The organism is Kushneria indalinina DSM 14324, assembly GCF_003385845.1.
In the GTDB taxonomy this organism is placed as follows: domain Bacteria; phylum Pseudomonadota; class Gammaproteobacteria; order Pseudomonadales; family Halomonadaceae; genus Kushneria; species Kushneria indalinina.
In genome coordinates, this window is sequence record NZ_QRDJ01000008.1 from 112,790 (window position 1) to 170,460 (window position 57,671).

Sequence of the window (57,671 nt, forward strand, 5' to 3'; positions counted from 1 at the left end):
CTTCTCCCTTCTTCTTTTGCCGGATTCGTGGCGTTCGCCCTTTTGTAGGGCATTGTCTTGATCAGACAATGTTCATCTGCTGCTTGTCGACGTTTTCAGGCCATGGGCATACTGGAACATCCGTCCCGGTGCGACCGCGCCATGGCGCTTCAATCCTGCCTGATGCCCTCTCAAGGAGCTGGTGATGTCCTATACCGTGCCCGATATCGAACCTCTGGAATCCATCCTGCCCGATGAGCCGCTGCTCATGATGGGCGCGGGCCCCGTACCCATTCCGGCTCGGGTGGCGGCGGCCAACGGCATCGTCATCAACCATCTGGGCGAGACCATGGCGCGTATCATCGAGCAGGTGAAGGCGATGTCGCGCTACGTCTTTCAGACCGAATCACGCCACATTCTGGGCGTGGCCGGCCCGGGTTCGGCGGCAATGGAGATGGCCGTCATCAACCTGGTCGACCCCGGCACCCGGGTGCTGACGATCAATAACGGCTTTTTCAGCAGCCGGCTGGGCGAAATGGCTCGGCGTGCCGGCGGCGAGGTCATGGAGATGGATGCCGGCGTGTCGCATGCCGCCGACGAGGCCGCCGTCATCGAGGCGATCCGCACGCATCGCCCGCGCGTATTGACCATCGTGCAGGGGGAGACCTCCAGCACCGTGCTCAACCATACCCTGCCGGCCATCTGTCGGGCGGCATCAAAGGCCGGCTGTCTGGTGATCTGCGATGCGGTCTGCACGCTGAGCACCCTGCCGCTGGAGATGGATGCCTGGGGCGTGGATGTGGTGATTACCGGCGGTCAGAAGGGGCTGAGCTCGATCCCCGGCGTGTCGTTGATCGCCTTCTCCGACCGGGCCTGGGCGGTCATCGAGGGTCGGGAGCGCACCCTGACCCACTGGTGTCTGGATGCCCGCCTGGCGCACCAGTTCTGGTACAACAAGTCCTACCACTACACGGCGCCGGTGTCGGGCATTCTGGCACTGCATGAAGCGCTGCGGCTGGTGTGTCAGGAAACCCTGCCCCGACGCTTTGATCGCCACCTGCGTTGTTCCCGGGCGCTACAGGCCGGCATCGAGGGGTTGGGGCTCGGGCTTTATATTGAAGGGCCGTCGCGGCTGAACTCGGTGGTCGGCATTCATCTGCCCGAGGGGCTGGCTCAGGCCGATCTGATGCAGCATATCTCCTGTCATCACGGCGTGGAGATCTCCGGGGCCTTTGGCGCCAATATCGTGCGGATCGGGCAGATGGGCGAGCAGTGTCGCACGCACCATCTGTTTCGCACCCTGCACGCGCTGGGCACCAGCGTACGCTCGCTGGGCTACAAGGTTGACGTGCCCGCCGGTGTGGCGGCGCTGGAGCTGGCGCTAGCCGGTTACCAACCGGTCTATGCCTGACTCTATCGGAGAATGAAAGGGGCCCCGCCATGCGGGGCCCCTTTCGTTGAGACAGCCGCTGTGGTCAGGTCGTCGCTACCCCCGGCTTGTCGTCGCCGTTGCGGCCGCGCCGCTGCAGAATGATCAGAGCTGCGGCGATGGCGATACCGGCCAGGTCGGTATAGATACCGCCATAGATCATGCACAGCGCACCCAGGAACATGACGACCCGCTGCCACGCCTTCACCGGGCCAAAAAACCATGCCTGCACGGTGGCGGAGAGCAGCACAATGCCCATGGTGGCAGTAACGGCGACGCGGGCGATCTGCAGGGCGCTGCCCTCCATCAGCATGGCCGGGCTGTAGAAGAACATGAAAGGTACGATGAAGGCAGCCAGACCGATCTTGAACGAAGCCACCGACGTGCCCATGGCGTTGTCTCCCGAAATGCCCGCCGCGGCGTAGGAGGCCAGTGCTACCGGTGGTGTGATCGCCGAGACCACCGCAAAGTAGAACACGAAAAAGTGCGCGATCAGCGGCTGAATGCCGATACCGATCAGACCCGGTGCGACCACCGAGGCGGCCACCGCATAGGCTGCGGTAGTCGGCATGCCCATTCCCAGCAAAATGCTGATCAGCATGGCGAAGAACAGCGCCAGCAGCTGACTGACGCCGGCCAGGCCCAGCAGCAGCGAGGAAAAGCGCGCGCCCACTCCGGTGAGACCGATCACGCCGACAATCAAACCGGCGCAGGCGCACACCGCGATGATCTGAATCGACATCGTGCCGCCCAGCTGCAGGGCGCGCAGAATCGCCGCCGGGCCCATCTTGTTGGGCGAAATCCAGCTGACGATGGCCGCCGAGGCGGTGGCCAGGGTGCCGGCACGAATCACCGAGTATCCCATGAACAGCGCCGCCACCAGAATAATGATGGGAGCGAATAGATAGACGTGGCGCGCCAGTTTCGAGAACTTCGGAATTTCATCCCGGGTCATGCCACGCATGCCCTTGCGGGCGGCCTCGAAGTCGACCATGAAGTAGACCGAGGCGAAGTAGAGAATGGCCGGGATGATCGCCGCGATGGCGATCTCGGTATAAGGGATACCGGTAATCTCGGCCATGATGAAGGCGCCTGCCCCCATGATCGGCGGCATGATCTGCCCGCCGGTGGAGGCCGCGGCCTCAATGGCGCCGGCGCTACGGCCCGGATAGCCCACCCTTTTCATCAGCGGAATGGTCAGCGAGCCGGTCGAGACCACGTTGCCGGCGCTGGTGCCGTTGATCATGCCCATCAGACCGGAAGCGAAGATCGATACCTTGGCCGGCCCGCCGCGGGCACGACCGGCAGCAGCGAAGGCAAAATTGACGAAGTAGTCCCCCACCTTCGAGGCCTGCAGGAAGGCGGCGAAGATAATGAACAAAATGATATAGGTGGAAGAGACAGCGGTCGTTGGTCCCAGCACGCCGGCGTCGGTGTAGACCTGGCTGAAAAAGCGGTTGAGCGTCAGTCCCGGATAGCCGAGAAAGCCGGGCAGGAAGGGGCCGGCAAAGACGTAGGCAATGAAGATTGCAGAGATGACCACCAGTGCCATGCCGGCCACGCGCCGGGTCAGTTCCAGAATCAGCAGTGAGCCGGCGATCGCCGCCCACGAGATACCGATTGGTGCGAAGGCGGTACCGGTCGAGGCGCGCAGCGGCGAGTTGAACATCAAAAGCAGATAGCTGGAGGCAGCGGCCGCACACACCATTAATACCAGCTCGGCGATCGGCAGGCTGCCGCGTGGCCGGCGGATCAGCCACGAGAGCACGATGGCGCCAACGGTGGCAGCGATCAGCGGTGTGCCGAAATGCCAGGTCTCGACTGTCGGGTCGATGCGCATGGCGCCGCCGGCCATGGTCTGGCGCATCACAAACACCTGCACCAGGGCGTAGAGGGCCGGCAGCAGCAGCACGGCGGCAAGGCCGTCGAGCCAGCGCGGCGAGAGTTGATGGCCGTTTTCGGCGAAGCGGGCTCCGGTATAGAGACCAAAACCAAGAATCAGCGCGCCGCAGACGTGCAGGATACGAAACGTCCAGGTTTCGATCGGGTAAACGTTGAGTGAAATCAGGTGAAAGCTGGTGTAGGCCACGGCCATGATGGCGAACAGCCACCACTGCCAGCCGGCGAAGACGCGCCGGCTCGGCTCGACGACATCGCTGTCGACGCCGTCGGCGATGATCATGTCATTTTCGGGCTTTTGCCCTTCTTGTTGCCTGGACATGGTGTGTTACCTCAAATGAGTCGAAAAACGGCGCCGCCCCAAGGGCGAGGCGGCGACGTGCGTTACTGACGAATCAGCGACGGATCGATCTCATGACCGTTCTCCTCGTACCAGCGCACGGCGCCCGGGTGATAGGGCAGCACGGTGTTGTGTTCAAGATTCTCCGGCACGCTGTTGGCGGCGCTGCGGTGGATGTTACGCATGCGGTCATTGTTTTCCATGCTCAGCTTGACGACCTGATAGACGAACTCCTCGGGCAGATCGCAGTTGGCGATGGTGAAGTTCCACATCGATACGGCGCGTATATCCCGATCCAGCGTGCTGTAGGTGCTGGCGGGAATGGTGAACGGTGCCACCGGGAATTCTTCGACAACCGTCTCCTGCTGCGCTTCGGTGAACTCGACGAAATTGACACCTGTCTGCACTTCCAGCTGGCTGACCGCCGGGATGGGAATGCCGGCCGCGAAGGCCACGACGTCAATCAGACCATCCTGCAGCTGACTGCCGAGATCCGACCAGCCGCCGTTGCGACGCTCGTAATCCACTCCAAGGGTGGTCAGGATATCCGGGAAGTAGGTGTCGGAGGTGGACGCGGCGGGGCCGAAGCCGATGCGCGCGCCGTCGGGAATGCTGTCGATACTGTCGATGCCGCTGCTGGAGAGCGCCGCCACCGAGAAGGGCGTTTCGTACATGGGAAACAGCGCACAGACGTTGTCCATTTCCATGCCCGGTGCCAGCGGGCTTTCACCGTTGAGCGCCTGGGCTGCCGGGCCCATGGTGGTCAGACCCAGCGCCACGTCGCCGCTGTGGACCAGCGCCATGTTCTGGGTCGGACCGCCGGTGATCTCGCCGCCGCCGGAGACGCCCAGCTCATCGGCGATCAGGTTGGCCCAGCCGGAGCCGTAGACATAGTAGGTGCCGCCCTGGCTGGCGGTTGCGACAGTGATGCTGCTCGGCCAGTCGCTGCGGTCCACGCTGTCACTGGCCTGGACAGCGCTGATGGTGGCCAGCGAGGTGACTGTGGTCATGGAGGCGGCGACAGTCATGGCAAGGGTGTTACGGGACAGAATCTGCATGATGGGAGCTCCCGCTATGATCGGACTTTTTTTGAAATGACACCGAGCGCGGTGTCGGTGCGCGTCACGTCATGAGAGGGGCAAACGGTGCGCCATGCGCCTTCTTTGATAATAATTTCAGTGTCTTGGGTTTTATTGATGCAACTTTGGTCGGGCGTGGCGCGAGGCCGAAGTGGCGGATATCCGCATTCTTGCACATGAAGGCTGTGCGGAAATCCGCACAGGGGCGTTGTCAGGAAGGAGAGGGTGCCGCCATCGCCGCCGAATTGGCGATGGCCGAGGCTAGAGTATAAGAGCGAACACGATGCCAAAGCACCGATCGGGATAACTTTTGCCCTGTCAAGGGCTGTGCTCAGCCGCCGTCACGGTCGTCACCCTCGTGGCGATACGCCTCGGCGCGCAGGCCATGCCTTTTCAGCTTGTCATAGAGGGTCTTGCGCGGCACCGCGAGGTATTCACAGGCCTCACTGATGCGGCCGCGACAGCGGGCCAGCGCCTGGTCGATCAGGCTCCTTTCAAACATTTCTACCTGCCGGGCCAGTGACAGTGCGCCGCTATCGCCCTCGCCATCGCCCAGCAGGGCGTCCAAATGATAATCGTGGGCGCTGCCGATCAGGACATAGCGCTCGGCGAGGTTGCGCAGCTCGCGCACGTTGCCGGGCCAGTCGTGCGACAGCAGTACCGACATCCCGGCGCCATCAAGCGGCGGCGCCTCGAGGCCGCTGCGGGTCGCTGCGACCACCGCGAAGTGCTGAAACAGCAGTGGGATATCCTCGCGTCGCTCGCGTAGCGGTGGAATCGGCAGGGTCACCACGTTGAGACGATAGTAGAGGTCCTCGCGAAAGCGTCCCGCCTCGGCAGCCGCTTTCAGATCCACCTTGGTGGCCGCAATCACACGGATATCCAGCTCGATGGTACTGTTGGAACCGAGCCGTTCGATGGCGCGCTCCTGCAGCACCCGCAGAAGCCGTACCTGCAGGGGCAGGGGCATCGATTCAATCTCGTCGAGAAAGATGGTGCCTCCCTGGCCGTACTCGAACTTGCCGATACGTCGTTCCACGGCGCCGGTAAAAGCGCCCTTCTCGTGGCCGAACAGCTCTGATTCGATGATGCTCTCCGGTACTGCGCCACAGTTGATCGCCACGAAAGGGGCGCCGCTTCGGCGGCTGCGCTCGTGAATGGCGCGGGCTACCAGATCCTTGCCAACGCCGGTTTCACCGAACAGCAACACATCGGCCTCTACCTGGCTGATGCGCGACACCATGGTGGCCAGCTGGGCGATCGCCGCAGTGCGGCCTACCAGCCGAGGCCCCGGCGCCGACTGCTGCGCCTCCAGCTCGGCGCGCAGGTGGCGGTTCTCCAGTGCCAGCCGGCGGGTTTCGGCGGCGCGGCGCACCACTTCCACCAGTTCATCGCCGGCGAAGGGTTTCTCGACGAAGTCCCAGGCACCGTCGCGCATGGCGGTCACCGCGGTGGAGACGTCGCCGTGACCGGTAATCAGAATCACCGGCAGCTCCGGGTCGCGGGCGTGCACTTCGCGCAGCAGCGCCATGCCGTCCATGCCCGGCATGCGAATATCGCTGATCAGCACACCGGGAAAATCCTGCTCCAGCGCTTCCAGTGCCTTGTCGGCACTGGCGACCGGCAGTGGCTGATAGCCGGCCAGCTCCAGCGTCTGTCCGGTGGTGAAGCGCATATGGTGTTCGTCGTCGACGATAATCACCGGGGTGGCCGGGCGTTCAGGCATTAGCAGGCGTCTCCGGGGGCAGGGCGCGTGGTGTCGCGACGGCAGGTAGATGGATAATGAACAGTGCCCCGCCTTCGGGGCGGTTACGGGCTTCGAGGCGACCACCGAGGTCACTGATGATGCGCTGCGAAATCGACAGGCCCAGCCCCAGCCCCTTGCCGGCGGCACGCGTGGTATAGAAGGGCTCGAAGAGGTGATCGAGTGCCTCGGCGCTGAGTCCCGGGCCGCTGTCGGCCACGCTCAGGATAACCCATTCATCGCGGTGTTCGGCACTCAGTATCAGCTGTCGCTCGGCACTGTCGCACATCGCCTGCTGGGCATTGCCGATCAGGTTGACCAGCACCTGCTCCAGCCGTACCGAGTCGGCACGCACCCAGCAGGTCGCCTCACTCATCTGCAGCCTTACCCGGATATCGGCCGCCTCCAGGCGAGCGCGAAACAGGCGTAGCGCGTAGTCGAAGCACGCCTGAGCCGAGACGTCGGTCAGGGTGTCATCACCCTTGCGCGAGAACTGACGCAGCTGAGCGCTGATGGCGGCCATGCGTTCGACCAGTTCACTGATCTGCACCAGGTTGTCGGCGGCGGCCTCGGGACGACCGCGTTCCAGCAGGATGCGGGCGTTGTCGGCATAGGCGCGAATGGCACCGAGCGGCTGGTTGAGTTCGTGGTTAATGCTGGCGGCCAGCTGCCCCAGTACCGCCAGTCGCGCGGCCTGCACCAGCTCGTCACGGGTCTGGCGCAGGCTCTCCTCGGCGCGCTTGCGCTCCTCGATCTCCTGCGACAGCTGTCGATTGGACCCCATCAGTTCCCGTGTACGCGCCTCGACATGGCGTTCCAGCTCATCGCGGGCGTGTGCCAGGGTGTGACGTTCGCGTTCGGCGAAGCGCTCGCGTTCACGACGCAGCCGACGGCGCTGCCAGCCAATGGCGCCTCCCAGTGCGAGCAGCATCCAGCTACCGCCGGCGCCCAGCGCCCCCAGCCACTGCGCCTGCGTTACTGGCGCCAGAGGCTGCAGAATATTCAGGCGCCAGTTGAAGCGTGCCAGCGGCTGTGAAAGGTTCAGATAGTCACGACCGTCAAGACGCATCAGTCGGGCGCCGCCGGGCAGCGTCTCAAGCACGTCAAATCCTGCCTCGGGCAGCGGGTCATCGGTATAGCGCCGGGTCGCCAGCAGCCCGCGGCGCACGCCCTCTGAAAGAGGCTTTAGTGCGGTCAGGCGCAGGTCGGGATTGCTGGCCATGAAGATGATACCGTTGGCGTCGGTGACCAGCAGGGTGGCGTCGAGACTTTGCCACTCGCGCTCGATCCCCTCGAGTCCCACCTTGACCACCATTACCCCATCAGGTGGCGTCTCCGATGTTCTGCCATTGGCCCACACCGGCGCCGAAAAATAGTAACCCCGTTTTCCCGACTGGGTGCCGAGGGCGTGGAAACGACCGCCGTGGCCGCTGATGGCCTGACGATAATAGCCCCGAAAGGCATAGTTCTGGCCCATGAAACTGTCGGCGCGCTGCCAGTTGCTGGCAGCAATGGTGGTGCCGCCGCGGTCGAGCAGATAGATATCCGAGACGTCCGCGTAGGCCCGTGAGCGATTCAGCAGCCGATTGAGCGCCGGAACATCGCGGATGTCATGTGGCTGGGCAAGAAAGCGCCGCACGCTCTCGCGGGTGGCCAGCAGGTGGGGCAGGTAGTCGTGGCGGGTAAGATAGCCGGTGAGGTTGGCGCGTGACAGCTGCAGGGCGTTACCGGCGGTGTGATGAAGCTCCGCCAGCGCCCACTCGCGGGCCAGCCGCGCGCCCTGCCACATAACCAGCAGCAGCGCGATGCTGACCGCCAGCACTACCAGCATGCGCCGGCGTCCGATGCGTCGTTGCGGCGTATCCCTCATCGCCGGCTGACAAGCGCTGTGCCGGCCACGACCGGGTCGGTGCCTCCTGGGTGGCGCATACTCTCCCCTTGGGTGAGTCGAGTCGAAACATCATGCTACGTGGATCGCGACAGGCCGCACAGTATCGAATGGTCGATGCCGGCGGGCGCCCTTGAAAGGGCGCTGGCGTGCCACACACCAGGATGTGCCTGAAACGCCTTGTTCCATCCATCCGCTCCGGCGTCATTGGTTATCGTCGTCTCCTTGATCAGGCAGGGGTGAAAAAATGGGCAGCGCGGATGCGATAATTTTTTCAGGAAAGTGCGCCCAGAGCGCCGGTTCGCGTCCCCGGTACAGCCGCAACGATCGAGGCGCCTGATAACAACTCTCGTCGAGTACATCGTTCGTGCGGTGGAAACCTGATCGCTTTTCAAGGCCTGCGTCGGCGACGCCCTCGGTCGGACAAAAAAATGCCCCGCATGAGCGGGGCATTGTCTTGAGAGGCGATCGGGATCAGACGTTGTTTTGTTCGATGCCCTGAATGTACCAGGGGGACTGGTCGCGCACTTCACGAACCAGATGCCAGGTCTCGTTGAACTCGTTGTCCTGACCGTCCTCTTTCATGATGCCGTGAAACAGCACCGTGGCTTCGGCCTGCTTGCCGTGTTCGCGCACATCACCCAGCTCGGCAAACAACCGCACGACCTCGGTCTGGTTGTTGGCGCTTTGCTCGGCGCGCTCCTTGCGTAGCAGGTTATAGAGCTCGGGTGTGACAAACTCCTGAATTTTCTCGAAGTCGTTGTTGTCCCAGGCGCGCTGCAGGTTCATGAAGTGCTCCTTGGCACCGGACAAAAACTGCTCGCGGTTGAACCAGTCGGGCTCGCTGCCGGCCATGGCCGCACCACCCATGGCACCACCGGCAGTCCCACTGGACGTGCCGCCAATGTCATGCGCCTGACGCTGCTGGTGCTGAGGCTGCTCGTCGTGGGCGCCGGTGTTGGTCGCTCGACGCCGCGCCGCCAGCACCTTCCAGGCCACAAAGCCCAGCAGCGCGATCAGCAGGATATCCATGAAGCGGATGCCGTCGAAAGCGCCGCCAAAGAACAACGACGCCAACAGACCGCCTGCCATGATGCCGGCCAGCGGGCCCATGAAGCGGGACATGCCACCACCGGCGGCGCGTGTGCCCTGCTGGGCCTGACGCGGCGGTGTGCTGGCCTGGCTGCTGCTCGGGCTTGACGAACGGGAGTAGCTGCCAAAGCTCTTGCCGCCGCCGAAGCGCTTGGCGTCGGCATGCTCGACGGCCAGGCCAAAGCTCATCAGACCGATGAGCAGGGTGATCAGTAGATGACGCATGAGAGATCCTCCCGATAAATGCATCATTGAGTGGTGGTCAATTGACCATCGTTGCGATTACTGCGCGTCGCGGGTAAATACCCAGCTGTTGTGATCCGACAGGTCGGCATTAAAGCGATAGCCGCCCATGTCGAAGGCCTTTAGATCGTCACGTTTCTCGAGTCTTTGCTGCACCATCCAGGCGCTCATCATGCCGCGCGCCTTTTTGGCATAAAAGCTGATGACCTTGTACTGCCCGTTTTTGGCATCCTTGAAGACCGGGGTGATGACATCGCAATCGAGATGCTTGCGGTCAATGGCGCCGAAGTATTCGTTGGAGGCCAGATTGATCAGCACCGGGTCACCGCTGCTTTCTTTCACCGCCTGATCCAGATCGCGTGTCAGACGCTCTCGCCAGAAGGCATAAAGATCACGCCCGGCCGGGTTTTCAAGCTTCGTGCCCATCTCGAGGCGATAGGGCTGCATCAGATCCAGCGGGCGGAGCATGCCGTAAAGTCCCGACAGGATGCGAAGATGCGACTGCGCCCACTCAAGGTCATTTTCCTGCCAATGCGCCGCTTCAAGCCCGGTGTAGACGTCGCCCTGAAAGGCCAGTATCGCCTGTTTGGCGTTACTTGTATCAAACGGTGTCTGCCACTGCTCGAAACGCGCCACGTTGAGACCTGCAAGCTTGTCACTGATCCCCATCAGCTGTGACAGGGCCTGCGGTGAATAGTCGCGCAGAATATCGATCAGTTGACGGCTCTGGTCCAGATAATCCGGCTGCGTGGCCATCGTTGTTGAGGAAGGCGTTTCAAAATCCAGCGTCTTGGCTGGGGACAGCACGCTCAGCATGCAGATTCTCCGCTCATGTTGTCACGATTATAACCCCTCCGGCCCCGGCATCAGACTGCATTAAGCCAGTGCCAGGCCAGAGGGAGGACGTATGGTGTCCGGGCCCCGGAAAGGAGATGGGTCAGGGGCAGGGGTTGGGCAGGCGCTTATGGACGCCTTCAATGGCTTCAATAACCTCATCGGAAAGCGTCAGCGGCTCGCTTGCGATGTTGTGATCGAGCTGCTCAAGCGTCGTGGCGCCGATGATATTGCTGGTCACAAAGGGCCGGGTGTTGACCCAGGCCAGCGCCATCTGGGCCGGATTGAGATCAAAGCGCCGGGCGATATCGACATAGGCCCAGGTGGCTTCTTCGGCCAGCGTCGAATTGTAGCGCTGAAAGCGTTCAAACAGGGTAAGGCGCGCCCCATCCGGTTTGACCCCGCCCAGGTACTTGCCGGTCAGTACCCCGAAGGCGAGCGGCGAATAGGCCAGAAGCCCCACACTCTCGCGATGGCTGATCTCGGCCATGCCGACTTCATAGCTGCGGTTGAGCAGGTTATAGGGGTTCTGAACCGATACCACGCGCGGCAGGTTCATGGTCTCGGCCAGGCGCAGACAGGTCATCGTGCCCCAGGGCGTTTCGTTGGACAGGCCGATGCTGCGAATCTTGCCGGCATCCACGGCTTCCTTGAGCGCCGACAGGGTCTCCTCCAGCGGCGTAGCGTCCGGGGCCTCTTCATGCTGGTAGTCCAGCTTGCCGAAATAGTTGGCGGGGCGGTCCGGCCAGTGCAGCTGATAGAGATCGAGATAGTCGGTGTTCAAACGCTTGAGGCTGTCATCGAGGGCCTGATGGATCTGCTGACGCGAAAGCTTCGGTCCGCCGCGCAGATACTCCATGCCGCGGCCGGCACCGGCTACCTTGCTGGCCAGCACGATGTCGTCGCGGCGGCCGCGAGCCTTCAGCCAGCTGCCAATATAGGCTTCGGTACGACCCTGTGTCTCGCCGTTCGGCGGTACCGGGTACATTTCAGCGGTGTCGATGAAGTCGATACCGGCGGCCAGGGCGCGATCGAGCTGCTCGTGCGCCTGACTTTCACTGTTTTGTTCGCCAAAGGTCATGGTGCCAAGACAAAGCCGGCTGACCGTTATGCCACTGTCACCGAGAGGACGTCTTTCCATGGGGTTTCCAGAGCCTTGTAAAGCAGGTGAATGCCCATGTTAGACGGGCGGTGATGCGCGGGCAAACACGGGGCTTGAGTCACTTCCTGCACAGGCGTATATTGCCGGCCTCGCCACGCGGGGGAGCCAACCCTCGCCGCGGTGATGACGGGGCTGCCCCTTCTGGTTTTTTACTCTGCAGGTGATGAGTCACCTTCACGGCAACAGTGGTTCGCATCAATGCCTGATCCCTGCCACGCTACGTGCAGACAGGGCATGTATCGAATGCTGGAACTTACAAGGTTGGTTGTTATGCTGCGGTCTGCTCAAGTATTCACCCGGTTTGAATATCGTCTGGCATCGCGTCTGATGCAGGCCCCATGGCTGGAAGGCTCCGCCCACAAGCGTCGCCTGACCATGCACCTGTTTCGGCGCTGTGCCAATGCCGGGCACGTTGATGCGCTGTCCACCTATGGTGTCATGCTGTTTCGTCGTGGCCACACGGCGCGTGACAAGGCCCGGGGCGTACGCTGTGTCGTCAAGGCGGCCGAGGCCGGCCACCCCGAGGCGCAGTATCAGGTGGCACACATGTACGAACACGGTTGCACCCAGTTTGCCCGTCGGGAAGACCGCGCGGTGACCTGGTATGCTCGCGCGGCCGAAGCCGGTCATGACGGTGCCGCCCAGCGACTGGCTCGCGCCTTCGATCACGGCGAGCTGGGCCTGCCGGTGGACCCTGAGCGTTCACGACACTGGCAGCTGGCAGATGACGATACCGCCATTGCCGCTCGGCAGATGACCTCAATGCCCGGGAGTGCGCCGGCGCTCCAGTAAGGCCAGTGCTTGCACCGGTCGAGACATTGAAAAAGCCCGAATCCAGTGGATTCGGGCTTTTTCGTGGCCGCAGGCTGATTGACGTTCAGGCCGCCGGGTCAGGCGCCGGAGACGCCCATCAACACCTTGCCGGTACTGGTGTTCTCTTCCAGAAAGCGCATGGCGTTGTCAGCTTCCTGAATGGAGAAGGTGCGATCGATCAGCGGCTTGATGCGACCATCTTCCAGCAGCGGCCAGACGTGAGCATGCAGGGCGTCCATGACGCTGCCCTTGCCGGCCGGCGAGCGTGAACGCAGGGTCGAGCCGATCAGGCGCTGACGTTTCATCAGCATGCGCGCCAGATCTACATTGGTTTCACGACCGCCCATGAAGCCGATCAGGATGATGCGCCCGTCGAGGTTGAGCACCTGCTGGTTCCATTCGATGTACTCACCGGCCACCGGGTCCAGCACGACATCGACCCCGCCCCAGTTCTGTACGGCCTCGACAAAGCTGCCGTCGTGGCGGTTCCAGCCGGCCTGGGCACCCAGCGCCTTGCAGGCCTCGATTTTTTCCTGGCTGCCCACGGTGACAAAGCAGGGGTTGTTGAAGGCGTGGCACAGCTGAATGGCGGCCGTACCGACACCGCTGGCCCCGGCGTGCAGCAGCACCCGTTCGCCTTCGCGCAGATCCGCTTCCATGTAGAGATTGAGCCAGGCGGTGGCGAACACCTCGGGCAGGGCGGCGGCGTCGCGCAGCGTCATGCCCTCGGGGATGCGCAGGACCTGCGCTTCGTTGACAACGACCTGTTCGGCATAGCCGCCGCCGGCGAGCAGCGCGCAGACCTGATCGCCCACGCGAAAGCGCTCGACGGACGGCCCCACGCTTGCCACCACACCACTGACTTCCAGACCGAGAATTTCGGAGGCCCCTTTGGGCGGTGGGTAGCCCCCGTCACGCTGGAGGACATCCGCGCGGTTCATGCCCGCCCAGGCCACATCGATCAGAATTTCGCTGCCGCCGGGAGAGGGCAGATCCTTGTGCTCACACCACTGAAGGTGGGAATCCTTGACGGCGATGGCATACATACGTTGCTGCTCCCGAAAGGTTGCGGTTTAGTCGAAAAGGGCATCCAGCAGATCATCCGGCGTGTCGGCACTGATCAGCGTGGCGCACGTCTCGGCGTTGAGAAAGCCCGCCTCGACCGTGTTATCCAGAAACTGTAGCAGGGGATCAAAGAAGTGTTCGTGATTGAGCAGGCCAATGGGCTTGCGGTGCAGATCCAGATAGCGCCAGGTCCAGGTCTCGAAGAACTCTTCAAAGGTACCGATGCCGCCGGGCAGCGTGACAAAGGCGTCACTGGCGGCGGCCATCTGCGCCTTGCGGGTATGCATGTCCGGCACCGTGATCAGCTCTGTCAGGCCCGTATGCGCCACCTCACGTTCGACCAGATGACCCGGTATCACACCAATGACCTCACCGCCGGCGGCCAGGGCCGCGCTGGCACAGGCCCCCATGAGACCGGTATTGCCGCCGCCGTAGACCAGGCGCCCGCCGCGCCGGGCAATGCCCTCGCCGACGGCTTCGGCCAGCTGCTGCCAGTGAGGGGCACGGCCGCTGCGCGAGCCCATGTAAACACAGACGCTGCGGCCCTCAAGGGGCCGGGTATGGCTGTTCATGACGATTCCTGCTGCTGGTGGATCAGAGGGGTGATGCGATCCGGCGCTCAGCCAACGCTTGAGGCCACTTGCGGGTAGTGCTCATCAATCCAGGCGCCGATGGCGTTATGATCGCTGACATGATGAGCGTACTGCGTATGCAGGCAGCGCACCTGCTGCCAGTTGGTAATGCCGCCCACGCCGCGCTCGGTCAGGGCTTTTGTAAAGCCCAGCCGCTCGATCTCGGCGCGCTCGTGCTCGCTGATCCACGACCAGCGCTTTTGCACGTAGGCCTCGTGGCTTTGACGGTAGGCCTCGCGCAGCGCCTCGTTGTCCTGAAGGTGGGCTTCGAGACGCTTGATCACGCCATCGGCTTCAAGATGTGACAGCGCCACGGTCAGCTCGCGACTGCAGAGCCAGTAGAGCGTCGGAAAGGGCTTGCCTTCCACCAGCGGGGCCACACGCAGGGCGAGTGGCGTGCCGCGGCTGTCTTCGGCGCTGACGGCCTGAAGACCGCGCGGTGCGCGGCCCAGCTGCTGTGTAATGATATCGAGCTGGGCGTCGCTGGGGGCGTGGTCGGTACGAATGATCATGATCGGATAGGCGGTTCGACGTGGGCGCAGGGCACACGATCCTGAAAGGAAAAGGAGAGGACACGGTCCGTGTAAAAACGGGTATGCATCATAGACATGCCCCTGGTCACCGGCAAGGCGTGAGCGGCCATCTTATACTGACCGGCAGTCCGGTCGCGACCTTGTCCCTGTTACCCGTTTCGGAGACGCCATGTCACAAGGCGATACCACTGCAACCGCCTGCTGCGCCCTCTGCGCTCGTCAGGGCGTGCCGCTGACGCGTCACCATCTGATTCCGCGTGCCCTGCACGGTCGCAAGCGGGTTCGCAAACGTTTCAGCCGCGAAGAGATGAAAGGCGATATTCTGATGATCTGCCGGCCCTGTCACAGTCATATTCATCGTGTGCTCAGCGAGCGCGAGATGGCCGAGCATTACCACACGCGCGATGCGCTGCTGGCGCAGCCGGAGATTGCCGAGTTCGCCCGCTGGCTTTCCAGTCGGCCGGCCGGCTTCAAACCCAAATCGCCGATCAAGCGCCAGCGCTGAATCCGGGTCGGCGCGTCAGAGAAGACGCTGGGCGCTGTGATCCTGCCAGGCTCTGGGAAGGCGCTCATCGAGTGCCGGGGCAAGCCAGTGCGGCAGGGCGCTGCGGGCCTGATCAAGGCTCTCCCAGCGGCGCAGGCGTACCCATGCCCACGCCCAGCCGTCACACTGCGACGGCGTCTGTGGCATCGGGTGGGCCGGCATCTGGGACAGCAGAAACAGCGCGCTGCGAGCCGCCCAGCCCGGCGGGCGATCCGTACTCGAGTCCGGGGCGGCCCAGCGTCTGAGCGTGTCGCCGTCCGGGTCGCGTTCCGGGTCACCCAGACTGGCGATCCGGGCCGTATCGGCCAGAATGATGCCCAGTTTCTCGGGCGTGGTATCGCCGATTTCGAGCCAGCGTTCGATCAGGGAAGGCAGGCCGGCCATGGCGCTGGTATAAAAGTCGCTATCGGTCATGACGTGTCTACCTGGATAGGGTCAGCTCGGACAAGGATAACGATGCCGCTTTTATTACGACATCATGTGTTCAATCACGCTTCGGTCATGGTCTGACCGAACCTGCATTTCGGGGAGTCTGCATGTCGCACGACAGTGCCGCCTTTGATTTTACGACACCGCTGGATCGGCGTGTGTACCCTACCACCAAATGGCAGCTCTACGATGAGGACGTGCTGCCGCTGTGGGTGGCCGACATGGATTTCGCCGTGGCACCGGCCATTCAAAATGCGCTTGCCGAGCGACTGGCGCATCCGGTCTTTGGCTATACCCACGCCGATCGTGGCCTGAAACAGGCGCTGTGTCAGTGGAGCCTGGCGCGTTACGGCTGGGAGATCGAGGCCGACTGGCAGCACTGGCTGCCCGGTGTGGTACCGGCCCTGCACGTGGCCAGTCTGGCGCTGACCGAGCCCGGCGATGGGGTGCTGACCGTCACGCCCATTTATCCGCCCTTCCTGAAGGTGGCGGACAACACCGGGCGCACTGCCCAGACGGCAACCATGCGCGCGCCAACCTCCGAGGACCCGCTGTGGCGGCTGGATTTCGACGCCATGGAAGCGGCCGTCACGCCCCGCACCCGGCTGCTGCTTTGGTGTCATCCGCACAACCCGACCGGGCGCGTCTTTGATGAGGAAGAGCTGTCCCGACTGGCCGATTTCATCGAACGCCATGATCTGATCGTCTGCTCCGATGAGCTTCACTGCGATCTGATTCTCGATGGCAGTGCGCATCGACCGCTGGCGCATGCCGAGCCGCGCCTGGCCGCGCGCACCATCACACTGTGGGCGGCGTCCAAGACCTTCAACGTGGCCGGGCTGACCAGCGCCTGCGCCGTGATCAGTGATGATGATCTGCGCGCGCGGTTCAAGCGGGGCTGCCTGGGGCTGATGCCCTCGGAAAACATCATGGGCGAGACGGCGGCCAGGGCCGCCTTCGCGGATGGCGAACCATGGCGTCAGGCGCTGCTGGCACAGCTTCGTGACAATCTGGCGCTGATTGAATCCTTTGTTGAGCGCTGGCCGGGCGTGAAGATGAGTGTGCCTCAGGCGACCTTTCTGGCGTGGCTGGACCTGCGTGAGGCAGGCCTGGGCGAGGCGCCCCAGAAGGAAGTGCTCAAGCGTGCGCGGGTGGCGCTTAATAACGGCGCCGATTTTGGCTGGCCCGGCTTTGCCCGACTCAATTTCGGCACCGGACGTGCCCTGCTGGAAGACGCCCTGACGCGAATGGATGCGCTTTTGGGTAACGGCGGCGGACAGTAGAAGTAAAAACGCCCGGCCTCTCTGGAGGCCGAGCGTTTGATGAGGCGGCTGATGATCAGTACAGCAGGGTGAACATGCGGCGACGGTAGGTGACCGTCAGCGGATGATCACCCCCCAGGGCATCGAACACACGCAGCAGCGTCTTGCGCGCGGCGTCTTCACCGTAGCTGCGATCGCGCTTCATCAGCTCAAGCAGACTCTCGAGACCACGCTCATAGTCACCGTCGGCCACGGCACGCAGGGCACGCTGAAACTGCGCGTCGCTGTCATCGCGGTCTGACATCGCCTCGATCTCTTCCGGCGACAGCGCCTCACGGGCGAAATCAACACGGGCACGCACGCCGCGCGCCTTCACGCCGTCACGGTATTCCGGCGGCAGGGCGTCGATGATGCTCAGCGCGTCATCAAAGTGGCCTTCGCGGGTCATGACGCCGGCCATGTCGATGCGATAGTCATGATCGTTGGGGTTTTCGCTGATCAGCTGCTCATACAGGCCGCGGGCCGTGGCGGTATCGCCGGCCTCCAGCGCCTGCTGAGCCTGTTCCTCGAGGCTCTGGCTGCCGCCTTCGGGGGCGGTGATGTGCTTGCCGAGCCATTCGCGAAGCTGGCGTTCCGGCAGTGCCTCATGGAGCTGATCATGGAGCTGGCCCTGAATGATCAGCTTGACGTCGGGCACCGAGCGGATGCCCAGCTGAGCGGCAATCTGCTGCTGCTCATCGATGTTGAGCTTTGCCAGGATAAAGGTGCCCTGATACTCATGGGCCAGCTTTTCCAGCGTCGACATCAGGGTCTTGCAGGACTCACTTTGCGGCGACCAGCTCTGCAGCATCACCGGAATATGCATGGAGCCTTCCAGCACTACCTGCTGGAAGTTGGACATGTCCACGTCAAGGATGAACTGCGAGGCATCGACATCGCCGCCGGCGCTCTGACCGGGCTGTGATGACGGCGCGCCCATGGGTTCACCGGTTTTGGGATCAACGATCTGCATGATGGCAAACTCTCGCTAAGGGGGATTCACGATACGTTCGAATATAGGGGTTTATGGCGCTGGCCGGGGGCGAATTCAAGCCGCCCTGCCAAACAGGGTAGCGAAACACGACATGAAGGCTGGGAGGTGGCAATGAACAATATCGGGATTCTGGAAGGGAGCGCGTCGTGATGCTGGTCAAATGGCTGGCCGGGGTAGTGGCGCTTGTGGCGCTGCTACTGGCGGGGCCTGCGATCGTGTGGTGGCTGGGCGGAATCGATACGCGCACCGGCTGGGCCAATGCCGGACGAGAATCCGCCGGCCTGGCGCCCCGGGCCGAGGCGTTTGAGGGCGCCGTGGTCCAGCTTTACGGGGCGCGTGCCTACAACTGGCGCGGCGCCTTTGCCATGCACACCTGGATTGCCGTCAAGCCGGAAGGCGAGCGTGGCTATACCACCCATGAGGTGCAGGGCTGGCGCCAGCCCACCGTTCGTACGCGCTACGGCGCCCCCGATCGGGAATGGTTCGGGCAGCGCCCGCATCTGCTGGCGGATCTGCGCGGCGAGCAGGCCGCGCGCGCCATCGCCGGTATTGAACAGGCCGTCGATGACTATCCCTGGTCGCAGCGCTATCGCGTCTTTCCCGGCCCCAACAGCAACACGTTTATTGCCTGGCTGATTCGTCAGGTGCCCGAGCTGGATGTGGAGATGCCTTCGCTGGCACTGGGCAAGGATTATCTGATCGATGACACGCGAGCGCTGGGACATTTTTTCGGCCCGACGCCCAGCGGCACGGGCTATCAGCTCTCCCTGTATGGACTGCTCGGGATCATGGTGGCGCGTGACGAGGGGCTCGAGTTCAATCTGCTGGGGCTGGTGTTTGGAGTCGATCCGCTGGACCTGGCCATCAAGCTGCCCGGCATCGGCCGCATCGCGCCGGCACCGCTGTATCAGTCGCAGTACGAATGATGCACGACGCAAGCCGTAGCCGGACACCGGGCAGGGCATTCAAACGCCGGCCTAGGAGCCGGTCATGGAGTCGTCGAGGCACCGATGTTGAAACCAGCAGGGAACCGATGACTCGGGCCATCAGCGGCGTTTGATGCGCTCCCGAGCGACAGACGTCAAAAAGCCGACCCGGAGGTCGGCTTGATCAACGGTTGGTCGCTGGTAGCGGGGGCCGCCGGTGTTGAAATCAACAGGGAACCGACGACCGTTGCGTTCGGACAGTGAGGATAGGGCGTTCCTCAAACACCAGACGTAAAAAAGCCGACCCGAAGGTCGGCTTAATAAACTGTTTGTCGATGGTAGCGGGGGCCGGATTTGAACCGACGACCTTCGGGTTATGAGCCCGACGAGCTACCAGGCTGCTCCACCCCGCATCGACGTGCTGTGCATCTTACGCGATTTTGTTGCGGTGTCAATCGTTGGTGTCAACTTCCTGCAACATTGCCATGAGTGACTCGAGGCGAGGGGCGATATGCTGCCAGTCATCTGCATCGATCGGGCCGCTGGCCAGCAGCCGATTCTGCAGCTGTTCGAGCTCTTCCATGGGGCCGGGCATGTTGCCCATGGCATCATTGAGTCGGGCCACCTGGACATCCAGCCGCCGTGAGGAGTCCTCGCTGCCCAGCGGGGCATCCACCAGCACGGACAGATGCACGCGAAGGTGCTCAAGCCACTCGCGTGCCTTGGCCTGCTCACCGCTTGCGCGACGCTCGTTGCGCAAGCGATGCGCCTCCAGCGCCTGCGAGGAGAGGGGAAGTGGCGTGTCAACGCTGTCGGCGGGCTCGCCGGCCAGCGCCCGGCTGTCGGCGGCCACATGCGCCTCGAGCAGCGGCTGCCACTGCTGCCAGCGCTCGGCCAGCGTGCCCAGTGCCAGGCGATCAAGCCGCTCCCGGCGATCGCGAAGGATGCCTTCCCAGCGCTTGAGCATGCCGGCGGTGCGAGGCCCGTTGGGCAGCGGCATCAGCGCGTCGGCTTCCTTTTCGGCCTCATCGAGGGTTACCTGCTCGGCAGCACTTTCAGGTATCCACCCGTCAAGGCGATCGATCAGGGCCTGCATCTGATCAAGGCGGCTGTCGCGCTGTTGACGCTGCTGATTGCGCTGGGCATTGCGGCGCTCGAAGATGGTGTCGCAGTGCTGGCGAAAGGCGCGCCACAGGGCCTGCTCTTCGCCTCTCGGAGCGCGACCGAGTTCACGCCAGCGGGTCTGCAGCGCCTTGGCCCTGTCGGCCCGGCGCTCGTCATCGATATCGGCGCCTTCCAGCTCGCGAATCTCGTCGACCAGTTCCTGCTTGGCCTGGGCCACGGCACGTGCCTGCTGATCGATCAGGGTCTGCAGGGCCCGCAGTGATTTCGTGAAACGCTGGCGCAGTTCACCTTCCCGGTCGCGCGGTACGGGCGACCACTGACGCCATGCCTCGCGGGCGCGATCGCGAATGGTACGCAGGCTGTCGGGATCGGAGGTGGCCGCCGTATGGTTGACCAGCGTTTCCAGCTGTTCGCAGAGTCTTTCCCGTTCGGCCATGTTCTGTTCGCGCTGCTGGTCGCGGCGCTGATAAAAGCCGGCCAGCTGTTCGCGGACCTGATCGGAGGCCTGACGAAAGCGTGTGGAACGTTCGCGCGAGGCCGCGGCATCCCCCAGCGCCTTCCAGTCGCGCACCAGGCGGCGATGCTGCTGGTCACGGGCGGGCTCATCCATGTCCGCAGCGGCAAGTCCTTCCATTCCTTCGATCAGCTGCTCGCGCTTGGGCGCGGCGGCAAAGTTGCGCCAGTCGCGCAGCTCATGGGTGCGCTGGCCGAGCTGATTGAGCCGGGTCTGCAGGCTGTCACGCTTGTCGACCGGCAGGCGGTGGCGGCGCTGCATCAGGCTGTCCAGCAGCCGCGTGGCTTCCTGGAGCTCGCCGCGATCAAGCTGGTTTTCCAGCTGATCAAGGGATTGCTGGAACTGATCCGGGTCAAGCGTGTTGCGCGACGATGGGCTGCTGTCCGCAGGCGATACGGGCTCGGGCAGGTGCGTGAGCAGGGTCGGGCAGGGCAGCCCCTCCGGCCAGGCAATGGTGCGCTTCAACTGCTCAAGGGTCTGGAAATCGCGGCTGTCGATGGCACTGCTCAACGCCTGCTGGTGTTCTTCAAAGCGCTGCCAGGCTGAGGTCAGTTCGCTCGCCCTTTGCAGCAGCGCTTCAAAATAGTGCTGATCTTCCTGACTCGGGGCGATGCGGTCGGTGAGGTCACGCCACTGTTCGGCCTGCAGCCTGAAATGGGCCTGCAGCTGGGCCACGTCCTGAGCGTCCAGCGTGGCGCGATGCTCAAGGTCCTTCAGGGCCTGCTTCAGCGAATCGATAATCCGCTGGCTGTCGCGGCGGGCCATGTCCATGGCCTGTTCGCGCGCCTGCTCTTCACGCTGGGCGTTGTCATGCTCAATCACCCGCGTGTGTGTGGCCTGTTCGACCTGGTGGAACTTCTGACGCTGTGAGTCATCGGCATCGTCTGCCAGCGATCGCCATTCGCGCACCAGGTGACGGTAGCGCGCCGGCAGCATGGGCTCCCACTGCTGATCTGACAGACGTGTCATGGCCTGGATCAGGTCATCACGACGCTGTTGGCGGGCATCCTGTTCGCGGCGCTGGTCACGGCGCTGATTGAGCCTGTCGCGGGCACCGCGCATGATCTGTTTGTCACGACGGGCCTCACGCGCAAGACGCTCGAGCCCCTCGTCGCTGTCGACGCGCCCGGCTGCGGCCTGACGCACGCTGGCGATCGAATTCTGGCAGGCCTGTTCGATCAGGGCGCCCTCATCCTCGATACGCTCAAGAGCGGCCAGCCTGAGCTGCTGGTTATCGGCATGCGTGGCCATGTGCGTCAGCAGGGCAGGGGCATCGAGCGTCTTTACGACCTGCTGACGCTGCGCCAGCGACAGGAGGGTGCGTTCCCTGCCGGTGAGCGTGTCAAGTAACGTGCGATGCAGGGGCGACCCCGCCTCAACGGTAGTCAGCAGTGTCTGGTAGCGTTCCGGCGTGGCCAGACGGGCGAGGGCGGCATGACGTACTTCGGCATTGTCGTCATGAAGCAGGGTCTCGAGTTTTTCGCGATCGCGCTCGACGGTCAGGCCGGCAATGGCTTCCTGACGGATACGGGGATCGTTGTGACGCCAGCGTGGCGCAAACAGACGTTGTAGAAATCCGGGCATGAGATCGATGTCTTTCCAGGCAACTGGCGGTGGCTGAATACCGGGCGATACGGGCGTATTTGATGTCAGAGGATGATAACAGGCCCGGGGGCGTGTGGCAGAGTTCCCTTTCAGGGGCGTCGGCAACTGGCGACACCTGACAGACGCCGGCACACACCGTATGATCGTGGTCCGGAAACACTATCATCGCTCAGGGCGTTCATTCATTATCCGACAGGAAACCGGGCATGAGTCTCAAGGTGGATCAGACGGCCACTGCCTTTACGTTCAAGGGCGGCATGCTGCCCATGACGGTCATGGAGCTTGCAAGCTCTGACCCCGAACGTATCAGTGCGCAACTGGCAGGCAAGCTTAGTCAGTCACCGGCCTTTTTTCAGCATACGCCAGTGGTATTGAGTGTTGAAAAACTCGATGATACCTCACTGGCGCTGGAGCGTCTTTGCGCCGTATGTCGTTCGCACAAGCTGCTGCCGGTTGCGGTCAGGGGTGGAAGCGAGGGTATCAAACAGTCGGCATGGGCGCTTGGACTGGGCTGGTTTCCACCTCAGGAGTCGCGGGAGTCGCGTACGCTGGCGTCGGTGACGCCGCCACCTTCGCCATCTTCCGTGGCGCAGGACGTCGGCCATGGCGGTCGTATTTTTCGTGGTACGGTACGCTCGGGCCAGCAGATCAGCGCCGCCGAGGGTGACCTGGTCGTCGTGGGTGCCGTCAACGCCGGTGCCGAGGTGCTGGCCGCCGGCAGCATCCACGTGTACGGACCGCTGCGCGGTCGCGCGCTGGCAGGCATCCACGGTGATCGTGACTGCGGTATCTTCTGTCACGAGCTGCATGCCGAGCTTTTGTCAGTGGCCGGCAACTATAAGCGCCTTGAGGATATCGACCCGTCGCTGCTCGATACGACAGTTCAGGTCAGACTGAGAGACGATCAGTTATCCATAGAAGCACTCGTCTGACCACGAAGCCCCTTACAACGCAACAGTTACAGGAAGCGCATTTTGGCCAGGATCATCGTCGTTACATCAGGAAAGGGCGGGGTCGGCAAGACCACCAGCGCGGCAGCCATCGCTACCGGTCTGGCCTTGAGAGGCAACAAGACCGTCGTTATCGATTTTGATGTGGGCCTTCGAAATCTCGATCTGATCATGGGCTGCGAGCGTCGTGTGGTCTACGACCTGGTCAACGTCATTCAGGGCGAAGCGGGTCTTAATCAGGCCATGATCCGTGACAAGCGCTCCGACAATCTCTATATCCTGCCGGCCTCACAGACCCGCGACAAGGACGCCCTGACGCTCGAGGGCGTCGAGCAGGTACTTGAAAAGCTGTCGGAGGATTTCGACTATATCGTCTGCGATTCGCCCGCCGGTATCGAGCGCGGCGCCCAGCTGGCGATGTATTTTGCCGACGAGGCGATTGTGGTCACCAACCCGGAAGTCTCCTCGGTGCGTGACTCCGACCGCATCCTGGGGCTTCTGGCATCCAAGACGCGGCGCGCCGAGCAGGCGCAGGATCCGGTGATCGAGCGGCTTTTGATTACCCGCTATGACCCCAATCGGGTCGACAGCGGTGACATGCTGAATCTGGAAGACATTCAGGAAATCCTGGCAATCAAGCTGATCGGTCTGATTCCGGAATCCGAGGCCGTGCTGCGCGCGTCCAACTCCGGGGTGCCGGTGACGCATGACCAGGACAGCGACGCCGGTCAGGCCTATAGTGATACCGTGGCCAGGCTTTTGGGAGATGAAAAGCCGCTACGCTTCCACCAGCTACAAAAGAAAAGTTTTCTGAGTCGGATCTTCGGCGGGGGGCGTCGGTGAAATTACTGGAGTTTCTAAAGCGTGAGCGCAAGAAGTCTGCCTCGGTCGCCAAGGAGCGACTGCAGATTATCGTGGCACATCAGCGCGGTCAGCGGGGTCAGCCCGATTACATGCCCATGCTGGAGCGTGAGCTGCTGGAGGTCATCCGTCGCTATGTCGAAGTCGAGCAGGATGCCATCAATATCAGCCTGGACAGCGAGGATGACTGTTCGGTACTGGAGCTCAACGTGACCCTGCCCAACCGCGATTGAACCGCCGCTCTTGAGCGCCTCTGCCGATGGCTCCGGTCGTCGCCAGAGGCGTTATCATTGATACCTGCCTGCCCCGTGATCCTTGTCTGGAGCCACTGCCTTGTCGGTCAGCTTTCTCTTTCACGACTACGAGACCTTCGGCGCCGACCCGCGCCGCGATCGTCCCTCCCAGTTTGCCGCCATTCGAACCGATGCGCAGTTCAATGAGATCGGCGAGCCCGAAGTCATCTACTGCCGGCAGAGCGATGACTATCTGCCTCAGCCGGTGGCGTGCCTGCTGACCGGGATCACGCCCCAGCAGGCCTCGCGCCGTGGCGTGCCGGAAACCGAATTTGCCGGGCGCATTCTGGAGATGATGCAGCAGGGCAATACCTGCACGCTGGGGTATAACTCGCTGCGCTTTGATGATGAGGTGACGCGACATCTCTTCTATCGCAACTTCATCGACCCCTACGCGCGCGAGTGGCAAAACGGCAATTCGCGCTGGGATCTGATCGATGCCGTGCGCGCCTTCTATGCGCTGCGCCCGGAAGGCATCGAGTGGCCCCGGCGCGAGGACGGCAGCCCCAGCTTCAAGCTGGACAAGCTCAGCGTTGCCAACGGTATCGAGCACGGCGACGCTCACGATGCGCTGGCCGACGTGCGGGCGACCATCGAGCTTGCAAAACTTTTGCGCGCGCGCAATGAAAAGCTCTTTGACTATCTGCTGGGGCTGCGCGACAAGCGTCGGGTGGCCTCGCTTCTGGATATTAATACCCGAAAGCCCATGCTGCATATCTCGCGGCGCTATCCGGCCAGTCGCGGCTGCAGCGCCCTGATTGCCCCGCTGGCCATGCACCCGACCAATCCCAACGGGGTGATTGTGGTGGATCTGGCCATGGACCCGGCGCCGCTTTTCGAGCTCAGTCCCGAGGCCATTGCCGAGCGTGTCTTTGCCAGCGCCGATGAGCTGGCGGAGGGCACGTCGCGCATTCCGCTCAAGGTGATTCATCTCAACCGCAGCCCGGTGCTGATGCCGATCAAGGCCGTGGACGACACCGTGGCCGAACGTCTCGGTATCGACCGTGAGGCCGCCGAGCGGCACTGGCAGCAGCTTGCCGGCAGTGCCGATATCGCCACCCGCGTGGCGCAGGCGTTCAGCGGTGCACCGCCGGAACCGCCGGCCGATCCCGATCTGATGCTCTATTCGGGCGGCTTTTTCTCCAACAGCGACAAGCGGGAAATGACGCGTATACGGGAAACGCCGGTCGAGGCGCTCGAGGCGCTGCGCCCCTCGTTTCAGGATGCCCGGCTGGAGGAGATGTTCTTTCGTTACAAGGCGCGTAACTATCCCGAAGTGCTGACCTCGGAAGAGCAGACGCGCTGGGAAAGCGATCGCTGGGAGCGCCTGAACGATCCGAAGGTGACCGCGATGACGCTGGCCGGCTTTGCCCGTGAAATCGAGCGGCTCAACGGCGAGCTCGCTCACATGAGCGACAGCGAGCGTCAGTGCATCGAGGAGCTGGTGATGCACGTTGAGGCGATGATGCCGCCGCAGGCCTTTGAATAGGCCTGCGACGCCGTATGGTGAGTACTATGGCGGGGCGGTCAGGAAAGGCTGCCAGGGGGCGTCGGTAATATTGGCCGCAACGCCATCGTCGGATCCTGCCACCAATACCGGACGTGACCGCAGCGCCTGCCAGACGGTGCGAATATTCTCGACACCCTGATCATTGACGGCGTCCGCCAGCTGCTCGCGGCGATCAAAGTCGGTCCAGCCGTGCGCCAGCTCCTGCCACAGGCGTGAGGTGCGTTGTCCCAGACGCTGCTCGCGCTCGACAAGACGCTCGGCAACGGCCTGCTGATAGGCGTCGATCCCCGCGTCATCCATGCCCGCGACCGTCTCGTCAAACCCTGTCATGAACTGATCAATACGCGAGCGCAGGGTGGCAGTGTCATGATCCGGTGATTGAACCAGCAGTGCCAGTCCGGGCGTGTCGAGCAGCGGCTGGTAGCGCGCCGAGACGATATACCCCAGCTGCTGATCGGTGCGAAGCTGATTGAAAAAGGGCGCGCTGATCATCTGGCCCAGAATGGCCATGCGGGCCTGATCTGCCACGCTTCGGCCCTCGCCCTGCAGATAGAGCAAGACCCCCGAGTCCCGGCGTCGGCTGTTGGGTCGCAGTGTCGGGGGCGTGGCGTTGGGTGACAGCACGGCCAGCTCGGGGATGGCATCCAGCGTGACCTCGGGTGCGAGCATCGTCTGCAGGGTCTCGGCCAGCTGTCGGGCGTGGGTGTCACTGGTGTCGCCGGCGGCCAGCGCCTGCACATGCAGCTCGGTCAGCCACTGATGACGAAAGTCCCGCAGCGCCTCGGGCGTGATCTCTTCCAGCGCCGCCAGACGTGCCTCGCTGGTCCAGCCGGGGGTGATCAGGCTTTGCACCATGGCACGATTGAGCTGCTCATGCAGGGCCGAGCCGGGCTCATCCTGCCAGCGACGTTTGAGGCTGCGACTGACGCGCTGAAGGTGATGATCGTCCATGTCGGCGTGCAGGAGCTGTTCGAGCACCTGCTCCATCACCAGTGCCTGACGGTCGCGCCAGCCTGAAAAGGAGAGCGTCATGCCGCGCGCATGGGCGTGGGCGCTCATGCCCTGGCCGGCCAGCCGGGCTGGATACAGCGCATCGGACAGACTGTCCTCCAGCCAGCGTGCCAGCAGCTCGGTCATGACCGATTGCTGAATGTCCTTGCCTGCCTTCGGGCTCTGCAGGCTGATCCGCCACTCCACGCGCGGTGCGCCAAACTCTCCCGTGGCGTGCAGCCATAGATCCAGCCCGGGGGTGTCGATGAGACGGCGGGTATCGGCTGATTCATCGTTGACCATGTCCAGGTCACGGGCAATGAAGTCGTTGGCCTTTGGCAGCGCCAGCCCTTCGGCCGCGCTCTGATCGGCCGCGCTCTGGCTGGCGGGGCTATATTGCCAGGGCGTGGCGAACCAGGGCGAGCGCTGCTCGCCGGTGACGTCGGGGCCGGTATAAAGACGCAGCAGTTTGTCAGGCGTCAGGACGTTCAGGTAGTCATGAATACGAGGGCCGTTAAAGCCCTCCATCAAAAAGCCGGCCCGGCGCACATCCCGCAGGGGATAGCGTGCCATTGCCATCGACAGGGCGGTGGCCTGCTGGGCAGGCGACTGACGCTGCTGAAAGCGAAACTGCTGTTCGACCATGCGAACCTGCTCGTCATAGCGCCACTGCACCACGCCCTGGTCACGAATCAGCTCGATCCAGGCCATGAGTGCGGCCTGAATCTCCTCCAGATGTTCGCTGCCCTGTGGGGTGAGCTCGATGTTGACCATTAAAAGGGCGCGCCGACCGTCGCCGCGAACGCTGCCGGCCGAAAGTCCGTCCGCCCAGCCACGCTGGCGCAAAAGGGCCAGCAGGCTGCCGGGCGCTTCGTGGCCGATCATGTGTGACAGAAACGAAACCGGCTTGATCCGATAGTCCTGGTCCGGGTCGGGAATGGGAAAGAGAAAACGGACCTGATGCTGATGATTCAGCGACTGCACGGCCATGGCCGCGGGCAGCTGATCATCGACCGTCAACGGCTGGTCGATGGTGCGACGCCTCAGGCCCCGATCAGGGACTTCGGTGAAATATTCACGGGCCAGTGTGGACAGGGCTTCCAGCGACTGGGGGCCGGTCAGTACCAGCGACATGGTGTTGGCATCGTAGTGCGCGTCATGAAAGGCCACGAGCGCGTCACGCAGGCTTTGCTGCGGATAGTCCCTGAGCGTGTCGAGATTGCCGATACTGAAGTGGTTGTAGGGGTGCTCGGGATTGAGGGCCTGACTCAGGGCATCCTCGATGCGTCGACCATCATCCTGCAGTCGAGCTTGATATTCGGCGTTAACGGCATGGCGTTCGCGCTCGACATAGGCATCATCCAGGGTCGGGGCGATAAAAAAGCGACTAAAACGTGCCAGTGCCGGAGCAAACGCCTCCGGTGCAATGTCAAAGAAGTAGTTGGTATCACGAGGCGCGGTAAAGGCGTTGTGATGGCCGCCATGCTCGCCCAGAAACTGCTGATAGTCGTTGGGGTCGGGATAGTGGTCGGTGCCCAGAAACAGCATGTGTTCAAGGAAGTGGGCCAGCCCCGGAAAGCGTGCAGGATTGAAGGCGCTGCCGGTGGCCACGTTCATCGCGGCGCCGGCACGTTCGGCTTCAGGGTCATGCACCAGCAGTACCTGCAGGCCATTATCGAGCGTCAGTGCCTGGTAGTCGGCGCTGTCGCCCGGCCCCGGGATGATGCGGTTGTCCTGCCCGCTGCTGGAAGAAACGTTCGTCGTCATGGTCATGGATATCACTATCGCTCGCGTGATCAGGACTGCAAGCCGCCCTGGGCGCTGAAGGTGTCTTGTGGTCCGGCTAGTGCCCGGTGGCATGAATGGCGCCACGTGTCGCGGTCAGCATGTGCCCGGTGGGGCGTGCACAGTGCCAGTTTTGATTGGCGGGGTCATTGACCAGTCGCTCGACCGGGAAGGCACCCAGCAGGGCAGGCGGTGCGGGGGTCAGCAGATCGCGTGCCTGGCTCAATGGGGTATCGGGAGAGAGCCAGGTGGCGGCCTGATCTGCGCCGATGACGGCAGGGAAGCGGTCGGTCAGTGGCGTCAGCGGTGCGTCCACATTCACCGTGATCAGGGCCATGGAGTCAAAGGCCGTTCGGATATCAGTCATGTAACGACACCAGATGCCTGCCAGCATGAAGGGCTCGCGATCGGTTCGGGTGACCAAAAAGGGCTGCTTCTGGCGCGGCAGCTGTTTCCAGACATAGACCCCGGAGACCGGGATCAAACAGCGTCGGGCGCTGAAGGCTTCGCGAAACATGCGTCTTTCATCGAGGGACTCTGCTCGCGCGCAGTGAGGGGCATGGTCAAGCACCTTGAGCCAGGAGGGCGTCATGCCCCAGAAGGCGCGACCCAAGTGAATCTCGCCCTGTTCCAGGCGCAGCATCGACAGCCAGTGCCTCGGTGCAAGGTTGGGGCTGGCGACGACGGGACTATCGATCACGATGTTGTCCAGCAGCCGGGCGGGATTCAGCGCTTCAATATATAAACGCCCTGCCATGGCACTCCCTCCTGAGGGCATGAAGATAAAAGCCGATTCTGCAACGTATTAAGGAAAACTTTGGAATGTAATGTATCCGTGTATAAAGACTGTCCACAGTCCTTGTAATTCCTGACTTCGCAATATCTCTTGCTTTTGAAGGCAGGCTGGATATGCTGTATGAAAACAGTGTTCGATCACAAAATATAACAGGCAGGAATTTTCATGGCGCGCCCAAGACAGCATTCACCGGAGGAGCTGCATGCCAGCGTCATGGCGGCATGCGACAGCTGGCTCAAGGAACACCCCATTCATGCCCTGTCCCTGCGCTCCATTGCTCGTGACGTCGGCTGTGCGCCCAGCACGCTGCTCAAGCTCTACGGCAGCTTCAACAATCTGCTTCAGTACGTCAACCTTGAAACGCTTGATAGCCTGAAAGCCCAGATTGATACCTTTCAGGCCGGCACGCCCGATGAGCGTCTGGAGGCGCTTGCGAGGGCTTACTGGAAGTTCGCCCGCAGTTATCCCTATCGCTGGCAGCTGCTGTTTGATTACCCGCTGGCCGAGGAGGGAGAACTTGATACCCGACAGGGGCGGATGATCGAGGCGCTGTTTCTGCGGGTCGAGGCCACGCTCAAGGAAGTACAGCCCGGCATGGCGAATATTGAAGCCAGTCGGCTGGCGCGCACCCTGTGGGGCAGCGTGCATGGCCTTGTGCAACTGGGGCTCAACGAGCGTCTGGGCTACGGCGAGGGCCAGGCCCTTGAGGTCACAGAGCTGCTGGATCAGCTTTTACGTACCATTCTGGCAGGTCTGCGTGCCGGGGGGGCAGGTCGTTGAGAAATGCCCTGAATCTGATGCGCAGCCGCTTTTTTGCGCCCTTTTTCTGGACCCAGGCGCTGGGCGCCTTCAACGATAACGTTTTCAAGAACGTCCTGCTGCTGCTGGTGACCTTTGTGGCTGTGCCCCGTCTGGGGTGGGATGCAGGCCTGATCAATAACCTGGCGGCGGCACTGTTCATCCTGCCCTATCTGCTGTTTTCGGCATGGGGCGGCCAGCTTGCCGATTATCGGGACAAGCGTCAGCTGATCATCGCGCTCAAGTGGCTCGAGCTTGTCACGATGAGCTGCGCGGCGCTGGCCATCTGGATGGACGCCTACGCCCTGCTGCTGGGACTTCTGTTCATGATGGGGACCCAGTCGGCACTTTTCGGCCCGGTCAAGTACGCCATTCTGCCCCAGCACGTGCAGCGTACGGAGCTGGTACAGGCCAACGCCTGGGTCGAGATGGGCACCTTTCTGGCCATTTTGCTCGGCACGCTCGGGGCCGGCATCCTGATGGCGCTGGGTGGCAACCAGGCGCACCTGTTGATTGGTGTGACGCTGGTCATGGTGTCCCTGTGCGGGCTGGGCGCAGCACTGCTGGTGCCACCGGCGCCGGCTCAGTCACGTGGACAGCTGAAGTGGCAGCCCTTTCGGGGCTCCTGGCAGGTGCTCTCGAACGCCTGGCGCACGCCCCGCATCTTTCGTGCCTTGATCGGCATCAGCATGTTCTGGTTTCTGGGCGCCTGCTATCTGACCCAGCTGCCACTGTGGACGAGTCACGTGGTGCGCGGCCAGGCAGGGGCGGTCACCATGCTGCTGGCGGCCTTTGCCGTGGGCGTGGGGCTGGGGTCGCTGATCTGTGCCCGCCTGTCGGCCGGTCGACTGGAGGTGGGGCTGGTGCCCATCGGCGCCTTCGTGCTGGCACTGGCCGGCTTTGATTTTGCCGCCCATCCGGCCCTGGGCACGGGTATCAACACGCTGGCAGATCTTGTGGGCATGCCGCGCTTCTGGTGGATGCTGTTTGACCTGACACTGATCGGGGTTGGCGGGGGGCTTTATATCATCCCGCTGTATACGCTGGTTCAGCTTCGCAGCAGTGATGAACATCGGGCGCGCATGATTGCCGCCAACAACATCCTCAATGCGCTGTTCATGGTGCTGTCGGCGGCCTTTGGTGCCGTGCTGATCGGGGTCATGGGCGTTACCCTGCACACCTTTTTTGCCTCGCTGGCGGCCATTTCCCTGCTGACGGCGCTGGTCTGCGCCCTGTTGCAGGCCCGCCCCATGATGCGCATCAGCATTTTTGTGCTGGTGCACATGTGGTATCGACTGCGTATCAAGGGTCTTGAAAATATTCCCGATGAAGGCGCAGCGATTGTGGTCTGCAATCATGTCAGCTTCATGGATGCGCTGGTCATGGGCGGTGCAAGCCCCCGGCCGCTGCGTTTTCTGATGGACAAACCCATTTACGAATCGCCCTGGCTCAACTGGTTCTTTCGCATGGCCGGTGCCATTCCGGTGGCCTCCGAACGTCGTGATCCCAAGGGCATGCGTCGGGCGCTGGATCTGGTCAGCAAGGCGCTCCAGAACGGGGAAGTGGTCATGCTGTTTCCTGAAGGGCGTCTGACTCGCGATGGCCACATGAACGAGTTTCGTCGTGGTATCGAGCTGATTCTCAGGCGTGATCCGGTGCCGGTGGTGCCGGCAGCGCTGTCGGGGCTCTGGGGCTCATGGTCGTCACGCTACGATGGCGTGCCCTTCAAGGGGATGCCCAGACGCTTTCGCGCCAGGGTCTGTCTGAGTTTCGGGGCGCCGGTGGCGTCAGAAACGGCCACGCGTAAATCGCTGCAGGCAAGCGTTGCCGCCCTCAAGATCAACATCGATCACCGTGCCAGTAACAAGCCCTTTAAAGAGCCGGTCGTACTGACCGAGCCTGATGCGGCGACAGGGCAGGAGAAGCGTCAGGCCGAACCCGGCTCAGTAGAGCGGTAAGGCTCAGCCCGGCAGGGGGACGGGCAGTTCCACGGTGACGGCCAGCCCGCCCAGATCACTCTCGCCGAGATGAATCTCTCCGCCGTGGTGATGGACAATCTGTTCCACGATGCCAAGCCCCAGACCGTGGCCGGTGACCTGTTCGTCCAGGCGCGTGCCGCGTCCCATCACCCGGCTGCGCTGATCCGGCGGAATGCCCGGGCCATCGTCCTCGACCAGCATCACGAACCGACGCTCCTGGCAGGACATGGTCAGTCGGGCTAGGCCATGAGCCCACTTGCCGGCGTTATCCAGCAGGTTGCCCAGAATTTCCAGCAGCTCATCGCGGTCCCAGGGCAGGGGCGGCAGCAGCGCGGTGTCATTGATGAACGTCACGTTGGCGTGAATCTCGCGAAGCGTGTCCAGCAGGGGCTGGATATCGCTGTCGGGCTGGAAGCGGGCGGCGGCAGACACCTCTCCGGTATCCAGGCGGGCACGCTGCAGTTCTCGCTCCACCAGACGGTGAATGTCATCCAGACGCGCGTGCAGGGATTGACGCAGATCGGGAAACTGTTCGAGTTCCCGGCGTGCCAGCTGCGTTTCCATGACTGACAGGGGCGTCTTGAGGGCATGACCCAGATTGGCAATGCCGTCACGGGAGCGATTGAGCACGCGCTCGATCCGCTCCAGCTGATGATTGAGCTCTTCGACAAATGGCGCAATTTCGTCCGGGACCCGGGTTTCCAGTGCCATGCGCTTGCCCTCATGCAGCTGGGCCAGTTCGCGCTGCAGCTTCTCCAGCGGCATGAGACCCAGACGAATCACGCGGCGTTGAATGAAGACCAGCAGAATGGCCATGATGCCGCCCAGTCCCCAGATGCACAGGCGCAGCCAGTCCAGCCGCCGGGTCACGGTGCTGTAATCCAGCGCCGTGGTGATGGTGAAGTGGTGTCGGCCGCGATGATACTGCCCGGTCCAGACCAGCAGTGACTGGTTCTCGGGCCCCTGACGAATCTGCGCAGTATCGCCGGCCACGGGCTTAAGGCGATGATCCCACAGGGAGCGGGAACGCAGATGAACGGTGTCATCGATATCGATGACAAAATACTGGCCCGAATAGACCTGATTGAAGGAGGCGCGCAGACGCAAGGGATCGATCTGCACCTGATCATCCCGATCCACCGGCAGCGTGGCCAGACTTTCGGCATCCTCGCGCAGCCGTTCCGTCAGGTAGTCGCGCAGGACATAGTCAAACAGCACCACGCTGCCGTGGGCCAGCAGCAGCATGACCACCAGCACCGAGGCCAGCAGTCCCAGGTCGAGACGACGGGTCAGCGACATCAGGCGACGACGCTGTCACCGCCGAAACGATAGCCTTGGCCCCGCTGGGTGATGATCACGCCACGGCCAAGTTTCTGGCGCAGATGGTTGATGTGCACCTCGACCACATTGGGATTGCGGTCATGTTCACTGTCATAAAGATGATCGAGCAGGCGGTCCTTGGCGATGACATGCTCGGGATGCAGCATCAGATAGCGCAGAATCGCAAATTCGGCCCGGGTCAGATTGACCGGCGTGTCGTTGGACGTACGCCACGCGCTCTGGCCGTTTTCGTCCAGTACGACACCGGCCACCGAGATGGTCGGCGACGGACGCTGGCCGTGGCGGCGGCGTACCAGCGCCTGAAGGCGCAGAATCAGCTCATCGGGATGAAAGGGTTTGGGAAGATAATCATCGGCCCCGGCACGCAGGCCGGTGATGCGCTCGCTCCAGCTGGAGCGAGCCGTCAGAATCAGTATGGGCGTATCCAGCCCGTCGGCGCGCCACTGTTCCAGCAGCGTCAGCCCCGGGCGGCCGGGCAGGCCCAGGTCAAGGATGATGATGTCAAAGGGTTCGCTGGTTGCCATGACAGCGGCATCGCGACCATCCGTGCACCAGTCAACGGCGTAACCGTGCTGGGTGAACAGGGCCGTCAGTTCGTCCGCAAGGGGGACATTGTCTTCAATCAGTAGCAGCCGCATGGTTGGTTATCCCTCTAATCTTCTTCCAGGCCCAGATGTCTGCCAGTGACGGCATCGAATCGAAGTGCCCTGATCTGTCCATCATGATCGAGCATGTCGATTTCGTAAACATAACGTTGGTTGACACAGTCGAGCTTGGCTTCGAGCAGCTTGCCGCTGCGATATTCCCGGGCCTTCTCAAGGATGACAGGGAAAGGCTCGATGTGGCCATTTTCGGTCATCTGCAACACTTCATCCTGAGACACATCCCGGCCTTCCACGGGGCAGGCCTGTGCTGTCACCGTCAGCATCAAGAGGATGGTCAGACTGTAAAGGAGCGGCAGGCGCAGTCGAAGGCTATCCATGAACATCATGTTGACCTGTTGCACGCAAGCCGTGCGAAAAATTGAGCGATAGCATCATGCGCCCCCAAGGCGACCATCATGGATATCGCGCAACTTAACAAAACAGGCTTAATTCAATCTCAAAAGCAGCTTTCGCGCCATGCCGATACCGGCTCACTGGCGGACATCGCCTGCGCGTGCGGTGCGCCTTTGCGTCTGCCAGCAGCGTGTGGACGTAATCAGGTTTTCCTTGATCTCGAGAATCTCGAGGCGGATGGAGCCGATCTCCAGACTGGCGGGGGCGTCGGGAAAGGATTCCAGATACTCAAGGATCAATCCGTTGAGCGTTTTGGGCCCGCTGGTGGGTAGCTGCCAGCCCAGTACCTTGTTGATCTCGCGAATATTGGCAGTGCCATCAATGATGTAGCTGCCATCGTCCTGCTGATGAATCTCCTGATGCGTGTCGGCGATGTCGGTGGTGAACTCCCCGACGATCTCTTCAAGAATATCCTCGAGTGTCACCAGTCCCTGCACGTCGCCGTACTCGTCGACCACGATGCCGATGCGCCGCTTTTGCTGCTGAAAATTGAGCAGCTGGGTATGCAGGGGTGTGGACTCGGGCACGAAATAGGGTTCGCGCGCTTCCTGCACGATAGACGCCTTGCTGACGTTGGGCTGGGACATGATGCGTGCGGCGTTACGCAGGTGCAGAATGCCGATGATGCTGTTGATGTCGCCCTTGTAGACGGGCACTCGCGTGTGCTGACTGGTACGAATCTCCGAGAGCAACGCGTCCAGATCATCCTCGAGATTGAGTCCGACGACTTCGTGGCGCGGCACCATGATGTCGTTGACCGTGACGTTTTCCAGATCGAGGATCGACAGCAGCATGGTCTGGTGACGACGCGGGATCATGGTGCCCGCTTCGTGAACGACCGTGCGCAGCTCATCACGGGTCAGATGGGCAGCACCGCCATCGATTTCGCGGATGCCGGTCAGGCGCAGCAGACCGTTGGAAATGCCGTTGACCAGCCAGACGAGCGGATAGAGCGCGCGCAGCAAAGGTTCGAGAATCAGTGAAGCCGGAAAGGCGATTCTTTCAGGGCGCAGGGCGGCCATTGTCTTGGGCGTGACCTCGGCAAAGATCAGCACAACCATGGTCAGGATGGCAGTGGAAATGGCGGGGCCGGATACCTCGCCAAAAAAATGGATCGCAATGATGGTGGCGATCGAGGCTGCCAGATTGTTGACGAAATTGTTGCCAATCAGGATGACGCCAATCAACCGATCGGGGCGCGAGAGCATGCGCAGCACCCGTTTGGCGGACTTGTGCCCCGTATTGGCCTGATGCTTCAACCGATAGCGGTTGATGGACATCATGCCGGTTTCCGAGCTCGAGAAGAAAGCAGACAGAATAATGAGCAGCACGAGCAGGGCAAACATCAGCCCCAGGGGAGTGTCATCGCTCAAGGTCGGTGGGTCCTCGGAATCAGTGATCGGTCGTTTTTAGGAACTTGTGTCACGGGTGTCAAGGCAGCATTGGCATGGGGATGCCGGCATGAGGCACTGCCTAGCCATGCAGCAGCTGAATGATCAGCCTGGTGCCGAAGTAGGCCAGTATCAACACGATGACGGCGCCCAGTGTCCAGCGAATGGCCCACTGCCCCCGCCAGCCGCGCTGATAACGGCCCCAGAGGAGAATGGAGAAAAGCACCCAGGCCAGCAGTGACAGAACGGTCTTGTGCGCCAGATGCTGGGCAAAGAGATCGTTGATGAACAGGAAACCGCTGATGATCGAAGCCGTCAGAAAGACCATGCCCCATATGATCAGCTCGAACATCAGCCGCTCCATGCTCGTCAGCGGCGGCAAAACCTGGATGATACCGCGAAGGTGATTGTGCTTGAGCGCATGGGTCTGAACGGCCAGCAATACGGCCTGGCCTGCCGCCATGATCAAAAAGGCATAGGCCAGCACCGAGGTGGCAATATGTATCAGCATGCCCGGGGTGAAGCCATATTCGATGCTGGATTCCGGAAACCCCACGGCGCCCATCACGCTCAGGGCGGCCAGTGGATAGAGCCCCACAGATGCCGGCATCAGCGGTTTCCTGATACTGGCCAGCAGCAGCAGAACGGCAATCAGGAAAAAGACCAGCGAGACGGTTTCAAAAATGCCCAGATGCAGGCCTTCATGCGCGCGCAGCGTGGTATAGACCACGATGCCATGGCCCACTACCGCCAGAGCGCTGGCAGCGCTGACAAGCCCCTGGCGTACGGGCAGGCGCCGGGTTAGGGTCAGCATCTGGCGACAGGCAGCGGTGCAGTAAAACACGACTGCCACAAGGGCAGAAAAAAGCGTGAGCATCGTTATGTGACAATCCGTATGGAAATCGCGAACCGGGCGTGCGCGTCGTGATGCAGATCACGGGATTTAACCACTATACCGGGAGCCACTCTCAATCGAAACCGGGCGTTGTCGGGATGTATTTATCATGCGCTACTGACGTGTCATGTCCCGGTTCGGCACGAATCCTTGCCAGGCTGGTGCATGGCAGCACCCTGAACCGTTATAATGCGCACCAACATTTTCCGGTCTCGGCATGGGCGCCCCTCACGTTTCTGCCGCCGCCGCTGCACCATCGGAGAAGCTCATGTTTGATAACCTGACAGACCGTCTCTCCCATACGCTCAGATCCGTGACCGGACAGGCACGGCTGACCGAGGAGAACATCAAGGACACCCTGCGCGAGGTTCGTCGCGCGCTTTTAGAGGCCGACGTCTCTCTGGCGGTGGTCAAGGACTTTGTCGAGCGTGTTCGTACACGCGCCGTGGGTCAGGAGGTGTCCAAAAGCCTCTCGCCCGGACAGCAGTTCGTCAAGATCGTCCAGCAGGAGCTGGAAGCCACCATGGGCGAGGGCAATGTGCCCCTCGAGCTCAAGCAGACGCCGTCCGTCATTTTGATGGCCGGTCTGCAGGGGGCGGGCAAGACCACCTCGGTTGCCAAGCTGGCGCGCTTTTTGCGCGAGCGTGAAAAGAAGAAAGTACTGGTGGTCTCGGCCGACGTTTATCGTCCGGCCGCGATCGATCAGCTTGAAACGCTGGCTCATGAAGTGGGCGTCGAGTTCTTTCCCTCGACCAGCGAACAGCAGCCGACAGCGATTGCCGAAGCGGCCATGCGTCACGCCCGTATCCAGTTCTTTGACGTCGTGCTGGTCGATACGGCCGGTCGTCTGCATATCGACGACACCATGATGGGTGAGATCCGCGATCTTCATCGCGCCATTTCGCCGCAGGAGACGCTGTTCGTCGTTGATGCCATGACGGGTCAGGACGCCGCCAACACGGCCCATGCCTTTCATGAGGCGCTGCCGCTGACCGGTGTGATTCTGACCAAGGCGGACGGTGACTCTCGTGGCGGCGCCGCGCTGTCGGTGCGTCATATCACCGGAAAGCCGATCAAGTTCATGGGCATGGGGGAGAAAACCGATGCCCTGGAGCCCTTCTATCCGGACCGTGTGGCGTCACGCATCCTGGGTATGGGGGACGTGCTCAGCCTGATCGAGGAGGCCGAGCGCAAGGTCGATCGCGACAAGGCCGATCAGCTCTCCAAGAAGATCAAGAAGGGCGAAAGCTTCGATCTCGAGGACTTCCGTGATCAGCTCCAGCAGCTCAAGAACATGGGCGGTATGGGCAGTCTGCTCGAAAAGCTGCCCGGCATGGGGCAGATGGCCGAGATGGCCCAGGGGCAGGCCAGCGAAAAGGAGTTCGGCAAGCTTGAGTCGATGATCAACTCCATGACGCCGAAGGAGCGCCGCAAGCCCGATCTCATCAACGGCTCGCGCAAGCGTCGTATCTGCGCCGGCTCCGGTACGACCGTGCCGGATCTGAATCGTCTGCTCAAGCAGCACAAGCAGATGCAGAAGATGATGAAAAAGATGGGCAAAAAGGGCGGCATGCAGAAGATGATGCGCGGCATGAGCTCCATGATGGGCGGGGGTGGCGGCATGGGCGGCCCCGGCAGCGGTATGGGCGGCCCGGGAGGCATGGGCGGATCCGGTGGTATGGGCGGCTCGGGTGGTTTCCCGCGTCGTTGAGTAATGCCCGATTTCGCTTGCTTGGGAACTGCATTCATGCAGTTCCCAAGCCTTGAAATTTCCCGTAGAATACCGCGTCTTCGAGAAGCGGCGCGCCTGCGCATGGCGTTTCCCGGGATGAATTTTCCGGCAACGCTGGTGGTCAGGGCGATGCGCGCAACATGTTTATGGCCTCGTCGTGCTGCTGTGTACGACGCTATTCCAACTGAAGGACTTTAAATGGTTACCATTCGTCTGGCACGTGGTGGCGCCAAGAAGCGTCCCTTTTATCACCTGCATGTGACTGATTCGCGCGTCAAGCGTGACGGCCGCTATCTGGAGCAGGTGGGCTTTTTCAACCCGATCGCCCGTGGTCAGCAGGAGCGTCTGCGTATCGATCTCGAGCGCATCGAGCACTGGCAGGCCCAGGGCGCGCAGCTCTCTGATCGCGTCGCCGAGCTGGTGCGTTTTGCGCGCAAGCAGCAAACCGCTTCCGCCTGATAGATTCTGGAATCGGTATGACGCAGTCGCCTGAGCATTACGTCGTCATGGGCAAGCTGACCAGCCCCTATGGCGTGAAAGGGTGGCTTCGCGTGTATTCGTGGACCAGCCCCATGGAGGGTATCCTCGGCTACGAGACATGGCTGGTTGAGCACAATGGGCAGCGAACGCCCATGACCCTGCTCAACGGTCAGCGTCACGGCAAGGGCCTGGTGGTTCGCCTTGATGGTGTTGATTCACGAGAGGCCGCCGAGCGCATGGCGGGCGCTACCATCTGGCTCAAGGCCGATGAGCTGCCGGCACTCGCCGACGATGAGTACTACTGGTATCAGCTGGAAGGACTCAACGTACAAACGGTCGAGGGTGTCGCACTGGGTCGCGTTCAGTATCTGTTCGAGACCGGTGCCAACGACGTTCTGGTGGTTAGCGGTGAAGACCGCGAGCGCCTGATTCCATTTCTGCCGGATGACGTCATCATACGGGTTGATCTTGAGGGCGGCATCATGACCGTCAACTGGGATCCCGACTTTTGATGGCTGTTTTCCCTTCAGGCGAGTAATGGATCGTGTGGATTGGAGTGGTATCGCTGTTTCCGGAAATGTTTGATGCCGTAACACGTTATGGTGTTACCGGACGCGCCGTTGAGCGCGGTTTGATGCGCATCGACTGCTGGAATCCGCGCGACTACGCCCTCGATCGCCATCGCAGCGTGGACGATCGCCCCTACGGGGGTGGCCCCGGCATGCTGATGAAGGTGGATACGCTGCGGCGTGCCATTGCCGAAGCCCGACACCACGGTGAGCAGCAAAGCGAAAGCGATGACGGTGAACCGGTTCGGGTGATCTACCTTTCTCCCCAGGGGAAAAGGCTGGATCAGGAAGGCGTCAGGCAGCTGGCCTCGTACAAACGGCTGGTGCTGGTAGCCGGTCGGTACGAAGGCATCGACGAGCGCGTCATCGATCTTGATATCGATGAAGAGTGCTCCATCGGTGACTATGTGCTCAGCGGCGGCGAGCTGCCGGCCATGGTACTGTGCGACGCCATGGCGCGGCTGGTGCCGGGCGTACTGGGTCATCAGGCTTCTGCTGAAGAGGACTCCTTCAGCGATGGCCTGCTGGACTGTCCGCACTACACGCGTCCGGAAGAAGTGGATGGACGACGGGTACCGGAGGTACTGCTGGGTGGTCACCACGGCGAGATTCGCCGGTGGCGGCTCAAGCAGTCGCTGGGGCGAACCTGGCAGCGTCGGCCGGAGCTTCTGCAGGAGATGACACTCGACCGGGAACAGCGTCAGCTGCTGGATGAGTTCATCGAGGAATACGCATCGGACCATGCCGATGCGGCGGTGCGGGATTGAGGGGCTGAGGCCTCATGATGCCGCGTCACCCACGAATCGACCCCGCGCATGTCGCCGGGATCAAGGACGCCGGTGTTGCAGACACTGCTACCGGGTCCAGTCACATTGGAGAAATGTCATGAGCAGCAAAAACCTGATTATCCAGGCGCTTGAAAACGAGCAGCTGGACAGGGAAATCCCTAATTTCGGCCCCGGCGACACTGTCGTGGTCAACGTCAAGGTTGTGGAAGGCACTCGTGAGCGTGTCCAGGCCTTTGAAGGCGTTGTCATCGGCAAGCGTAATCGCGGCCTGAACTCCGCATTCACCGTGCGCAAGATTTCTCACGGCGTTGGCGTTGAGCGTACCTTCCAGACCTACAGCCGTCAGGTCGACAGCATTGAAGTGCGTCGTCGTGGTGACGTTCGTCAGGCCAAGCTTTACTATCTGCGCGAGCGCAGCGGCAAGTCCGCACGCATCAAGGAAAAGCTCGCCAAGAAGTCCTGAGCCTTTCCGGTACTGCCCGGTATTATCGGGCAGTTTCCTCAAGACCCCGCGCCATGCATCATGGGCGGGGTTTTTGTCTGTCCGGGGCCGGGGTTGAAGGCTCGTGTAGGGTGCCCCGGATCGTCCGGGGTGTCGTGTTTTCATGAGAGACTGTCATGTCCAGCAAGCTGATTGATGCCTTTCTTGATGCGCTATGGCTTGAGCGTGGTGCCAGCATGCATACGCTGGATGCCTATCGATGTGATCTGATGCACTGGCATCGTTACCTGGCGCGCCATGACATGGGCCTTCTGGCTCCGGACAGTCAGACCTATCAAAGCCTCATCGAGGAGCGCCGTCGCGATGGCTATCAGGCGCGCTCCGATGCCCGGCTGACCTCCAGCCTGCGACGCTTTTATCGCTGGGCGCTGGTCACCGGCCAGATCGACAGCGACCCTCTGGCCGATATCGTGGCGCCCCGGGCCAATGCAGAGCTGCCCGGGACGCTCGAGGAGGAGGAGGTCGAACGTCTGCTCGGTGCGCCGGATGTTACCACGCCCCTGGGGCTTCGCGACCGGGCCATGCTGGAGGTGCTCTACAGCTGCGGACTGCGTGTCTCCGAGCTGGTTGGACTGCGCGTGGATAGCATCAATCTGCGCCAGGGTGTGGTGCGGGTGCTGGGCAAGGGCGACGCCGAACGGCTGGTACCGATGGGAGAGCCGGCGGTTGAGTGGCTCGAGCGCTATCTGCGCGAAGGCCGCGGCGAGCTGATGGCTGATATCACCCGGGCGCCGCTCTTTCCCGGGCGCCGCGACGGCTTCATGATGCGCCAGACCTTCTGGTATCGCATCAAGCACCACGCCACGCGGGCCGGTATCGACGCGCCGCTATCGCCGCATACCCTGCGCCACGCCTTTGCCACGCATCTGCTCAATCACGGTGCCAATCTGCGCGTGCTGCAGGAACTTCTCGGCCATCGTGACCTCTCTACCACACAGATTTACACACGCGTGGCTCAGGCCCGTCTTGAGGCCATTCATGCCAAACATCATCCACGGGGCTGAATCACCCATGTCCATGTCGCTTGCTTTTCCTCTTCGTTCCCTGCTGACCGGCGCACTGCTGGCAGGTGCCGTACTGGCCCAGGGCGTCCAGGCCGACGACACCGATGTACCAGAGAACCTGACCGAGCGCCTGGTCGTCAACGGCCAGTCGATGCCGGTCCGCGCGGTGGAAGAATCGCCCCTGCCGGGCCTCTATGAAGTGCAGCTGGAAAGCGGTCAGACCCTGTACAGCAACGGGGAAGGCAAATACCTGCTGGTCGGTGATCTCTATCGCAACGATGACGGGCAGATGGTCAATCTGACCGAACAGAAACAGCAGCAGCATCGTGTTGATCTGCTCAAGCAGGTGCCCGATGAGGACACGGTCGTCTTTCGCCCGGCCGGTGAGGTCAAGGCCGTGATCAACGTCTTTACCGATACCACCTGCCCCTACTGCCGCAAGTTTCATGAAGAGGTCCCCGAGCTCAACAAGCACGGCATCGAAGTGCGCTACCTGGCCTTCCCGCGGGCAGGCATGGAAGGCGAGGGCGCGCGTGAACTCAGCCGAGTCTGGTGCAGCGACAATCGTAGTGAAGCGATGACCCGAGCCAAGCAGGGCAAAAAGCTCAAGGGCACGGCCAGCTGTGACACGCCCATCGAGTCGCAGTTTGCGCTGGGCAAGCAGATGGCCATTCAGGGCACGCCCGCGCTGATTCTACCCAATGGACGCATGATTCCGGGTTATGTGCCGGTGGATCGACTGGTCAACATGCTGGGTCTGGAGAATTGATCAAAGGGCATTCATGGAAGCCACGCAGGGCGTTACACTGCTTCTCCCCCGGCGTTTGACGGCGCCGGGAAAGGACAGTCATGCAGCGTTGAGATCAGCAGACCAGGGGGCAAGACGGTGAAACCGGTAAAGGTAGGCATTTGTGGACTGGGGACCGTGGGTAGCGGCACGTTCAATGTACTGGTGCGCAATGCGCTGGATATTGAGCGTCGTGCCGGGCGCGCCATCGTAGTAGAGCAGATCGGCGCGCGGCGTGATATGCCACAGGTGGACCTGACCGGTATCAACGTCACCCGCGACGTCTTCGAGGTGGCGCGCAATCCCGACATTGATGTCATGGTCGAATTGATCGGTGGCTACGATGTGGCACGGGAGCTCGTACTGGAGGCCATCCGCCACGGCAAGCATGTGGTCACGGCCAACAAGGCCCTGATTGCCGTGCACGGTAACGAGATCTTTCGCGCTGCGGCCGAGCAGGGCGTCATTGTCGCCTTCGAGGCCGCCGTGGCCGGTGGTATCCCGGTGATCAAGTCCCTGCGCGAAGGGCTGGGCGCCAACCGTATTCAGTGGGTCGCTGGCATCATCAACGGCACCGGCAACTACATCCTGACCCACATGCGCGACGAGGGTAGGGCGTTCGAGGACGTGCTGGCCGAAGCGCAGGCGCTGGGCTATGCCGAAGCCGATCCGACCTTTGATGTCGAAGGCATCGATGCTGCCCACAAGCTGACCATTCTGGCCTCAATCGCCTACGGCGTGCCGCTGCAGTTCGAGCGGGCCTATACCGAAGGCATTTCGCGGATCACTTTTGATGACGTGAAACAGGCCGATGCGCTGGGCTACATCATCAAGCATCTGGGCATTTCCAAGCGCACCGAGGATGGCATTGAGCTGCGTGTGCATCCGGCGCTGGTGCCCAAGGAGCAGCTGCTGGCCAATGTGCACGGCGTCAAGAATGCCATCGAAGTGATGGGTGACGCCGTGGGTCCGACCCTCTATTACGGCGCCGGTGCCGGTGCCGAACCGACGGCTTCGGCGGTGGTGGCCGATCTGCTGGACGTGGCGCGCGACATGGCCACGCACCATGACTATCGCACGCCCTATCTGGCCTTCAGCGGGATCGTGGAAGGCGACGAGAGCCTGCCGATCCTGCCGATGGAAAACATCGTCACGGCCTATTATCTGCGTTTGCTGGCCGTGGACCGTCCGGGCGTGCTGGCCCGCGTAGCGACCATTCTGGCCGAGCAGGGCGTGAGCATCGAGGCCCTGATCCAGAAGGAAGCCACCGAAGGCGAGCTGGTGCCGATCATCATCACCACGCATCGCACCCGTGAAGCCAACATGAATGAAGCGATCCGACAGCTTGAAGCGCTGGCCGACATCGCCGGGCCGGTGACCCGCATTCGTATCGAACACCTCGACGAAAACGTCTGATCAGGGGCGCACAGACCATGCGTTACATCAGCACGCGCGGGAACGCTCCCGCGCTGAATTTTGAAGAAGCGGTACTGACCGGGCTGGCCCCCGACGGCGGGCTTTACGTGCCGGAAACGCTGCCGCAGTTCTCTCGTGACGAGATTGCGGCCATGGCCGGCCAGCCCTATACCGAGGTCGCCTTTCGCGTCATGAAGCCCTTTGTCGGCGGCGAGATCGACGATGACACCCTGCGCGGCATCATTGATGACAGCTATGCCACCTTCAAGCATGACGCCGTGGTGCCGCTCAAGCAGCTCTCGCACAACCACTGGCTGATGGAGCTCTTTCATGGGCCGACGCTGGCGTTCAAGGATGTGGCGCTGCAGCTGCTGGGGCGCCTGCTGGATCACTTCCTCAAAAAGCGCGACGAGAAGGCGGTCATCATGGGCGCCACCTCCGGTGATACCGGCTCGGCCGCCATCGAGGGCTGCCGCCACTGCGACAATCTCGATATCTTTATTTTGCATCCCTATCAGCGCGTCTCCGGGGTGCAGCGTCGCCAGATGACCACGGTGCTGGCCGACAACGTCCACAATGTCGCTATCGAAGGTAACTTCGATGACGCTCAGGCGATCGTCAAGGCCAGCTTTGCCGACCAGAGTTTTCTCAACGGTACCCGGCTGATCGCGGTCAACTCGATCAACTGGGCGCGCATCATGGCGCAGATCGTCTACTACTTCGCCTCGGGCGTGGCGCTGGGCGCACCGCATCGCGAAGTGAGCTTCACGGTGCCGTCGGCCAACTTCGGCAACCTCTTTGCCGGCTATACCGCCAGCCGCATGGGGCTGCCGGTGAAGCAGTTCGTGATCGCCACCAACGCCAACGATATCCTGCACCGAACGCTGGCCGACAACGACTTCTCCAAACGCGAGCTGGCCGCCACGCTCGCCCCGTCGATGGATATTGTGGTGTCATCCAACTTCGAGCGTCTGCTCTTTGATGCCTACGACCGCGACGGCGACCGGGTCCGTGCGCTGCTGGAGTGCTTCCAGCAGGAGCCCACCGCACTGGCCGACGCGCCGCTGGCGACGCTGCGCGAGAGGTTCGCCAGCCACCGGGTCGATGATGACACCATCATCGAGGTCATCCGGGACGCGTTCTGGCGCACCGGTGAGCTGCTCGACCCGCATACCGCGACTGGTTACCGCAGCGCAGAAGCAGCGCGCAGCGATGCCACCACGCCGATGATCACGCTGGCCACGGCGCATCCGGCCAAGTTCGAGGACGCCGTGGTCAAGGCAGGTTTTGAAGGTGCGGCGCTGCCGGAGTCCATGAGCGATCTGATGGAACGTGAAGAACGCTACGATGTGTTGCCGGCCAATGCCGGGGATGTCCAGCGCTTCGTGGCTGAACATCGGGTGGCCAGCAGCTGAGTGCTTGATTACCGTCAGGTCATGATCCCCCTGACCTGACCCTGTCGATCGACCCATCCACAAGGCTGCGCCGGCATGATCGATGCCGGCGCAGCCTTTGAGTATCCGGAGCCACCTTGGATAACGCGCGTGATTCCCTGAAAGCGTTGCTGGATAAACGCATCCTGCAGCGCCCCTGTCATGAAGGGCTCTACCAGGAGGCAATCGATGCCGGCCTGACCGAACTGCAGGCGCGCATTCTGGCCGGGCGTCTGAAGGACCCGCGTGCGCCGATATCGGCGCTGGTCGAACCGGCCCTGCGCTATATCGAACATCCCGAAAAGCTGTGTGACGCGACCCGCGGCGCCGAGCGCATCGCCCGCGCCGTGATCGATGGGGAGCACATCGGCATCATCACCGACTATGACGTGGACGGTATTACCTCACACGTGGTGATTCTGCGAACGCTCAACGAGCTGTTTGGCGTGCCGCGTGACCAGCTTCACAGCCTTATCGGCCATCGCATCAATGACGGCTACGGCATCAGCAGCGCGCTGGTGGACAAGACACTGGCGCTCACGCCGCGGCCGTCGCTGATTATCAGTGCCGACTGCGGCTCCAGCGATGAGCCGCGACTGGCGAGGCTGAAAGCGGCCGGCATTGATGTGGTGGTCACCGACCACCACGCCCTGCCCGTGGAAGGGCCGCCGGCCTCGGCCTTTGCAGTGGTCAATCCGTCACGCGCCGACTGCGACTATCCGGATGCCACCATTGCCGGCTGCATGGTGTGCTGGCTGTTGATGTCGCTGACCCGCTCGCATCTGATCGAGGCCGGCCGGCTGGCAAGCGATACGCCCAAGCTGTCGCCCTGGCTTGCCTATGTGGCGCTGGGCACGGTCGCCGACTGCGTCTCGCTGGGGGACAGTGCCATCAACCGCGCGGTGGTCACGCTCGGGCTCAAGCTGATCAACCGCATGGAAGCGCCCTGCTGGCGGATGATGGCCGAGCGGCTGGGCCCGGACAGCACCCCCTTTGATGCCGAGACGCTCGCCTTTCAGATGGGCCCGCGCATTAACGCCCGCTCGCGGCTGGATGACCCCTACGCGGCGCTGCATTTCATGCTGGCCGCGGATGACGCCAGCGCGCGACGCTATCTCAACGTGCTCGATGACGATAACCAGTCGCGCAAGGCCATTGAAGCCGACATGGCCGAACAGGCACGCGCCATGGCCCATGCGCAGCTGGAGTCGGGCGCGCGCGTGCTGGTGGTGCATCTGCCTGATGGCCACCCCGGCGTGCAGGGTATCGTCGCCTCGCGGCTGGTGCAGGCCTTTGGCCGCCCGACGGTGGTACTCACCCAGGCGCCTGATCCGGCCATGCTGACCGGCTCCGGGCGGTCGGTGGAAGGTGTGCATCTGCGCGATGCACTCCAGCGCGTCTTTGAGCTGGCGCCAGACGCCCTGCCACGCTTTGGCGGCCACAGTGGCGCGGCCGGGGTGGGCGTGCCGCACGCCGAGCTCGAGGCGTTTCGCCGCGCGCTGGCCACGGCCATTGACGAGCAGCTGGACGGTCGCGAGCTCTATCCCCTGATTCTCAGCGACGGCACGCTTGAGCCCGATCAGCTGGCGCTGCCGATTCTTGATGAGCTCGAGGCGCTGGCGCCCTATGGCCGCGAGTTCGAGGCACCGCTTTTTGAGGGACATTTTGTGGTGGATCAGGCGCGTCTGGTAGGCAGTGAGGGCAATCATCTGATGATGACGCTGGATGCCGGGAACCAGATGGTCCGTGCGATCTGGTTTCGCGCCGTCACGCCGGGCGAGAACATGCCGGTGGCGGCGGGAGAGGAGATTCGCTGTGCCTTTCGCCTGTCACGTAACCGCTACCGCGGTCGGGAAAGCCTGCAGCTGATGATCGAGCACGCCGAGCAGATCACGATGTGAGGGCCGATCTGCTACTCGACGCCTGAGCCGGGGCTGTTGATAATACCTTCAGGCGCCACAAGCGCAGGATTTAATGAGCGATCTACCCGGTCGCCACACAACAAGAAGGATATTATCGATGGATGTACCCGCGACCCGCCATCGCCTGCATGAAGACATCATGGCCATCATGCTGGGCTCGGCCTGCGCCGCCCTGGGGATCGGGCTTTATGAACACGCCCAGATCCTGATCGGCAGCACCGCCGGCATTGCGCTTTTGATTACCTACGTTACCGGCTGGAACTTCGGCCCGGTCTTTTTCGTCGTCAACCTGCCGTTTTACTGGCTTGCCTGGCAGCGGGTCGGCCACCAGTTCGCGCTCAAGACCTTTGCCGCCATCGCGCTGCTGTCCTGGATCAGCTGGCAGATGCCGCGCTGGATCGATATCGGTGAGGTTTCCCCGCTGTTTGCCGCGCTCATGGGCGGCAGTCTGATCGGGCTGGGGGCGCTGGCGCTCTTTCGCCACCGCGGCAGTCTCGGCGGTTTCAACATTCTGGCGCTGTATCTGCAGGACCGCCGCGGCTGGAGCGCCGGCAAGGTGCAGCTTACCCTGGACGCTCTGGTCATGCTCATGGCCTTTTTCGTGCTGCCCCCGGCCAACGTGGGCTATTCGATCCTGGGTGCAGCGGTGCTCGGCGTGATTCTGACTCTTAACCATCGGCCCGGGCGCTACACCGGCACCAGCAGCAATTAGGCACCAGTAGCCACCAGGCGCCGGGTCATGAGATCTCAGTAGTTGGGCCACAGTCCCGGCGTGACCAGCTCCAGCAGATGGCCGTCCGGGTCGCGGAAGTAGAGGCTTTCGCCACCCGGCGGCCAGTGCGTGCGCCCTTCAATGGCGACGTCGTGACGCGCCAGGTGTGCCTCCCAGTCAGCGAGGGCATCGCGCTCGATGGCCAGTGCCACATGCTGGCGGCCGCCGCCGTCATGGGGCGGAATGGTGCCCATGCCATCGGGCAGCTGCACGGTGTCATCGGTCTGCCCCTGCTGAAAGACCAGCAGCATCGAGTGCCCGGTAGGGTAGGCGGTAAAGCGCTGGTCGGCATTGTGCGGTGACAGCCCCAGCACGGTTTCAAAAAAATCCCGTGCCCGGGTCATGTCGGCGGTATAGAGCACGGTTTCGATCACGCCGTGAATGGCGGGCGCCTGCTGGGTGGACATCGATGAACGCTCCCTTGATGGGTTGGCCTGAAACGCCAGTGTGGGTCAGCCGGGCTGGCGTGTCATGTGTCATTCCGGCCGCCCCAGAACCACCAGGCAGTCAGCGCGATCAAAATGACGCCCAGGGCATTAATCAAAAAACTCATGAGGTCGCCTCCTTGTTCGGTTCTGATTCGGCGCTGCTTGTGGGCGTGATGCGTTCCGGTGTGAAGTGGCGCAGCCGGTTGGCGTTGGTCACCACCGTTACTGATGACGCCGCCATGGCCAGCGCTGCCACCATCGGCGAGAGCAGCGTGCCGGTCAGCGGATAGAGCACGCCGGCGGCAATCGGGATGCCCAGGGTGTTGTAGGCGAACGCGCCCCACAGGTTCTGTTTGATATTGCCGATCGTGGCGCGACTCAGGTCTATGGCGTCACTAATGCCGTGCAGCGAGTCGCGCATCAGGGCAGCACCAGCCGATTCGATCGCCACGTCACTGCCGGCTCCCATGGCAAAGCCCACATCCGCGGCGGCCAGCGCCGGGGCATCGTTGATGCCGTCGCCGGCCATGCCGACCACATGACCCTCGTGGCGCAGCCGCTCGATATGGCGCTGCTTGTCCTCGGGCAGCAGGCCCGCGTGCACCTCATCAATGCCGGCCTGCGCGGCGATGGCGCGTGCCGTGGGTTCGGCGTCGCCGGTCAGCATCACCACACGCAGATCGCGAGCATGCAGACGTTTGATGGCCTCAAGCGCATCCTCGCGCAGCGGGTCCTGCACGGCCAGCAGGTCCACCAGTCGGCCATCGATGGCGAAATGCAGCACGCTGCGCGCCTGATCTTCCCAGGCGCTGACGGTATCGCTGACCTCATCCAGTGCCACGCCGTGCTCGTGCATCAGCGCGGCATTGCCCAGCGCCAGACGCTCGCCGCCCAACCCGGTGGCCGTGACGCCGCGCCCGGAGAGGGCCTCGAAGTGTTGAACCTCAACCGGCGCGGCCTGCTGCTCATGGCAGTAGTCCAGCACGGCACTCGCCAGCGGATGCTCCGAGCCGCGTTCAAGGCCGGCCAGCAGTGCCAGCGCGTGATGGTTGGCCCCGGGCAGTTGATGAACGTCAGTCACGCGCGGCTTGCCCTCGGTCAGCGTCCCGGTCTTGTCGACCACCAGCGCGGTCAGCTCGCCGATGCGCTGCAGTGACTCGCCGTGGCGAATCAGAATGCCGGCGCTGGCGGCGCGGCCCACGCCGATCATGGTCGAAATGGGTGTGGCCAGCCCCAGTGCGCAGGGGCAGGCGATGATCAGCACCGAGGTGGCGGTGATCAGCATGTGGGTCATGCGTGGCTCGGGGCCGAGGTTGAACCAGATCAGCGCCGTGATGACGGCGGCGATCATGACCGCCGGTACAAAGATGCTGGAGACCCGATCTGCCAGCCGGCTGATGGGCGGGCGCGAGCCCTGGGCCTGACGCACCTGCTCGATGATGCGCGACAGGCTGGTCTCGCTGCCCACCTGGGTGGCCCGCAGCGTCAGCGTTCCCTTGGTGTTGAGCGTGCCGGCCGACACCGGATCGCCGACTTCGCGCGCCACCGGCAGCGGCTCACCGGTCAGCATGGATTCATCGACATGGCTGCGCCCCTCGATCACGTCGCCATCCACCGGGACCCGCTCGCCGGGGCGCAGACGCAGATGATCGCCGCGGACCACCTCATTGATGTCGATATCGATCTCTTCATTGTGTCGAATCACCCGCGCGGTACTGGCGCGCAGCGATACCAGCTGTGACAGCGCCTTCGAGGTGCGCCCGCGTGAGCGGGTCTCGACGGCCTGGCCCAGACTGACCAGGCCGATGATCATCAGCGGCGCTTCCAGATAGAGCGCCCGCGCTGCTTCCGGGACCAGCGACGGCGCCAGCGCCACCGCCATCGAATAAAGCCAGGCCGTGGCCGTGCCGATTGCAATCAGCAGATCCATGTTGGCGATGCGATGGCGCACGGCCTTGAGCGCAGCATCATAAAAGCCGCGTCCGGCCGCCATCATGACCCCCAGCACACCCAGGCCGATGGCCCCCCATACCCAGCGCTCAAGGCCTTCCAGCTGTGGGTGGTGAAAGAACATGGAGAGCATCAGCGCCACACCCGGCACCAGTGCCAGCCAGGTGTCGCGAATCTTGCGGCGATAGCTCTGCTGCTCCAATTCGCTGCGGCGGGCCTCGCCCTGTTCGATGCTTTCGATCACTTCGGCGCCATAGCCGGCCCGTTCCACTGCGCCAATCAGAGTGGCGGTGTCGACATCGCCCTGCACCCGGGCGCTGCGGGTGGCAAAGTTGACCTGGGCGTCCCTGACGCCGTCGACGTGATCCAGCGCGTTCTGGATGGTGCGCACACAGCCGGCACAGGTGATGCCGGAAAGCTGTAGCTCAATGGCTTCCCCTCGCGGCTTGGCCGGGCTCATCGGTCTGTCGGCATCGACCTGCGCGGCGGCATCCTCAGTATCGGCCTTTATCGTGGCGTCAGGCTCTGGCGCCGAGCCGGGCGCCTCCCCGGCGGGCGTGGCACGATAGCCTGCCGCCTCGACGGCGCTGATGATCTCCTCAAGCGAGTTGTGGGTCGTGATCGACAGGCGCTCGGTATCGAGCTCGATCTGCGCCTGCGGGTCGAGCGCTTCCAGCTCGGCCCGGGTGCGCTTGACGCAGCCGCCGCAGTGCAGACCTTCGAGGGTCAGCTGATGGTGATCGCGGCTGTCTTCGGCTGACGTGGCCTGAAAGCCGGCGCTTTCTACCGTCTTGATGACTTCATCACGAGCCCGCTCGGTAGTGATGGCAAGACGCGTCACGTCAATGTCGATACGGGCATCAGGGTCAAGGGTTTCCAGAGCGGTGCGAGTGCGCTTGACGCAGCCCCCACAGTGCAGTCCCTCAAGCGCCAGATGCCAGGTCGGTAACTTACTCATCAGGCCTCCCGGTAGCGGTGGTCCCGGCAGTAGTGGCAGGGGTGTCCGGCTCGTTCCAGTGCTCGATCAGCTGACACAGCGTATGGCCGTCCGGTGCGCCATCGGGCATGTCGGACCAGGCCTGAAGCGCGTGTTCCATGCGATCGGCGAGCTGCTCCAGTTCGCGTATCTGCGCCCGAATCTGTGGCAGCCGGGCGCTGAGCAGATCGCGCACCATGGGGCAGGGCGAGTCGCCGTGATCGGTGTGAGCGAAGATCTCGCCGACTTCCCTGAGGCTGAAGCCCAGCGTCCGGGCCCGCTGAATGAACCGCACCCGCCGCAGCGCCTCCTCGTCAAAGTACTGATAGCCGTTGTTCGGGTCGCGCCCGGCGTGAATCAGCCCCTGATGGACATAGTGACGGATCGCCTCATGGGTGACGTCGCCGTGCCGGGCCAGCTCACCAATTTTCATGACATCCTCGGATCGATGCAGTGACATGTCTGCAGCATAAAACCCTGGGGTTGCCCCACGGTCAAGGCCGTCAAAAAGATCGATGCGAGAGAAGAAAAAAGGCCCTGCAGCAAGCGCTGCAGGGCCGAAGGATCGTTAGCCGATCGTCAAGGATGTGCGAGCATCACGAGATCATCAGTAGTTAAAGCGCACCAGCAGCTGGGTGGAATTGTTGCTGCGGCTGCGGCCCGAATCGTTCTTGCTGTCATCGAGCAGCTGCTCGAGTGCCACAATCCAGTCGTCATAGAACCACGCCGCGCCGATGGTGTAGTAGCTCAGCCGTGCACTGGAGTCCTTCTCCCACAGCCGGTTCTGGCCGCCGTAGACCTGAATGGTGTCGGTATAGGCAAAGGGATTTTCAAAGCTGTAGACGGCAACGGCCTCATAGCCACGAGCACTGGGAGAGAAGCGTTCTTCACCGTTACCCAGATTGGAGCCGTTGATGATGTTGCGGTACTGACCGCCGGTGACGGCAAAATACCAGTTGCCCGGCGTCCAGCGTGCCCCGCCCAGCCAGGCGTTGACGTTGGTAGCGTTACTCTCACCGCTTTCCTGATCATCGATGGCTGAATGTGTATAGGCCGCCGAGAAGGCTACCTCATCCGTGGCGGCCCACTCGAGTGCGGCCTGAGTAGTGTATTTGCGCTTGTAGCCGGAAGGATCACTGAACCCATCAAAGGCTCCGGTTTCGTCGAACTGCGCGCGCCCGCCGCTGTGAGTACTGTCATCACGGGTCTGATACATCAGGCCCAGCGTCAGGTCATCCCAACTGTTTTTGTAGTAGATCGAATTATCAGCGCGGGCCATGCCTTCAATGCCGCCATCGCCTTCGCGACCGTTATAGGAGGCCGTGGCCGAGGCACCCGAAACCCAGAACTGGTCGGTCCAGGAGGCGACCATGTCGGTCCAGGGTGCGAGCTGTTTACCGATGGTGATCGAGCCGTAGTCCGCGTGCTGAAACCCGCCGAACAGCAGGCGTTTGGAATGATTGTCCTCGCCTTCGATAAAAAAGGGATCAAAGCCCCACTCGGTGCGAGCAATACCTGTCCAGCCATCGGCAAAGCGGTGCTGATAAACGAGGTTGATACGCGACCCGGCGTTGACGTTGCGATAACTTTCGCCGTTTTCCCAGACGCTTCGGTTGGCAATACGGCCACCGATGCTGAAAAGATCATCGGCGGTTTCATAAACGGTAACGGCGCTGGCCTGATGGGAGAGCGCTGCCAGCGTGACAGCCAGAGACAGTGGTGCAATACGATGCCTGACCATGGTGTGTTTCCTTGCATGTATTTATTGGAGTTTTGAACGCAAGCGTGCCCGGGAAGCGATAGCGAGATTCGCCATGAGCACCCTGAAAGCGTTGTCCTACTGGTAGAAGCGCGCCAGATCCTCAAGCGTTAAGCGACCGCTGGCACTGTCGTCACTGCTGCTCAAAATGGCGGAAAGCTCCGGGTCTTCGTCGATCTGTTGCGCATCGACGTAACCTTCATTGCGTGAATCAAGCTGACGAAAGCGCTGCAGAACATCAGGCGGGATCTGGCTGGTATCAACATCGCTTCTGGCGGTTTCGGCGCGTGAAAAGCTGCCTCGACCGTCACCAAAGGGCTCATAATTCTGGCAGGCTGACAGGCCGAGCACCGAAAGGGCACCAACCACTACAAGCTTTTTTATTGTCATGATGGAGTTCCATTGAGGTTTTATCGTTAGAACATTGCGGTGTTCATTTTTTCAGGACTCTGAGGCCCTTTCAGGCTGCATGGCCTCTCATGGCGCAAGCGATGCATGAGACAAGCAAGCCTTAATTTTTTTGTATCATAGTCCGGGTTGATAAATAAACTTTAATTTAATACCTATTGGTCCAATGCGTGAGAAATCTCAATAACTCGATAGCCGGGTTTTAAAATGACTACTTCTGCACAGCCTTTTGCCAAAATTTATAGACGTGAGTTGAAGGCAGGAAAATCTGTTTCTGGCAAATGGATACTTCTTTTTTGTCGAGTAAAGTCGGGCATGGCCAGAAGATGCGATCCAGCTTTCCAGGGCTATATGTTCGACATGTCCTATTGCTTTCAAGGATCGACCCTCTGAATGAGGGCCGACCTGTTCGGTCATAAAGGCTTCAGGCAGCGCTGTCCATCTCACGCAAAAAGGCGGCCTTTAACAGCGCCTTTGTATATTCCTCGCGCGGCGTTTGGAAGATGCTCTCGGCCGATCCCTGTTCGACGACCTGCCCCTCCTTCATGACCAGCACGGTATCGGACAGCGCCCGCACCACGGCGAGGTCGTGGCTGATGAACACATAGGTCAGGTTGTATTTCTGCTGCAGATGCCGCAAAAGCTCGATCACCGTCATCTGCACTGAACGATCCAGCGCCGAGGTGGGCTCATCGAGCAGCAGGAAATCGGGCTTGAGCACCAGGGCACGGGCGATGGCAATGCGCTGGCGCTGGCCACCGGAAAATTCGTGCGGGTAGCGCTTGCGCATCGCCGGGTCCAGCGCCACTTCTTCCAGTGACTCGATGACCCGCGCCTCGCGTTCACGTCGGTTGAGTTCCGGAAAGTGCACCTTGAGCCCTTCACTGATGATTTCCCCTACGGTCATGCGCGGCGATAGCGAGCCGAACGGGTCCTGAAAGACCACCTGCATGCGCGAGCGCAGCGGCCGCATATGAGACTTGTCGAAATCCGTGATGTCGGTGTCTTCAAAGCGCAGCTGTCCCTGGCTTTTCAAAAGCCGCAGCAGGGCCCGCCCAAACGTTGACTTGCCCGAGCCCGATTCGCCCACAATGCCAACGGTCTGACCACGTCGGACGGTCAGATCGATCCCGCGTACCGCTTCGAAATGATCGTCCTTGCCGAACAGGCGCTTTTTGGTCGTAAAGCGTACCCGAACGTCCTGGCCGCTGAGCAGCACCGGTGCATTCTCGGCCACCGCTGCCTTGCTGCCGCGCGGTTCGGCGTCCAGCAGCATGCGGGTGTAGTCGTGCTGCGGATCGTTGAAGACCGTCGCGGTCTCACCGGCCTCGACCAGCTCGCCATAGCGCATCACGCAGACCCGCTCGGCAAAGCGGCGTACCAGACTCAGGTCGTGGGTGATGAACAGGATCGCCATGCCGTAGCGCTGTTGCAGGTCCCGGAGCAGTTCAAGAATCTGGGCCTGCACGGTGACATCAAGTGCCGTGGTGGGCTCATCGGCGATCAGAAGGCGCGGCTCGCAGGCCAGCGCCATGGCGATCATCACGCGCTGGCGCTGGCCGCCGGACAGCTCATGCGGATAGCTTGAAATGCGCCGTTCGGGCTCGGGAATGCCGACCTGATGGAGCAGTTCCAGCACTCGAGCGCGTGCCTTGCTGCCGGAGAGCCCGCGATGGCGATGAAGGACTTCGGCAATCTGGCGACCGATGCGATGCAGCGGATTGAGCGAGGTCATCGGCTCCTGAAAGATCATCGAGAACTCATTGCCGCGCAGCCGACGCATGCGTGAGGCGCTGACCTGTGTCAGATCTTCGCCATCCAGCCGGATGGCGCCGGAGATTTTGGCCATCTCCGGCAGCAGGCGCATCAGCGCGGTGGAGGTCACTGATTTGCCGGAGCCGGACTCGCCCACCAGTGCCACGGTTTCACCCTGATCAATGGTGAAGCTGACGCCCTTGACGGCGGAGACGGTGCCGGTGGGCAGCTCAAAGTCCACCTTCAGATTGTCGATCTCAAGCAGGGGTGTCGACATGGGGGACTCCTTAGCGGGTACGCGGGTCGAGGGCGTCACGCAGCCCGTCGCCCAGGAAGTTGAGACAGAAAAGCGTTACGGCCAGAAACGCGGCCGGCACGATCAGCATCCAGGGCGCACCCTGCATGTTGGAGGTGCCCTCGCTGATCAGAACCCCCCAGCTGGTCAGCGGTTCCTGTACACCCAGCCCCAGAAACGACAGGAAGCTCTCCAGCAAAATCACCTTGGGCACCGTCAGCGTCACATAGATGATGACCGGGCCGATCGAGTTGGGAATCAGGTGGCGGGTAATGATCTTTGAATCCCGAACGCCCAGGGCGTGGGCAGCCTCGATGAATTCGCGCCGTTTGAGCGACAGCGTCTGGCCGCGCACGATGCGGGCCATGTCGAGCCACTCCACCGCACCGATGGCGGCGTAAATCAGGAAAATGTTGCGGCCAAAGACCACCATCAACAGGATGACCAGAAACATGAAGGGCAGGGAGTACATGATGTCGACAAAGCGCATCATGAGATTATCGGTACGCCCGCCGACATAGCCTGAAATGGCCCCATAAAGCACGCCGATCACCAGGCTCACCAGCGTGGCTACCAGCGCCACGGAGAGCGATACACGTCCGCCGTAGAGCGTGCGGGTCAGAAGATCCCGGCCGTTGGCATCGGTGCCCAGCCAGTGCTGGTTGGCAAGCGTCGGGCCGGTGCCGAAATTCTCCCAGTCCACCTCGGCCAGATCCCAGGGCAGCAGCCAGGGGCCGGCGATACAGATGATGGCCATCGCCACCAGCAAAATTAGACTCGCCATGGCCGCCCGGTTGTGGCGCAGGCGCCGCCAGGCCTCACGCGCCAGGCTCTCGCCGGGCTGGGCGACCGGCGCCTGAGGCGGGTTGGGGCCGCCGCCGCCCTGGAGATGATTGTCGTCGGCCGGCGCTGAGCCGGACGCGGCGTGGGTGTCATGAGCACCGTGAGAAGAGGTCATGATGCGCTCCGGTCAGTCGTCATAGCGAATTTGCGGGTCGAACAGTGAATAGAGCAGATCGACAATCAGGTTCATCAGCACGATCAGGATGCCGTAGAACACCACCGTGCCCATCACCAGCGTGTAGTCGCGGTTGAGCGCGCCCTGGACAAAGTAGCGCCCGATCCCCGGCAGCCCGAAGATCTGCTCGATGACCACCGAGCCCGTGATGATGCCGGCAATGGCCGGACCGAGATAGGAGAGCACCGGCAGCATCGCCGGGCGCAGGGCGTGGCGCCAGATCACCTGCCGCTCGTTGAGACCCTTGGCGCGGGCGGTGCGAATAAAATGGCTGCCCAGCACCTCGATCATCGAGGCGCGCATCATGCGGGCAATGTAGGCAATCTGCTGAATGGCCAGCGCCACCACCGGCAGCACCAGATTGGGCAGGGCGCCGCCGTTCCAGCCGCCCACCGGCAGCCAGCCCAGAATGACGCCGAAAAAGAGCGCCATCAGCGGGGCAATCACGAAGTTGGGCACGGCAATGCCGCCCAGCGCCGTGCCCATCAGCAGATAGTCGACGGTCGTGTTGCGCTTGAGCGCGGCCATCACCCCCATGGGAATGCCCAAAAGCAGGGCAAGCAGAATCGCCAGCCCCCCGAGCTCCAGACTGACCGGAAACCCCTGGGCGATCAGGTCGGTGACCGAGAAGTCCTTGTACTTGAACGACGGTCCAAAATCGCCCTGCAGGAGGTTGCCCATGTAGCGCAGATACTGCATGGGCAACGGCTCATCCAGATGATAGGCCGCCATCAGATTGGCCTCGATCTCCGGCGGCAGCTGGCGCTCACCGTCAAAGGGGCCGCCCGGGGCGACCCGCATCAGGAAAAACGAGGCCGTAATCACGATCAACAGGGTGGGAATGGCCATGGCCAGACGCT

General features: G+C 62.3%; 50 protein-coding genes and 1 tRNA gene (1 of these 51 cut by a window edge). 22 read left to right on the forward strand and 29 right to left on the reverse strand.

The genetic code is table 11. The features are described from left to right. Positions 1-184 precede the first annotated feature (184 nt). Positions 185-1,390: a pyridoxal-phosphate-dependent aminotransferase family protein gene (locus C8D72_RS11570; RefSeq protein ID WP_115854600.1), complete on the forward strand. Its 1,206-nt coding sequence runs from the start codon at positions 185-187 to the stop codon at positions 1,388-1,390. Positions 1,391-1,454: 64 nt separating this feature from the next. Here C8D72_RS11570 and C8D72_RS11575 read toward each other — a convergent pair whose 3' ends face one another. The 7 genes from C8D72_RS11575 to C8D72_RS11610 all read right to left on the reverse strand — a co-directional run bounded on the left by C8D72_RS11575 (position 1,455) and on the right by C8D72_RS11610 (position 11,668). Further along, a complete protein-coding gene (locus C8D72_RS11575) occupies positions 1,455-3,629 on the reverse strand; it encodes a TRAP transporter permease (protein ID WP_245955237.1) in 2,175 nt (724 codons plus the stop codon). 62 nt (positions 3,630-3,691) lie between these two features. Then, positions 3,692-4,657: a TAXI family TRAP transporter solute-binding subunit gene (locus tag C8D72_RS11580; protein ID WP_245955274.1), complete on the reverse strand. Its 966-nt coding sequence runs from the start codon at positions 4,655-4,657 to the stop codon at positions 3,692-3,694. A 400-nt stretch (positions 4,658-5,057) separates the two neighbouring features. Then, positions 5,058-6,452: a sigma-54-dependent transcriptional regulator gene (locus C8D72_RS11590; protein WP_115854603.1), complete on the reverse strand. Its 1,395-nt coding sequence runs from the start codon at positions 6,450-6,452 to the stop codon at positions 5,058-5,060. Beyond that, positions 6,445-8,301, reverse strand: coding sequence for a sensor histidine kinase (locus tag C8D72_RS11595; RefSeq protein WP_342768070.1), 1,857 nt, complete (start codon positions 8,299-8,301; stop codon positions 6,445-6,447). Before C8D72_RS11595 ends, C8D72_RS11590 begins: the two co-directional genes overlap by 8 nt. A gap of 531 nt (positions 8,302-8,832) precedes the next feature. After that, positions 8,833-9,675, reverse strand: a complete 843-nt coding sequence (locus tag C8D72_RS11600) for a Tim44 domain-containing protein (RefSeq protein ID WP_170140584.1) — start codon at positions 9,673-9,675, stop codon at positions 8,833-8,835. A gap of 57 nt (positions 9,676-9,732) precedes the next feature. Then, a complete protein-coding gene (gene yaaA / locus C8D72_RS11605) occupies positions 9,733-10,509 on the reverse strand; it encodes a peroxide stress protein YaaA (RefSeq protein WP_115854606.1) in 777 nt (258 codons plus the stop codon). A 121-nt stretch (positions 10,510-10,630) separates the two neighbouring features. After that, positions 10,631-11,668 carry an NADP(H)-dependent aldo-keto reductase gene (locus tag C8D72_RS11610; RefSeq protein WP_115854607.1) on the reverse strand — a complete coding sequence of 346 codons (1,038 nt, stop codon included), beginning with the start codon at positions 11,666-11,668 and terminating at the stop codon, positions 10,631-10,633. A 291-nt stretch (positions 11,669-11,959) separates the two neighbouring features. Here C8D72_RS11610 and C8D72_RS11615 point away from each other — a divergent pair, with 291 nt between their 5' ends. Then, the gene (locus C8D72_RS11615) at positions 11,960-12,481 is read left to right on the forward strand and encodes a tetratricopeptide repeat protein (RefSeq protein WP_115854608.1); all 522 of its coding nucleotides are present in this window, start codon (positions 11,960-11,962) and stop codon (positions 12,479-12,481) included. 98 nt (positions 12,482-12,579) lie between these two features. On the opposite strand, the gene C8D72_RS11620 is transcribed toward C8D72_RS11615, so the two are convergent. The 3 genes from C8D72_RS11620 to C8D72_RS11630 are packed head-to-tail and all read right to left on the reverse strand — an operon-like array spanning position 12,580 to position 14,711. Then, positions 12,580-13,548 carry an NAD(P)H-quinone oxidoreductase gene (locus C8D72_RS11620; RefSeq protein ID WP_115854609.1) on the reverse strand — a complete coding sequence of 323 codons (969 nt, stop codon included), beginning with the start codon at positions 13,546-13,548 and terminating at the stop codon, positions 12,580-12,582. A 27-nt stretch (positions 13,549-13,575) separates the two neighbouring features. Continuing rightward, positions 13,576-14,139: an LOG family protein gene (locus C8D72_RS11625; RefSeq protein ID WP_115854610.1), complete on the reverse strand. Its 564-nt coding sequence runs from the start codon at positions 14,137-14,139 to the stop codon at positions 13,576-13,578. 47 nt (positions 14,140-14,186) lie between these two features. Beyond that, entirely contained in the window at positions 14,187-14,711 is a 525-nt protein-coding gene (locus C8D72_RS11630; RefSeq protein ID WP_115854611.1) for a DUF501 domain-containing protein, read from the reverse strand. 190 nt (positions 14,712-14,901) lie between these two features. Between C8D72_RS11630 and C8D72_RS11635 the strand changes: the two genes are divergently transcribed. Next, positions 14,902-15,237 (forward strand): hypothetical protein, encoded by a 336-nt coding sequence (locus C8D72_RS11635; protein WP_115854612.1) that lies wholly within the window; start codon positions 14,902-14,904, stop codon positions 15,235-15,237. 15 nt (positions 15,238-15,252) lie between these two features. Here the strand turns inward: C8D72_RS11635 and C8D72_RS11640 are convergent, their stop codons facing one another. Then, a complete protein-coding gene (locus C8D72_RS11640) occupies positions 15,253-15,690 on the reverse strand; it encodes a hypothetical protein (RefSeq protein WP_115854613.1) in 438 nt (145 codons plus the stop codon). Between the two features lie 122 nt (positions 15,691-15,812). On the opposite strand from C8D72_RS11640, the gene C8D72_RS11645 reads away from it, so the two are divergent. Next, positions 15,813-16,988, forward strand: a complete 1,176-nt coding sequence (locus tag C8D72_RS11645) for a MalY/PatB family protein (RefSeq protein WP_115854614.1) — start codon at positions 15,813-15,815, stop codon at positions 16,986-16,988. A gap of 55 nt (positions 16,989-17,043) precedes the next feature. On the opposite strand, the gene C8D72_RS11650 is transcribed toward C8D72_RS11645, so the two are convergent. Then, complete coding sequence (locus tag C8D72_RS11650) at positions 17,044-17,979, reverse strand: tetratricopeptide repeat protein (protein ID WP_115854615.1); 936 nt, start codon at positions 17,977-17,979, stop codon at positions 17,044-17,046. Between the two features lie 170 nt (positions 17,980-18,149). Here C8D72_RS11650 and C8D72_RS11655 point away from each other — a divergent pair, with 170 nt between their 5' ends. Next, on the forward strand, positions 18,150-18,926 hold the full coding sequence (locus tag C8D72_RS11655) for a DUF3750 domain-containing protein (RefSeq protein WP_115854616.1): 777 nt from the start codon (positions 18,150-18,152) through the stop codon (positions 18,924-18,926). Between the two features lie 336 nt (positions 18,927-19,262). On the opposite strand, the gene C8D72_RS11660 is transcribed toward C8D72_RS11655, so the two are convergent. Together C8D72_RS11660 and C8D72_RS11665 are read right to left on the reverse strand one after the other, a co-directional pair. Continuing rightward, positions 19,263-19,339: transfer RNA gene (locus C8D72_RS11660), tRNA-Met, on the reverse strand. 38 nt (positions 19,340-19,377) lie between these two features. After that, entirely contained in the window at positions 19,378-22,149 is a 2,772-nt protein-coding gene (locus C8D72_RS11665; RefSeq protein WP_115854617.1) for a DUF349 domain-containing protein, read from the reverse strand. A gap of 227 nt (positions 22,150-22,376) precedes the next feature. Between C8D72_RS11665 and minC the strand changes: the two genes are divergently transcribed. From minC to sbcB, 4 genes are all read left to right on the forward strand, one after another. Further along, positions 22,377-23,102, forward strand: a complete 726-nt coding sequence (gene minC, locus C8D72_RS11670) for a septum site-determining protein MinC (protein WP_115854618.1) — start codon at positions 22,377-22,379, stop codon at positions 23,100-23,102. A 42-nt stretch (positions 23,103-23,144) separates the two neighbouring features. Beyond that, positions 23,145-23,963, forward strand: a complete 819-nt coding sequence (gene minD / locus C8D72_RS11675; RefSeq protein WP_115854619.1) for a septum site-determining protein MinD — start codon at positions 23,145-23,147, stop codon at positions 23,961-23,963. Further along, positions 23,960-24,214, forward strand: coding sequence for a cell division topological specificity factor MinE (gene minE, locus C8D72_RS11680; protein WP_115854620.1), 255 nt, complete (start codon positions 23,960-23,962; stop codon positions 24,212-24,214). Before minD ends, minE begins: the two co-directional genes overlap by 4 nt. An 82-nt stretch (positions 24,215-24,296) precedes the next feature. After that, positions 24,297-25,763, forward strand: a complete 1,467-nt coding sequence (gene sbcB, locus C8D72_RS11685; RefSeq protein WP_170140585.1) for an exodeoxyribonuclease I — start codon at positions 24,297-24,299, stop codon at positions 25,761-25,763. 24 nt (positions 25,764-25,787) lie between these two features. Here sbcB and C8D72_RS11690 read toward each other — a convergent pair whose 3' ends face one another. Next, on the reverse strand, positions 25,788-28,547 hold the full coding sequence (locus C8D72_RS11690) for an insulinase family protein (RefSeq protein WP_245955238.1): 2,760 nt from the start codon (positions 28,545-28,547) through the stop codon (positions 25,788-25,790). Between the two features lie 70 nt (positions 28,548-28,617). Further along, a complete protein-coding gene (locus tag C8D72_RS11695; protein WP_115854622.1) occupies positions 28,618-29,316 on the reverse strand; it encodes an SOS response-associated peptidase in 699 nt (232 codons plus the stop codon). Between the two features lie 204 nt (positions 29,317-29,520). Between C8D72_RS11695 and C8D72_RS11700 the strand changes: the two genes are divergently transcribed. Continuing rightward, entirely contained in the window at positions 29,521-30,135 is a 615-nt protein-coding gene (locus C8D72_RS11700) for a TetR/AcrR family transcriptional regulator (protein WP_115854623.1), read from the forward strand. Further along, entirely contained in the window at positions 30,132-32,111 is a 1,980-nt protein-coding gene (locus tag C8D72_RS11705; RefSeq protein WP_245955239.1) for an MFS transporter, read from the forward strand. Before C8D72_RS11700 ends, C8D72_RS11705 begins: the two co-directional genes overlap by 4 nt. 3 nt (positions 32,112-32,114) lie before the next feature. Here C8D72_RS11705 and C8D72_RS11710 read toward each other — a convergent pair whose 3' ends face one another. The 5 genes from C8D72_RS11710 to C8D72_RS11730 form a co-directional block, all read right to left on the reverse strand. Continuing rightward, positions 32,115-33,431 (reverse strand): sensor histidine kinase, encoded by a 1,317-nt coding sequence (locus tag C8D72_RS11710; protein ID WP_115854625.1) that lies wholly within the window; start codon positions 33,429-33,431, stop codon positions 32,115-32,117. Then, positions 33,431-34,111: a response regulator transcription factor gene (locus tag C8D72_RS11715; RefSeq protein ID WP_115854626.1), complete on the reverse strand. Its 681-nt coding sequence runs from the start codon at positions 34,109-34,111 to the stop codon at positions 33,431-33,433. The genes C8D72_RS11710 and C8D72_RS11715 overlap by 1 nt, the downstream gene beginning before the upstream one ends. 14 nt (positions 34,112-34,125) lie before the next feature. Continuing rightward, positions 34,126-34,464, reverse strand: a complete 339-nt coding sequence (locus C8D72_RS11720) for a PepSY domain-containing protein (protein WP_147301531.1) — start codon at positions 34,462-34,464, stop codon at positions 34,126-34,128. Between the two features lie 144 nt (positions 34,465-34,608). After that, positions 34,609-35,904, reverse strand: a complete 1,296-nt coding sequence (locus tag C8D72_RS11725) for an HlyC/CorC family transporter (RefSeq protein WP_115854628.1) — start codon at positions 35,902-35,904, stop codon at positions 34,609-34,611. Positions 35,905-36,004: 100 nt separating this feature from the next. Next, complete coding sequence (locus C8D72_RS11730) at positions 36,005-36,799, reverse strand: cytochrome C assembly family protein (protein WP_115854629.1); 795 nt, start codon at positions 36,797-36,799, stop codon at positions 36,005-36,007. Positions 36,800-37,085: 286 nt separating this feature from the next. Between C8D72_RS11730 and ffh the strand changes: the two genes are divergently transcribed. The 11 genes from ffh to C8D72_RS11785 all read left to right on the forward strand — a co-directional run bounded on the left by ffh (position 37,086) and on the right by C8D72_RS11785 (position 48,162). Further along, positions 37,086-38,528 carry a signal recognition particle protein gene (gene ffh / locus C8D72_RS11735; RefSeq protein ID WP_115854630.1) on the forward strand — a complete coding sequence of 481 codons (1,443 nt, stop codon included), beginning with the start codon at positions 37,086-37,088 and terminating at the stop codon, positions 38,526-38,528. Between the two features lie 219 nt (positions 38,529-38,747). Continuing rightward, the gene (gene rpsP, locus C8D72_RS11740; RefSeq protein ID WP_086620704.1) at positions 38,748-39,008 is read left to right on the forward strand and encodes a 30S ribosomal protein S16; all 261 of its coding nucleotides are present in this window, start codon (positions 38,748-38,750) and stop codon (positions 39,006-39,008) included. Positions 39,009-39,025: 17 nt separating this feature from the next. Next, the gene (gene rimM / locus C8D72_RS11745) at positions 39,026-39,541 is read left to right on the forward strand and encodes a ribosome maturation factor RimM (protein ID WP_115854631.1); all 516 of its coding nucleotides are present in this window, start codon (positions 39,026-39,028) and stop codon (positions 39,539-39,541) included. Positions 39,542-39,573: 32 nt separating this feature from the next. Continuing rightward, positions 39,574-40,365, forward strand: coding sequence for a tRNA (guanosine(37)-N1)-methyltransferase TrmD (gene trmD / locus C8D72_RS11750; RefSeq protein WP_115854632.1), 792 nt, complete (start codon positions 39,574-39,576; stop codon positions 40,363-40,365). A gap of 118 nt (positions 40,366-40,483) precedes the next feature. Beyond that, positions 40,484-40,849: a 50S ribosomal protein L19 gene (gene rplS / locus C8D72_RS11755; protein ID WP_115854633.1), complete on the forward strand. Its 366-nt coding sequence runs from the start codon at positions 40,484-40,486 to the stop codon at positions 40,847-40,849. Between the two features lie 155 nt (positions 40,850-41,004). Beyond that, the gene (gene xerD, locus C8D72_RS11760) at positions 41,005-41,892 is read left to right on the forward strand and encodes a site-specific tyrosine recombinase XerD (protein WP_115854634.1); all 888 of its coding nucleotides are present in this window, start codon (positions 41,005-41,007) and stop codon (positions 41,890-41,892) included. Between the two features lie 7 nt (positions 41,893-41,899). Beyond that, a complete protein-coding gene (locus tag C8D72_RS11765) occupies positions 41,900-42,661 on the forward strand; it encodes a DsbC family protein (protein ID WP_170140586.1) in 762 nt (253 codons plus the stop codon). 117 nt (positions 42,662-42,778) lie between these two features. After that, the gene (locus C8D72_RS11770; RefSeq protein ID WP_115854636.1) at positions 42,779-44,095 is read left to right on the forward strand and encodes a homoserine dehydrogenase; all 1,317 of its coding nucleotides are present in this window, start codon (positions 42,779-42,781) and stop codon (positions 44,093-44,095) included. A gap of 17 nt (positions 44,096-44,112) precedes the next feature. Continuing rightward, positions 44,113-45,510 carry a threonine synthase gene (gene thrC, locus C8D72_RS11775; RefSeq protein WP_115854637.1) on the forward strand — a complete coding sequence of 466 codons (1,398 nt, stop codon included), beginning with the start codon at positions 44,113-44,115 and terminating at the stop codon, positions 45,508-45,510. A gap of 116 nt (positions 45,511-45,626) precedes the next feature. Beyond that, positions 45,627-47,429, forward strand: a complete 1,803-nt coding sequence (locus C8D72_RS11780) for a single-stranded-DNA-specific exonuclease RecJ (protein ID WP_115854638.1) — start codon at positions 45,627-45,629, stop codon at positions 47,427-47,429. 118 nt (positions 47,430-47,547) lie between these two features. After that, the gene (locus tag C8D72_RS11785) at positions 47,548-48,162 is read left to right on the forward strand and encodes a YitT family protein (protein ID WP_245955240.1); all 615 of its coding nucleotides are present in this window, start codon (positions 47,548-47,550) and stop codon (positions 48,160-48,162) included. Between the two features lie 35 nt (positions 48,163-48,197). Here the strand turns inward: C8D72_RS11785 and C8D72_RS11790 are convergent, their stop codons facing one another. From C8D72_RS11790 to oppB, 8 genes are all read right to left on the reverse strand, one after another. After that, entirely contained in the window at positions 48,198-48,629 is a 432-nt protein-coding gene (locus C8D72_RS11790; protein WP_115854639.1) for a VOC family protein, read from the reverse strand. A 142-nt stretch (positions 48,630-48,771) separates the two neighbouring features. Beyond that, the gene (locus C8D72_RS11795) at positions 48,772-51,558 is read right to left on the reverse strand and encodes a heavy metal translocating P-type ATPase (RefSeq protein ID WP_115854640.1); all 2,787 of its coding nucleotides are present in this window, start codon (positions 51,556-51,558) and stop codon (positions 48,772-48,774) included. Further along, the gene (locus C8D72_RS11800; protein WP_115855104.1) at positions 51,551-52,009 is read right to left on the reverse strand and encodes a MerR family transcriptional regulator; all 459 of its coding nucleotides are present in this window, start codon (positions 52,007-52,009) and stop codon (positions 51,551-51,553) included. Before C8D72_RS11800 ends, C8D72_RS11795 begins: the two co-directional genes overlap by 8 nt. Positions 52,010-52,183: 174 nt before the next feature. Then, positions 52,184-53,317 (reverse strand): porin, encoded by a 1,134-nt coding sequence (locus tag C8D72_RS11805; RefSeq protein WP_115854641.1) that lies wholly within the window; start codon positions 53,315-53,317, stop codon positions 52,184-52,186. Between the two features lie 96 nt (positions 53,318-53,413). Further along, positions 53,414-53,725, reverse strand: coding sequence for an EF-hand domain-containing protein (locus tag C8D72_RS11810; RefSeq protein WP_115854642.1), 312 nt, complete (start codon positions 53,723-53,725; stop codon positions 53,414-53,416). 442 nt (positions 53,726-54,167) lie between these two features. After that, complete coding sequence (locus tag C8D72_RS11815) at positions 54,168-55,775, reverse strand: ABC transporter ATP-binding protein (RefSeq protein WP_115854643.1); 1,608 nt, start codon at positions 55,773-55,775, stop codon at positions 54,168-54,170. 10 nt (positions 55,776-55,785) lie between these two features. Then, the gene (locus C8D72_RS11820; protein WP_115854644.1) at positions 55,786-56,751 is read right to left on the reverse strand and encodes an ABC transporter permease; all 966 of its coding nucleotides are present in this window, start codon (positions 56,749-56,751) and stop codon (positions 55,786-55,788) included. Between the two features lie 12 nt (positions 56,752-56,763). Beyond that, a protein-coding gene (oppB, locus tag C8D72_RS11825) for an oligopeptide ABC transporter permease OppB (RefSeq protein WP_115854645.1) crosses the window boundary here: on the reverse strand, positions 56,764-57,671 show its 3' portion. The gene runs 19 nt beyond the window's last position; 908 of the gene's 927 nt are visible here — the last part of the coding sequence; the start codon falls outside the window, past its right edge; the stop codon is at positions 56,764-56,766.

What these genes read in the sequence shown, in the direction of transcription:
- rpsP (WP_086620704.1), top strand. Translation starts at nt 38,748, where the DNA reads ATGGTTACCATTCGTCTGGCACGTGGTGGCGCCAAGAAGCGTCCCTTT.
- C8D72_RS11590 (WP_115854603.1), bottom strand. Translation starts at nt 6,452, where the DNA reads ATGCCTGAACGCCCGGCCACCCCGGTGATTATCGTCGACGACGAACAC.
- C8D72_RS11635 (WP_115854612.1), top strand. Translation starts at nt 14,902, where the DNA reads ATGTCACAAGGCGATACCACTGCAACCGCCTGCTGCGCCCTCTGCGCT.
- C8D72_RS11620 (WP_115854609.1), bottom strand. Translation starts at nt 13,548, where the DNA reads ATGTATGCCATCGCCGTCAAGGATTCCCACCTTCAGTGGTGTGAGCAC.
- C8D72_RS11800 (WP_115855104.1), bottom strand. Translation starts at nt 52,009, where the DNA reads ATGAAAATTGGTGAGCTGGCCCGGCACGGCGACGTCACCCATGAGGCG.
- C8D72_RS11785 (WP_245955240.1), top strand. Translation starts at nt 47,548, where the DNA reads ATGGATGTACCCGCGACCCGCCATCGCCTGCATGAAGACATCATGGCC.
- ffh (WP_115854630.1), top strand. Translation starts at nt 37,086, where the DNA reads ATGTTTGATAACCTGACAGACCGTCTCTCCCATACGCTCAGATCCGTG.
- yaaA (WP_115854606.1), bottom strand. Translation starts at nt 10,509, where the DNA reads ATGCTGAGCGTGCTGTCCCCAGCCAAGACGCTGGATTTTGAAACGCCT.
- C8D72_RS11720 (WP_147301531.1), bottom strand. Translation starts at nt 34,464, where the DNA reads ATGATGTTCATGGATAGCCTTCGACTGCGCCTGCCGCTCCTTTACAGT.
- C8D72_RS11600 (WP_170140584.1), bottom strand. Translation starts at nt 9,675, where the DNA reads ATGCGTCATCTACTGATCACCCTGCTCATCGGTCTGATGAGCTTTGGC.
- C8D72_RS11655 (WP_115854616.1), top strand. Translation starts at nt 18,150, where the DNA reads ATGCTGGTCAAATGGCTGGCCGGGGTAGTGGCGCTTGTGGCGCTGCTA.
- C8D72_RS11715 (WP_115854626.1), bottom strand. Translation starts at nt 34,111, where the DNA reads ATGCGGCTGCTACTGATTGAAGACAATGTCCCCCTTGCGGACGAACTG.
- C8D72_RS11710 (WP_115854625.1), bottom strand. Translation starts at nt 33,431, where the DNA reads ATGTCGCTGACCCGTCGTCTCGACCTGGGACTGCTGGCCTCGGTGCTG.
- C8D72_RS11645 (WP_115854614.1), top strand. Translation starts at nt 15,813, where the DNA reads ATGTCGCACGACAGTGCCGCCTTTGATTTTACGACACCGCTGGATCGG.
- rplS (WP_115854633.1), top strand. Translation starts at nt 40,484, where the DNA reads ATGAGCAGCAAAAACCTGATTATCCAGGCGCTTGAAAACGAGCAGCTG.
- C8D72_RS11595 (WP_342768070.1), bottom strand. Translation starts at nt 8,301, where the DNA reads ATGCTGGTAGTGCTGGCGGTCAGCATCGCGCTGCTGCTGGTTATGTGG.
- C8D72_RS11810 (WP_115854642.1), bottom strand. Translation starts at nt 53,725, where the DNA reads ATGACAATAAAAAAGCTTGTAGTGGTTGGTGCCCTTTCGGTGCTCGGC.
- C8D72_RS11795 (WP_115854640.1), bottom strand. Translation starts at nt 51,558, where the DNA reads ATGAGTAAGTTACCGACCTGGCATCTGGCGCTTGAGGGACTGCACTGT.
- C8D72_RS11730 (WP_115854629.1), bottom strand. Translation starts at nt 36,799, where the DNA reads ATGCTCACGCTTTTTTCTGCCCTTGTGGCAGTCGTGTTTTACTGCACC.
- C8D72_RS11625 (WP_115854610.1), bottom strand. Translation starts at nt 14,139, where the DNA reads ATGAACAGCCATACCCGGCCCCTTGAGGGCCGCAGCGTCTGTGTTTAC.
- C8D72_RS11765 (WP_170140586.1), top strand. Translation starts at nt 41,900, where the DNA reads ATGTCCATGTCGCTTGCTTTTCCTCTTCGTTCCCTGCTGACCGGCGCA.
- C8D72_RS11615 (WP_115854608.1), top strand. Translation starts at nt 11,960, where the DNA reads ATGCTGCGGTCTGCTCAAGTATTCACCCGGTTTGAATATCGTCTGGCA.
- C8D72_RS11580 (WP_245955274.1), bottom strand. Translation starts at nt 4,657, where the DNA reads ATGACCACAGTCACCTCGCTGGCCACCATCAGCGCTGTCCAGGCCAGT.
- C8D72_RS11665 (WP_115854617.1), bottom strand. Translation starts at nt 22,149, where the DNA reads ATGCCCGGATTTCTACAACGTCTGTTTGCGCCACGCTGGCGTCACAAC.
- C8D72_RS11640 (WP_115854613.1), bottom strand. Translation starts at nt 15,690, where the DNA reads ATGACCGATAGCGACTTTTATACCAGCGCCATGGCCGGCCTGCCTTCC.
- xerD (WP_115854634.1), top strand. Translation starts at nt 41,005, where the DNA reads ATGTCCAGCAAGCTGATTGATGCCTTTCTTGATGCGCTATGGCTTGAG.
- C8D72_RS11815 (WP_115854643.1), bottom strand. Translation starts at nt 55,775, where the DNA reads ATGTCGACACCCCTGCTTGAGATCGACAATCTGAAGGTGGACTTTGAG.
- C8D72_RS11610 (WP_115854607.1), bottom strand. Translation starts at nt 11,668, where the DNA reads ATGGAAAGACGTCCTCTCGGTGACAGTGGCATAACGGTCAGCCGGCTT.
- C8D72_RS11690 (WP_245955238.1), bottom strand. Translation starts at nt 28,547, where the DNA reads ATGACCATGACGACGAACGTTTCTTCCAGCAGCGGGCAGGACAACCGC.
- C8D72_RS11575 (WP_245955237.1), bottom strand. Translation starts at nt 3,629, where the DNA reads ATGTCCAGGCAACAAGAAGGGCAAAAGCCCGAAAATGACATGATCATC.
- C8D72_RS11695 (WP_115854622.1), bottom strand. Translation starts at nt 29,316, where the DNA reads ATGGCAGGGCGTTTATATATTGAAGCGCTGAATCCCGCCCGGCTGCTG.
- thrC (WP_115854637.1), top strand. Translation starts at nt 44,113, where the DNA reads ATGCGTTACATCAGCACGCGCGGGAACGCTCCCGCGCTGAATTTTGAA.
- C8D72_RS11650 (WP_115854615.1), bottom strand. Translation starts at nt 17,979, where the DNA reads ATGCAGATCGTTGATCCCAAAACCGGTGAACCCATGGGCGCGCCGTCA.
- C8D72_RS11790 (WP_115854639.1), bottom strand. Translation starts at nt 48,629, where the DNA reads ATGTCCACCCAGCAGGCGCCCGCCATTCACGGCGTGATCGAAACCGTG.
- rimM (WP_115854631.1), top strand. Translation starts at nt 39,026, where the DNA reads ATGACGCAGTCGCCTGAGCATTACGTCGTCATGGGCAAGCTGACCAGC.
- C8D72_RS11630 (WP_115854611.1), bottom strand. Translation starts at nt 14,711, where the DNA reads ATGATCATTCGTACCGACCACGCCCCCAGCGACGCCCAGCTCGATATC.
- minC (WP_115854618.1), top strand. Translation starts at nt 22,377, where the DNA reads ATGAGTCTCAAGGTGGATCAGACGGCCACTGCCTTTACGTTCAAGGGC.
- C8D72_RS11700 (WP_115854623.1), top strand. Translation starts at nt 29,521, where the DNA reads ATGGCGCGCCCAAGACAGCATTCACCGGAGGAGCTGCATGCCAGCGTC.
- C8D72_RS11820 (WP_115854644.1), bottom strand. Translation starts at nt 56,751, where the DNA reads ATGACCTCTTCTCACGGTGCTCATGACACCCACGCCGCGTCCGGCTCA.
- C8D72_RS11570 (WP_115854600.1), top strand. Translation starts at nt 185, where the DNA reads ATGTCCTATACCGTGCCCGATATCGAACCTCTGGAATCCATCCTGCCC.
- C8D72_RS11805 (WP_115854641.1), bottom strand. Translation starts at nt 53,317, where the DNA reads ATGGTCAGGCATCGTATTGCACCACTGTCTCTGGCTGTCACGCTGGCA.